The organism is Bradyrhizobium sp. 2TAF36 (assembly GCF_052114925.1).
Taxonomy (GTDB): domain Bacteria; phylum Pseudomonadota; class Alphaproteobacteria; order Rhizobiales; family Xanthobacteraceae; genus Bradyrhizobium; species Bradyrhizobium barranii.
On the sequence record NZ_JBFRFR010000059.1, the window covers coordinates 1 to 57,671 of the forward strand.

Below are 57,671 nucleotides of genomic sequence, written 5' to 3' on the forward strand. Positions count from 1 at the left end.
GGAAAGTGCCTCCAAAAGCGCAATATCGCGTCGCGATACCCACTTTGGCCAGTCATTGGACGCTCCGACGCGAGACATCGGCCGCCTGCAACGATTGGCGACCACGGCCGCGTGCCGACCTATCCGTTTGCACACACCCAAGACCCATAGGGGACCTTGCCATTTCGAGCGGCGGTCAGTTAGCTGCGCTATCAGATCAGAGCGTTCCCGCAGAAAGGATGAATTAAATTGCACCCGGCGCGCGCGCCCGAGCACGGATGATCTTGTTGAGAGCCATCAGGACCGAGGGGCGCAGGATTTGGATTGCGTCACGGATCGTTGCGCCGAGTGGCTGCCGGCCGATCCGTCCGCGTAGTCGAGCAACCCGCAACGCACGCACGACCGTTTCAGGATCGGGAAGTTCTCCTTTATCTTCCAAAAGGCTCCAAGTGAGGCGTTTGAGATCGACTGTCTCTTGGTCAATGTGAGTGAACGACCCGTCTGCCGTGATGCAGGGGTGGTTGGTCATGTCGTAAAAGATAAGACCATCGTCTATCGCTACCATGTCACCATGGCAGGCCAGATCAATGAAGAACAGTTGGTCGACCCCCCAACTTATCGACTTGTAGTTTCGCATCAGGCAGCCGGCTTTGACGACGTTGCTATTGACCAACAGCGTCGATGGGACAATTCCGAGCGACCGCGTTTTGCCCACCAAATAGAGATCAGTCAGGCACTGTTGGCCCGAATACACGTAAATCTCACCCCCTTGCCGGTACTTTATGCCTTTGTCTTGCACCAGATGGCTTGTGGAGGTGATGACTGCCGCGGCGGGGTAGGCCAACGCAAGTCTCGCGAAAGACGTAAGCGCCCCTGGCGCGAGCCAGTCGTCGTCATGCAACAATTTGATCCAGGGACCGCGACACGCAAGCATCGCATTGTTCGTGTTCTCGACCTGACCACGGCCTCTGCGGTTCTCGACGACTCGGATGCGCGGTTCTGTGCTGACATATTCGGACAAGAGGCGACAACTCTCGCCCACTAACCCTTCGTCGTCGCTGATCACCATTTCCCAATCGGAGAAGTCCTGCTGCAGCACGCTTTCGATCGCGCGTTGCAGCCCAAAAGGACGTCGAAAGGTTGGGATCGCGACCGAAATGAACGACCGGAGTTCCGCCTCGCTGTTCGACAGTTCTGCTGGAGACACAATCATCATCCCCTAGACGCAAGACCGCTCAACAATAACAGTTCTCGGGGAGCGGCAACATCCTAGATGTCCGGATGTGGCCCTTAGCGGACAAATCCGCGTCCTGAACAGTTGGACCGCTCTTGCCGCTTAGCGGACCTGGCCATCAGCTCCAATGTCCGCGTTGGCCCATAAGCGGCCTTCCTCTCCTTACGGCTGTAACCATCTCCCTCCGGGGAGACATCGTTCGGTAGCGCGCGCCGCTCCATTCTTGGCGTGGCCCGCGCGAACACAAGCGCAGCCACGCGTCCGTCCGGAAGCCTGCATTGGGTTGCGCAGGATGGATTGCGACAGCGCATTCGCAACCGTGACGAAAGGGTTCTACGATGTCTTATAATTTTCTGCTGGCGTCGTGGGGGACCCTCGGGAATTTGAGCCCGCTGCTGACTGCGGCGCGGAGATTGCACCGGAATGGACATCATATCCGGGTGATGGCGGATCCGGCGATGCGCTCGGAAGTCGAGGCCTCCGGCTTTGCATTTGTCGCATGGCGCCGCGCCCCGACCGGAAAGGCTGCGGATCCGGTGGACGTCTCGGATGTGAAAGACTTTCTACGCCAGGCCGTCTTTGATCCTGCTGCGCTCTATGCGGCCGATGTACGGGATGAGATCGGCCGTATGCCGACGGATGCCGTTCTCGTGCTTGACGTGCTGTTTGGAGCTGCGCTCGGGGCGGAGGCGTCAGGCGTGCCTTTCGCTCTGCTGTCCCCTCATGTCAGCATTCGGCCCCTGCCGGGAATGCCGCCGGCCACCAGCGGGTTGAGGCAACCGAAAACGTCGGAAGAGCGCGCCGAAGTCGACGCCGCCAATGCCAGGCTTACCGAAACACTCAATGTGTTTCTGCCAAGTCTCAACCGCGCGCGTGCCGATCTGGGTCTTCCGCTTCTGGCAGATGTCTACGATCTGTTCGATCGGGCCAACCGGCTTTTGCTCGCGACCAGTCGAGCGTTCGACTTTCAAGCGGACGCGCTGCCCGACAATTTCCGCTATGTCGGACCGCTGCTCGATGTACCGAACTGGTCAAAATCTCGGCAGACGGAGGCGTGGCGAGCGCCATGGTCGGCTCAGTCGGATCGTCCTCGCGGGCTGATCGCATGCAGCACGGGCGCGCAGGGTCAGCGCGAGCTGTTTCAGCGCATTATCAACGCGATGGAGGCGGTCGAGATCGATGCCCTTGCAACAGCCGGTCCCAATGTCGACGTCGCCGATCTCCGGGCTCCGAAGAACGTGCATTTGGTCCGGGGCGCTCCCCATGACCTCGTCATGAAGGATGTTTCCGTGGTGATCTCGCAAGGCGGCCACGGAACGACCACGCGTTCACTCATCAACGGACTGCCGCAGCTCATCCTGCCAATGGGGCGAGACCAGGCTGCCAACGCCGCGCGCGTCGAAGCGAAGGGGGCAGGGCTTCAATTGCCTCCAACCGCCTCCGAAGCGGAAATTGCCGCGGCGGTGAACCGATTGATTGCAGAGCCGCAATTCAGGAAGGCGGCCTGTCTGCTCGGCGAGGCCATGAAAGTCGATATCGATCGGTCCGGCCTCGTCGACGAGATGGAGGCGATCGCCACCATTGGCCGCGCGGCGAGACCGCAACCGAAGAAACAATCGCTTCGAAAATCTGCCTGACGGATCGCAAGGCGAATGAGCGGCGCACCGTTCGTGAACGATGCGCCGCTCGTTGGTTCATGCCGCTTTGGCGTCGACGCTGCCGATCCAGTTGCGGGCCAGCGTGACGTCGGCCTGCGACAATTGATGGCCTGCCGGCAGGACCTTGTGGTCGACACGCGCGCCGGCTTCCGACAACAGCGCCGCAAGCGTTGCCGAATTGCTCGCCGGCACGATCGGATCGGCCTGCCCGGACAGCAGCAGAATCGGCTTGCCGCCAAGCTCTGCCTTCGGCGGATCCGACAGCGGCACCATGGCACGCAGCAGGATTGCGCCTGCCAGGACGTCCGGCTTCAGCAGCAACAGCGCGGCTGCGATGTTGGCGCCGTTGGAGAAGCCGACCGCAACCGGCGCGGCGATGCCGTATTGCTTCCGCGCATCCGCGACGAAGTCGCCGAGCTCCAGCGCGCGCCGGCGCACGTCGTCCTCGTCGAACACGCCCTCGGCGAGACGGCGGAAGAAGCGCGGCATGCCGTGCTCGAGCACGCGGCCACGCGGCGAGAGCAGCGCGGAGCCGGGCGAGATCATCTTGCCGAGCCCAAGCAGGTCGTTCTCGTCACCGCCGGTGCCGTGCAGCAGCAGCATCGGAGGGGAGCCCGCGCTGGTCGCGGGCTCGAAACGATGGATGAATGTGCTCTCGGTCATGACGCGCTTTCTTCCAGGCTCGGCAGAACATTTTCGATCTGCTTGCGCTGCGCTTCGAGGAAACTCGGCAGCTTCAGATCACGTCCCAGCGTTGCGACCGGTTCGTCGACGGCGAAGCCGGGGATATCGGTCGCGATTTCGAACAGCACGCCGCCGGGTTCGCGGAAGTAGATCGAGCGGAAGTAGTTGCGGTCCCTCTGCTCGGTCGGATGCAGGCCGTGATTGCTCACGAGCTTTTGCGCCATCCGGCCCTGCTCGGCGTCGTCGGCCGCGCGGAAGGCGATGTGATGGACGGAGCCGCCGCCCTGATGTCCGCGCAAAAAGCCCTTGGCCTCGTAGATGTCGACGACGCTGCCTTCGGCATCGCCCGGCGCCTTGAAGCGGATCACCGAGCCCTCGCGTCCGGTCTCCTTGAAGCCGAACACGTCGGTGAGCACGGAAGCCGTCTTCGCCGCGCTGTCGAGCAGCAAGGTCACGCCATGGAAGCCGCGGATCGCGTGCTCGGCCGGGACGTCGCCATTGCTCCAGCCGGGCTCGTTCTCGGCACCGGGGACACCCACAAGCGCGAGCGCCATGCCGTCAGGGTCGGTGAACGGCAGCACGGACTCGCCAAAACGCTTCTCCAGCGCCTCGTAGGCGATGTCCTTCTCGGTGAAGCGCTGCGTCCAGTAGCCGAGCGAGCGCTGCGGCACACGGAAGGCGGTCTGATGGGTCTCGCCGACGCCGCGGCGACCGGCGGGCACGCCGGCCCAGGGGAAGAAGGTCAGGATGGTGCCGGGGCGGCCGGTCTCGTCGCCGTAATAGAAGTGGTAAGTGCCGGGATCGTCGAAATTGACCGTCTTCTTGACGAAGCGCAGGCCGAGATCCCGGGTGTAGAAGCCGAAATTGCGGATGGGATCGCCGGCGATCGCGGTGACGTGGTGCAGTCCAGACATTGTCGTCCTCCAGAATTCGGGGAGCGGTCTTGCTCTGGGTGGAAATATCGTTCCGCTTTGGATTGGAGACAATCCATGCAAATATGACATCTATGTCTACGATTTGGAAACAATCGCCGGGGGCCGGCCCTTGGATAAGGTCGCCAGCCTCCGGGCCTTCGTGAAGGTGGTCGAAAGCGGCAGTTTTGCCGAGGCGGGCCGGCAGCTGCGGCTGTCGCGCTCGGCGATCAGCAAATACATCGCCGACCTCGAGGAGAGCCTCGGCGTCCAGCTTCTGAACCGGACGACGCGCCACGCAAGCCCGACCGAGAACGGCCAGCGCTACTTCGAGCGCGCGGTCGTGATCCTCTCGGAGATCGAGGCCGCCGATCAGGCGGTGGCGCAGGCCCAGTCGGCGCCGCGCGGCCTGCTACGGGTCAACGCGCCGATGTCGTTCGGCACGATGCGGCTCGGTCCTGTGCTGGCCGATTTCATGGCGCGCTATGGCGAGCTTCAGCTCCAGATCGTGCTCAGCGACGATCTGCTCGATCCCGTCCAGGACGGCTTTGACGTGACGCTGCGGATTGCGGAATTGGAATCCTCGAGTTTGATCGCGCGAAAAATCATGCCGGTGGCGCGCATGATCTGCGCTTCGCCCGATTATCTCGCGCGTCACGGCACGCCAAAGCATCCGCAGGACCTGCGCGAGCATGTCTCGTTGACCTACGGCTTCCTGCTGACAGGCAATCAGTGGAAGCTCACGGGCAGCGACGGCGATCACTGGATCCAGCCGGCCTGGTCGCTCTGCGTCAACAATGCCGAAGTGCTGCGCGACGTCGCGATCAAGGGCAGGGGGCTCGCGCTGCTGCCGGAGTTCATTGCCGCCGATGCGTTGAAGAAGGGCGAGCTGCGGACGGTGCTGGACAAATATTCCGCGCCGCCACTGGCGCTCTATGCGGTCTATCCGCCGACCCGGCATTTGTCGGTGAAGGTGCGGCTGTTCATCGATTTTCTGGTTGAGCGGTTTGGGCGCGAGGAGGAGGCGGGTGTGCGGACGCGCTGAGGTAGGCGCGGGCTCATCAAGCGGCCGGCCGATGTCTGCTTGGCCCCGAACAGCGGCCGAGAAGCGGGGTATTTTGCCTTTGGGCCAGAAGGCGGCACAAACGGATGGGCAATCCTTGCAACCCATTGTAGAATAGGGGCGGCTTGGAATTGCGTACCATGGCGCAGGAGCGGCCAGTCCGGGTTGAGCGCAGGTTAGCGGCTATCTTGGCCGCCGACGTGGTTGGCTATTCGCGACTCATGCATCGCGACGAAGAGGACACACACGCTAGACTGACTTCCCTTTTAACGGAGGCTGTCCACCCGGCGATCGCCGAACACCGCGGCCGCATCGTCAAGAATACCGGCGACGGATTCCTGGCAGAGTTTCCAAGCGCGGTCGAAGCGGTCCGCGGGGCCGTGCAGTTCCAGACCCGTATCAAGGAGATAACGATCGACGAATTAGGAGACACGCGCATTGCTTTGCGCGTGGGTATCAATATCGGCGACGTAATCGTCGAACCCCACGACATCTTTGGGGATGGCGTTAACATCGCGGCTCGGCTTGAGGGCATCGCGGAGCCGGGCGGCATATGCATCGCGTCTTCTGCCTACGATCAAATCCGAGGCAAGGTCGGGGTACAGTTCGCTGATTTGGGCGAGCAAAACCTCAAGAACATTGCTTGTCCCATCAGATCCTACGCCGTGGTCTGGGAGACGCCTAGCCAAGCGACACGGGCCTCAACTGCGACCACGTCGCCCACGATACTTGGCCACGGTAGCGAGCCAGTCTCGCATGTTCGCCAAAGGAAGTACCCGTTTGGTCCGTTCAGGATTGTGAGAAGCCACGAGGAAACGGGCCTGATCGGCCACAGCGCGGTAAAAGAAACCGCTGCTCGCCGAGCAATGCATCTACTGGCCAACATCAAATCTGGTCCCAATACCGTACTCGGCATGATGTTCTTACTGGCAGCGGTAGGCGCTTTGGCCGTTGGATTGATTGGCTATTGGACGACCTGGAAACCGGCTCGCACCGAGCTTGTGCACGCGAGTACTGCACCGCGCACGCCGACGGGCTCAGTGATCAAGCCGACCCACTCTCAGGGGCCGATAGTTCTGATCCTCCCTCTCATCAATAATACTGGAGACCCAAGATATGATGCAGTTGCCTCGATCTTGACCGAGCATATTGGCGCCTCGATTGGCAAGTTCTCTTCCTTGCGTGTCATCGAGCGCTCCCTCGCTGAACCAATGACGACGACCGAATACGGGCAACTAGCACGAAAAACGAGCGCCCAGTATGTCATTGGTGGCAGCCTGAGAGGTTCGGCCAAAGGCATGGCTATCAGTATTCAACTGAGTGATGCGCTCGCGGCGAGTTCGGTATGGTCAAGGAACTTTGAGGTTGGCTCCGAAATTATCTCGTCGACATCGCTTCAAGACGAACTCGCTGGTCAAGCTGCAACGTTAATCGCTGCCTATCCGGGTGCTATTGCGACCGCCGAGTACAAGCGGGTGCAGGCGAAGCCGACCGGCGAGCTCAGCTCTTATGAGTGCATTATCCAAGGCGTACTTGCAGGAACGGTCGGCACACCCGCAGCGGTGATCAGAGCGCGCGAATGTCTCGATCGCGTCACCCGCGAGGAGTCCGCCAACGCCACTGCCTGGGCAGTATTGGCTGGCGTTATGCTCAATCAGCGGTCGTTTGGGTTCGGATTGCCTCAAGACGAAGCGAGAAGCATCGACAAGCGGCTCTATCTCAACGAAGCGATCTTGAAGGCATCACTGCGTGCGGCCGAGCTAGCGCCGGATGATAGCTTCGTTCGCTTTCGCCTGGCCATTGGATACTTCGCCAATTGTCAGACCGACTTGCTGCAGTACGAAGCTGAAAGGGCGATTGCACTCAATCCATATGATGCCTACGCGATAGGTTCGTTGGGGCTTAGCCTGGCGTTTTCGGGACATTGGGATGCTGGCGCGGCCATGGCCGAAAAAGCGCTTGGCTTAATGGGAGCGAGTGCACCGAGCTTGTGGTGGTATGCGCCCGCAAAGCGACATTGGTCTAGAGGTGAACATCAGGAAGCTTACGAAACATTTCGCCGTGGTTACGTCGAGGGTCTTTGGCTTAGTCATCTCAACATGGCTTACGCGCTCGCATCCCTCGACAGGCTCGACGAAGCAAAAGCCCATGTTACCAAGCTATTGAAACTTGAGCCTGAGTTCTCCATACGCGAGGCAAACAGCTTCTTTCGGACGTACTGCCTCGAACCTTCGTTCCGCGAAAAAATGGCGAGCGCGTTGCGTAAAGCCGGGCTACCTGAGGAATGACAACGGTCCACCGCGGAGTTCGGCTTCGGGTCGCAAGCGGAAGGCGCTAGCGATCAGATGGTCCGCCAGGCCAAATCCGGGCTCGGCAAACTGGTCTGAGCATCCCTAACTGACTGAACGCTGCTCGGCCGGCCGGAGCAGATCGTCCAGCGCACTCATCGAGGCATCACGAAGTGCGGTGAGATCGCGCGCGGCGCTCTGGCATTCGGATGGGGACATCGAGGGCGCCGCCAGTTCGATCTCACGGCTGCGCTCGAACAAGCGGACGAGGCCGAGCGCGCCGGCGGCGCTGCCGAGCTGGTGCGTGAGCCGCGCAAGCTGCTTGTGATCGCCAATCGCTGCCGCCTTGGCGATGTCTGCGATCAGCTTGCCGCTGGTCTCCCCCAGCAAATGATGGAGCTTTTCGATTTGCGCGGGGCCGAGCAGCTCGCGCTGGTCGTCGAGGAAATGCAGGTCGATCAATGCGCCCGCGGCGAGTTGTGGTGCGGCCGGCTCATCCGGGGCGTCCTCGATCGCCTCGCGCAGCGCGTTGATCAGGATCGGCTTGCTGACGACCTTGGCGATGCCGGCGCTTGCGAGTCGCTCGCGGGCACTGGTGGACACGTCGGCGGTCACGGCGATGATGCGCGGCATTTTCGGCAGACCGAGCTTGCCGATTCGCGATGCCGCCTCGACGCCGTCCATGTCGGGCATGTGCAGATCCATCAGGATGATGTCGAATGCCTGATCGCGGGCGAGCGCGATGGCCGACGCGCCGTCTCTCGCGATCGTCGCGCGATGGCCGAGCCGGTTCAGGATCGCCTCGCCGACCTCGCAATTGACGGGATCGTCGTCGACCAGCAGCACCCGGAGCTGCCGCGACGGCGGCGGGACCGCGCCTTGCGCGACGCCGCTTGCGGCGAGGCCGAGCGGCACCTGAAGCGTGAACGTGCTGCCCGCGCCCGGCGTGCTCTCCACCGTCAGCTCGCCGCGCATCAGGCGCGTGAGCCGGCGCGCGATCGCGAGTCCGAGGCCGGTGCCGCCGAACCGCCGCGCGATGCTGTCGTCGGCCTGGACGAAATCGTCGAAGATGCGCTCGTGCATGTCGGGCGCGATGCCGATGCCGGTATCGCGAACGGTGATGCGCAGCAGGACATGATCGTCGCGTTGCTCGGCGGCCGCCGCGAGCGCAATTCCGCCGTGCGGGGTGAACTTGATGGCATTGCCGATCAGATTGAGCAGGATGCGGTTGAGCCTGACCGGATCGCCGTGCACCGATGTGTCGACCGTCGCATCGCAGGCGAGGTCGAAGGTCAGGCCCTTGCCGAAGGCTTGCGGACACATCAGCTCCGCTGCGGTCTCGATCAGCTGGTGGAGGCGGAAGTCGCGCGTCTCCAGCGTTTCGGTGCTGGCCTCCAGGCGGGCATATTCCAGGATGGCATCGACCAGCGCGATCAGCGTTTCGCCCGATGCCTCCGCAGTCGCGAGGTGGCGGCGCTGGGCCTCGCCGAGGCTGCCGTCGTCGAGCAGCTGCAGCACGCCCATGACGCCGTTCAGCGGCGTGCGCAGCTCGTGGCTGACGACGGCGAGGAAGCGCGACTTGGTCTCGTTGGCCAGCACGGCGGCCCTGCGCGCGCGCTCGGCCGCGTCATGCTCGGCCAGGGCCTGATCGCGGGTCTTTTCGAGTTCGGCGGTCCGCTCGACGACCTTGCGCTCGAGCGTCGCATAGGAGTCGCGCAAGTGAGCGGCCATCCGGTTGAACTGGTCGCCGAGCGCTTCCAGCTCGTCGCCGGTCTTGATCGCGAGCCGCAAGCCGAGATCGCCGCTGCCGATCCGCCGCGCGCCCTGCGTCAGGATCTGGATCGGCACGGTCATGCGCCGGCTGAGCCAGAGGGACACCAGGACCGCGCAGGCGAGCAGGACGACCAGGAGAAACGTCGCGCGTCCGATCGATGCATAGATCGGGGCGTAGGCTTCGCTGAGCGGAAGCTCGACGAACACCAGCCAGCCGAGCGAGGGGACCGTCGCATAGGTCGAGAGCACGCGCAGGCCTGTTAGATCCCCCTTGACCAGGCCGCCCGAAGGCGGCCCCACGCCATCGAGTGCGGCGCGCACGTCGGCATGCCCGGAGAGATCGGTCCGTTGCAGCGCCGGCCACAGATCGGGATGCGCGATCAGGACTCCCATGCGGTCGACCACATAGGCCTTGCCGGTGTTGCCGACCCTGATCCCGGCGACGAGGTCCCAGATGAAGCGCAGATTGACGTCGGCTACGATCACATTGGGATTCCGTCCGGTCCCGCGCGTGGCGAGCGTCATGAACGGCTCGGTGTCGCCGAGGAAGTAGACCGGCCCGTAATAGGCCCGGCTTTCATTGGCACCGCGGAAGGCCGGCGAGGCCGAGAGATCGGCCTTGCTGCCGACTCTGTCCGCGACACGGCGCGACACGCGCACCTGCTCGCGGCCCTGCGAATCGAGCTCGGCAATTTCCGCGATCGCGGGCGAGAGGCGCAGGAGCCGGATGGCGTTCAGGCGGTCGTCTTCGTTGCTCGACAGCTCCGGAGGCAGCCGCGAGAGCCATCTGATCTGGCTTTCGATCTGGCCGATGAACTGGCCGATCTGGATGGCCGCGCTTGCTGCCTGCTCGCGCTGGGTCGCCGCGAGAAGCTGCTTCTGCTCGCGATAGGAGAACCAGACGTCGAAGCCGGTGTTGATGGCGAGTGCGGCAAAGGCGAGGGCGACGATCGAGTAGAGATATTTTCGGAACAACCGGCCCGGGGGCGTCCGCAAATGTCCCTGGTCGATCGCCTCGTTCACTCGCGGATCTCGTCGGCGCGCGCCAGCAGCGTGAATGGAATGTTCAATCCGAGCGAGCGGGCGACAGTGCGGTTGATCAGGAGCTCGTATTTCCGCGGCGATTGCACCGGCAGATCTCCGGCCTTGGTGCCGCGCAGGATGAGATCGACGTAATCGGCCGAGCGCACCTCCAGCGTCGGCCCGTAGCTCATCAGTCCGCCCGCATCCATGAAGTAATGGAACGGATAGATCGTGGGGACGCGATGCTTGGCCGCCGCCGCCACGACCGCCTGACGGTGGACCACGAGGAAGCTGTCGACCAGCGCAACCAGCGCCGCCTTGGGCGGTTCGGAAAAGCGCCTGATGGTTTCGTCGATGTCCGTTGGCGCGTTAACGGGCGCGGGGGCCACGGACACCCCTGATGTCGCAGCTTCCTGCTCGATCGATTCGAGGAAGAAGCGCCCGGCGCGGGGCGTGGTCGCCGGGTTGAAAAGGACGCCGACGCGCGCGAGACCCGGCACCGCCTCCCTGATGAGCTGAAGCCATTTGCCGCCCATTTCGGCGGTGCTGTTGGTGAAGCCGGTGACGTTGCCGCCCGGATGCGCGAGGCTTTCGACGAAGCCGTTGCCGACGGGATCGTTGGCGGTCGCGAAAACGATCGGGATGGTTTTGGTGGCGGCAAAGACTGCGGCGGTTTCGATGGTCGAGCCGGTCAGGATCACGTCCGGCTTGAGCTCGAGCAACTCCTGGACCGCGGTCTTGAGCTTGTCCGGTCCGCCGAAGGTCGAACGAAGTTCGAGGCGGAAGTTGACGCCTTCGACCCAGCCTCGCTGCCTCAAGCCGACGATGAGACCACCCAGGCGGGAGGTCGGGCTGTCGGTCATGCTCCGTCTGGTCAGTTCGTCGTCGAGCGGCAATCCCGTCAGCGAGGCAACGATCCGCATGCGATCTGACGTTGCGCCGATCGCAATCCATCCTGCAGCGGTTGTGCCCGCGAGGCGAATGAAGCCGCGGCGATCGAGCGCGAACGCGGAAGGCCGTTCGGTCATGGAATTCTTTGCACGATGGTCTGTCCCAAGCCGGATGCTTAACGCGAAAGGGCGGTGTCCACAATTGATGAAAAAATGCGCTTATGAATGTTCATTCGCAGCATTCGGCAGTCCGATACCGTATTCCTACCCGGCCAAAGAGTCGCTGTTTCGAGCTTTGTCTGCTCCGTGACGATCTGCAACGCATTGTGGCGTTGCAACATTTCCCGTCTCGTTGAGACGACGGTTCGGAGAAGTCGATTTCTGAGCGGCTGATTTTTTGAAGCGTTGTTTCAGGTTTGTTTCGAAGGTTGTCGATGCGCAAAATCTATCTTCTTCCGGCCCTCGTGGGCCTGCTGACCTCTGTTGCAGCCGGGCCGCTCGCGGCTCAGGGAGTGGTGCCGAAGCAGAAGGCTGCGCCGGCACCCAGAGCCGCCGCTGCCGGTGCGGCGCCAGCTGCCGCCGCCGGTGCGCCGGTCGCTGCTGCGACCGAGACGCCGGCCGCCGGTGCGGACGACAAGACGACCAAGGCGATCGACGGCTTCCGCTCCGCCAAATTCGGCATGAACGAATCCGACGTGCGCGCGGCGATGACCAAGGACTTCAGCGCCAAGCCCGACGCGATCAGGGCGCAGGACAACGCGTCCGAGCTGACGCACAGTCTGCTGCTCTCCGTTCCCGAGCTGCTGCCGAACGGCGGCACCGCCGAGCTCTCCTATGTGTTCGGCTACAAGTCCAAGTCGCTGATCCAGGTCGGCTCGGTCTGGTCGAAGGGGACCGACACGGCGATGACGCCGGAGAAGCTGTTCTCCAACGCCAACATCCTGCGCGCCCATTTCATGGGCGAAGGCTTCAAGCCCGATTCGATCGCGATGAACATGCCCGTCGCCGGCGGCATCGTGATGTTCCGTGGCAGCGACGCCAAGGATCGCTCGGTGATCCTGCTTCTGCAGGGCACGTTCGAGAACAAGGAGAACAACCAGCGTGTGCTGACCCCGACCAGCCTGCTGCTGTTCTACGTCGCGGACGCCAAGAGCCCCGACATCTTCAAGCTGCCGCCCGGCCAGTTCTGATGCCGGACGACCTCACGACATTCTCCCACCCGGTTGTGGATCGGCGCGAATGCCGATGAAGAGGATATGAAATGCGCGGACCATCTGCGACGCGACACAATGACGAGCTGACGACGCTGCGGAGGCTGGCACGCTTCCGCTCGATGTCGCTGCTCTGCGCGATGCAGATGGTCTTCCTGCCGGTGTTCAGCGTCCGCCTGCAGGCGCAGACGGCGAACGTGATCACCCCGGACGGCCGCACCGGGACGAGCCTTCAGACATCAGGCAGCGTGACCAACGTCACGACGTCGACGATTTCGGGCAACAACGCCTTCAACTCGTTCTCGCAGTTCAGCGTCGGGCAGGGCAACACCGTCAATCTGCAGCTGCCGACCGGCACGCAGAACCTCGTCAACATCGTTCGCGACGCCCCGGTCTACGTCAACGGCACGCTGAACTCCTACATGAACGGCGCGATCGGCGGTAACGTCTATTTCGCCGACCCCAAGGGGTTCGTGGTCGGCCGCAGCGGCACGGTGAATGTCGGCAGCCTCAACGTCTCGACGCCGACACGCGAGTTCACCGACAGCCTGATCGGCGCAGGCGGGCAGATCAACCAGTCGGCGGTCGGCAATCTGATGGCGGGCTCGTTCCCTGTCTCGCCCGACGGCAACATCCGTATCTATGGCCGCATCAACGCGATCGACGGTGTGCGCCTGACCGGGCAGAACGTCTTTGTCGGCGGCGCCAGCCAGCGCGACATCGCCAATCTCGACCACGCCGCGAAGTTCGCAGCCTCCGTCAACTCCAAGGGCCTGCGCAGCGCCAGCGCGATCACCGTGAGCAACGGCTCGATCCATATCGGCGCCGTCAACAACGCCAGGATCAACGGACGCCTCACTGCGCAGAGCAAGAGCGCGACGCCGAGCAACATCACGGTTCAGGCCGGCAACAACATCGATGTCGGCAAGAAGGCCAATCTCAACATCGCAAGCGCAAACGGCAATGCCGGAGAGATCCGCCTGAAGGCGGCGCAGAACCTGACCGTCGCGGGCGGCGCCAGGTTCGATGCCAGTGCGAAGACGGGCAATGCCGGTCTCGTCGACTTCAGCGCGAACGGGATCATCGACATTGGGAAAGGCATCAAGGTCGATCTCAGTGCGGACAACGGCAAGGCCGGCACGCTGCTGATCGACCCGACCGACGTGGTCGTGGGTGATGCCGCTCAGGGCGACACCGGCGTGACGCTGTCGAACAGCTCCATCGTGAATGCGCTCGCCGGGCTCAGCGCCGGTGCCGACTACCTCATCCAGGCCGATCATTCCATCACGCTCGCCGCGCATGCGATGATCGATGCCCGCCGTCTCGATGGCTCCGGCCATTCGACCGGCAACGCCAACAACGTCATCATAGACGCGCCGAACATCGAGATCATGAATGGCGCGCAGATCCTGGCCCAGTCGGTCAACTTCGGCGGGACCACCTACGCCGACGGCAACGTGACGCTGAGGGCAACGGCGAGCGACATCAAGCTGTCCGGCCAGGCCACCGCCGCGACGGCGATCACGGTCGACGGCAAGATTACCGGCGGCATCGTCTCGATCACCGCAACCTCGACGGCCGTGTCGAGCTTCCTGAACGGTTCGGTGGCCGGTGATTTCGCGCTTGTCGGCTCGACGCTTGCCGCCTCGCTGCTCGGGCTCAATGGCGGCTATGTCGCGGCAAGCGCGACTGCGACCATCAACATCAACAGCCATGCCGACATCAACGGCCGTGGCGACGTCACCATTTCCGCGCATGCCACGGAGACCGCGTCGGATCCGGCGGTCGCCTCCACCTTGCTCGGCAGCCTCACGCCGGTCGCGGCCGGCGTGGTCGTCGGCAAGATCGACGGCACTGCCACGACCAACGTGGCCTCGGGCGCGACGGTCAACGCCGGCGGCAACCTCGAGATCAAGGCGCTCAACGATGCGACCATCGCCATCTCGGCCCTCGCGGCGTCGACGAGCGCGCAGATTGTCCCGACGGTGGCCTATTCCACGGGATCGGTGACGACGACCGCCAACGTCGCGACCGGCGCGCATATTGCTGCCGGCACGGTGAACACGAGCGGCAGCACCCTGAAGGTGCGCGCGATCAACAACAACTCGTTCTCGACCAGCGCAACGTCGGTTGCGGCGCCCGGAACGGGGGCGAGCGGTGCTGTCGGCGGCGCGTTCGCCATCAGCGACATCACGACGTCCGCGACCGCGACGCTCGGCGCATCGCTCGGAACCGATACCGCCAACCGGATGAACGGGTCCGTTCTGGTCGAAGCGACGTCCGATACCACGCTCAATTCCACGATGGCTTCGTCCATCGCCGGCCTCCCGGCACTGATCGCGGCAATCGAAAGAGGACTGCGTGCCGTCACCGCGCCGACGTCGATCATCAGGGACCATATGGGCTCGCTGATGCCGTTGAGCTTCGATTTCAAAGTCGCAGGCGCGCTCTCGCTGGCCAACAGCACGCAGAGCGCAACCGCTGCGATCGCGCAGAATCCGAGCGGCGGCGCGCCGAGCATCTATGCCAGCGGCAACGTCGCCGTCGCCAGCAACGTCATCGATCGCGGCGTTCGCAGCAATGCGACGTCCAGCGCGATCACGAAGGACCCGGTGTCCGGCGAGAGCACCGCGATCAGCGCGGCCGTCGCCTGGGGCAATTTCACCCACAATTCGAACGCCTATATCGGCGGCGGAACCCTGGTCAACGCGGCGAATATCGCCGTCGATGCCACCACCGAATTGCCGATCACCAACACCTGGCTGAAGTGGGATGGTTTGGGCGCGGTGCTGAGCCACCTCAACGGCAATCTCGGCGTCGGCGGCAACATCCTGACCAGCTACGCCAATGCCACCGCGGACGCTGGCGACACGATCGGCATCGCCGGTTCGCTGAACCATTTCGTCGTGAACAACAACACGACGGCGTGGGTGGCCGGCAGCGCGAGCCTGACGGCAACCTGCGCGACCGCGGCCTGCGGCAGTGGCACCGGCTGGTCGGTCGGGATGGACAATGGCGACGTCCATACCTACAACGCCAGCCTCCAGATCGCGGCCACCACGACCACGGCGTCGATCGACGCCGCCGGCAATGTCGGCACGCTCGGCTTCCTGTTCGGCAACACCTCGGGCGGCTCCTCCGTCGGCGGCGCGCTCAATCTCGTCCAGTTCAACACCAATACCATCGCCGGCGTTTCGGACCGTGCGACGCTGCGTGCTGCGGACGACATCGCCGTCAACGCGATCACTTCCGACCGGTTCGTCGCTGTCGCACCGTCGTCCGGCAAGGCTGCCGGCACGCTGGCGCTGAACGGCATCACTTCGCTCGGTTTCCTGAACAACACGACGCACGCGTCGATCTCGAGCCAGGCCACCGTCTATGCCCCGACCGTCGGCATTCTGGCGCAGCAGGATCTGTCGGTCGTGACGCTGTCCGGCGCGATGAGCTATAACGGGAGCGGCGGTTCGGCGGTCGGCTTGTCGGTCGCCTATCTCGGCGCAAATACCGACACCTCCGCCTATATCGGCGACAACCATTCCGACATCCGGCCCGGCGTGTTCAGCGCCAACGATCCGTTCGCCGGCACCAGCGGCGGAAGCGGGGCGGTCAATGTCGACAATCTGACACTCAGCGCGACCACTTCGGGACGCATCACGGCGGCCGCCGTCGCGGCAGCCGTCTCCGACCCGGCGTCGTCGAGTTTCTCCGACAAGGCAGGCGCTGCCGGCGCCGCCTCGACCGGAGGCACCGCCGGCGTGACGACGGCGGCGGGCAAGATTGGTTCGACCTCGGGATCGAGCACAAGCGGCTTCAGCCTCGATCTCGCCGGCAGCTCGTCGGTGAGCGACGTCTCGCTCGGCACCAGCGCCTATATCAGGAACACGACGGTCAACAAGTACACCACGACCGGCGCCGTGCTGACCAACACGATCGTTCAGGCGCTGAACGACACTATGCTCAACAATGGTTCCGGCTCCGCGGCGCTCAATCTGGCCGGAGGGTCTGCCACGGGGGCTGCGATCGGCGGCGCGATCGCGGCGGCGATGTCGAACAATGCGACGCTCGCCTATATCTACGGCACCACCATGAACAACCAGAGTTCGGTGACGGTGCAGGCGCTCAATGGCGGCTCGGAGACCGTCGTTGCCATCGGCGTGGCGGGATCGAAATCCAATTCAGCGTCGCTGTCGGCCTCCGTCGGCATCATCACTGACAGCGCCAACGCCTATATCGAGAGCTCGACGATCACGGGGCAGGCGTCCGGCGTCAACCGGGCGCTCGAGGTCGATGCCTACCAGACCACGAACATCGCGATCGGCGGCGGCTCTCTCTATATATCGGGCGGCCAGGCCGGAGTCGGCATCGGGCTGACCTATGCCTCGATCGCCGATCCCACGGGCGGAAACGCGACCGACGCGCATATCCGCAGCACGGCGATCTCGAATTACGACACCCTGTTGGTGATGGCCGACAGCGCCAGCGTGATTGCGGCCGGTGCGGCCTCAGGCGGGGGCGGGGCCAGCGCCAACGGACTTGCCGGCGCGATCGTCGTCAGCGAGATCACGCCGACCACGACAGCCTATATCAACAGCGGCTCGACGGTGAGCATCAATGTCGGCCGCGTGACGGTGCTGGCGGACAGCGGCGCGGTGTCGGCGCTCGACACTGCGCTCGGCAACCTCGTCAAGAAGTCGAACAACAATCTTCTCGCGTCGGATACCTGCACGGTCGCCGGTGGCACGGGCGGGCAGAACTGCATCGACTTCAGCGCGGCTGCGCTCAACGGCGGCACGGGCAACGGTCCGGGAGCCAGCATCGTCTCCGTTGCGGGTCTCATCCAGGCGGGCAAGAACAATGTCGGCGCCTCGATCGTCTACAACACCATCGCAACCACGCATTCGGCCTATATCGCCAACGTCCTGATGACCGCCGGCAGCAACGGCAATGTCAGTGTGAGCGCGGTCGACTCCTCCAAGATCCAGGCGGTCACGATCGGCTTTGGTCTGGCGACCGGACAGTTTGCGGGCGTCGGCGGTACCACGATCAGCAGCATCTCCAATACCGTTACGGCGGCCATCGGCAACGGCCAGTCCAGCGCGACGCAATCGTCCGTCACGGCCAAGAACATTTCCGTCAACGCGACCGACAATTCCAGCATCACCGGAACCGCCGCCGTCGCGGGAGCCTCGACGCAAGGCAGCGCCGCGGGCCTGGCACTCGTCTACAGCAGCATCGCCAACAATGTCAGCGCTGGCGTGACCGGGTCCAAGCTGACCGCCTCGGGCAGCGTCGCGGTCGGTGCGAACTCGAACGCCAGCATCTCGACCGTCGCCGTCGGTATCGCGATGTCCTCGCAGGTCGGGCTGGCCGGTTCGGTCGCCACCAATCTGATGGGGACCAACGTCACCGCCAGCATCACCGCCGCCGGCACCAACGGGATCAACGGCGCCGACGTCACCGCGACCAACAACGTCGCCGTGATCGCCGGCAACAACGACAAGGCGGCCGTGTTTGCGGGTGCCGTGTCGATCAGCAAGGGCGCTGCCGGCGGTGCCGGCTCGCTGGTCACCAACCAGATCACGGGAACCACCGCGGCCTATATCAGCGGCGCCAACACCAAGGTCGATGCGCTCGGGACCAGCACCACCGACACGCTGTCGGTCAACAGCGGCTCGCTCGTCCATGCCTTCGATCTCGGCACCGCGCATGCCCCGACCGACACCACGCCCGACCTCACCGAGACCCAGGACACCGTGCGCGGCCTTACCGTGGTCGCGAGCTCGCACCAGGCGGTCGTGACCAACGTCGCGTCGGTTGCCGCGAGCAGCGGCATCGCCATCATGATCAACCCGATCACCAATGTGATGAGCGGGCAGACCCGGGCCTATATCGACAGCGCTTCCATCGACACGCGCCTGACCTCGTCGACGCTGGCGCCGCAGATCGAGGTCGCCGCGTCGAGCTTCTCCTATTCCGGCGCGTTCGGTGCCGGCATCGTGGCTCCGACCGGCAACGGCGGCGGCGGCGCTACCATCATCAGCACCACGATGCAGCGCGGTACGTTTGCCTACATCACCAATTCGACTGTCGGCGGCGCGCAGTCGTCGAGCCCGACGGTCGGCGCCGTCACCGTGAAGGCCAATGCCGAGCAGGATGCATCCTCGATCGCGATCGGCTTCAACACCGGCTCGGTCGGGTTGAACGTCTTCCAGGCGACGACTGAAGCCTATGTCGACGGTGGCGCGCTGACGGCCGCATCGCTGACGGTGAACGCCACCAACAACACCGGCATCTTCTCCGCGAACGGCTCCGGCGCCTATGGCAGCCAGGCCGCGATCGGCGCGGCGTTCCTGGTCCAGGTCTCCTCGAACCGGACCGAGGCCTATGTCGGCGACGAATTCCACTATCAGGGCAATGGCGCTGCACACACGACCGCGCTCAATCTGAGCGGCGCGCTCGACGTCGAGGCCACCACCAAGAACCGCTTCGAGGCCTATGCGATCGGCGGTGCGCTCTCGACCGGCACGGCGGCGATCGCCGGCATGGCGAACATCGAGATCGCCAACAACACCACCATCGCCGGTGTCTACGACACCACGTTGCAATCGGTGACGGGTGGTGCGGCTGGCGCGGTCACCATCAACGCGACCGAGGACGTGGCGATCAAGGAGATCGCGGGGGCGCTCGCGGTTGGCGCCAGCGGGGCAGGGGTCGGCATCGGCGCCGCCGCCAACGTCATCAGCTTCAAGAGCCAGACCATTGCGGAAAGCCGCAACAGCAATCTGAACTCGGCTGGCGCGATCAACGTCAATGCGCTCAGCACCAAGGAGGTGCTGTCCTACGCGGTCACCGCGGGCATCGGCGGCAGCGTCGGTATCGGCGCGACGGTCGGCGTCATCATCATCGGCACCAACACCGCCGATGCCGACACCCAGGGCCAGCAGACCGGCCAGCTCAATCAGGGCAACAACGGCACCATCGCGTCCGTGAACAACGGCACCAACCATACGCAAGGCAGCAACGCGGTCGCCAGCGGCACGGCCGGCAATCCGAACAGCGCCAACGTCAGCTCGACCTACGACGTCAGCAGCGTGCTGAGCGGCGGCAACGACGCCGTCGTCGCGCAGATCGCTGGCGGCAACGTCACGGGCACGCAGGTCAATGTCACTGCCACCAGCGCCAATGCGGCCAAGATGTATCTGCTCGGCGCAGGCTTTGCGAAAAATGTCGGCATCGGGGCCGGCATTGGCTACACCAGCGTCAACAGCACCGTGCTCGCCAATCTGAGTGACTACGGACGCAACGGCTCCGGCGTGCTGGTGGCCGCAGATACGCCTTTGGCCGTCTCGGCACCGATTGTCACCGTTGCGGCGGTGGTCAAGGACGCGACCACCGGACCTTATGCCGGCAAGACCATCGACACCGAGGCGATCGCCGGCGGTGCGGCGCTTTACTTCGGCGCCGATGCGGCTGTCGCGGTCGGCAATGTCAGCAACTCCGTGGTGGCGATGCTTGGCGGCCAGATCACCGGCACGGGCGGCACCGGCACTGGCGCCGCGGTCATGGCGCAGGATTCGACGACCCAGGTGGTCTTCACCGGCGGCGTCACCGGCGGCGCCGTGGCTGTCGGCGCTTCGGTCGCAACGGCAAGCCGAACGAGCTCGGTCGCTGCGAGGGTTCTGAACGGCTCCACCGTCAACGTCACGACTCTGGCAGTTGGAGCAAGCGGCGCCGGCACCTTGACCACGACGTCCACAGCACTTGGTGGCGGCATCGTCGCGGGCGTCGGTGCGGATGCGGAGGCCCACGAGAACTCGTCCGTGTTGGCGGAGATCGGCAGCAGTGCCTCGATCACGACGTCGGCGGCCGGCGTCGGCACGCTGGTGTCGGCGTCGATCGCGCCCAACCTGTCGAGCGAGGCAATCGGCGTCTCGGTCGGTGGCGGTGCCGTCGGCGTCGCCATCGCCAAGTCCACGGTCGGCGCCACGGTGACGGCCGATGTCGGCGACAACGTCAGCTTCTCGGGCGGTGCGCTCGCGGTAACCGCCATGGCGCTGGTTCCGACCGTCGGCACCACGACGTGGGCCAAGGCGCTCGCTGGCGGCGGCGGCTCGCTGATCGGCGCACAGGGCAGCCTTGCCGTGGCGTCCGAGAACGCGACGGTGAGCGCCTATGGCGGGATGGGGATCCGGCTTCCCAACGCCGACGTCACCATCGCGGCCGAGAACGACAGCGCCCAATACGCCGAGGGGACGGGCCTTTCGAGCGGCTTCCTGGCGCTCGGTGCGACGGTCGCGCAAACGTCGTCGAACGCGCACACCTATGCCTATCTGGGTGCGCCCGCCGATATGGATAATCTCAATCACGGCAATTGCACGGGCATTCTCCGGATCACGGCCACCGGCACGGATACCAACGTGTCCAACGCGACGGTCGGCGCAGGCGGCACCTATGCCGGCGCGGCAGCGGTCGCCACCACCAGCTCGACCGCCGTGACCAACGCACGGTTCGACGGTGGCGCGACGGACGACACGCTCTATTTCGGCGGCCTCCGCATCAATGCCAAGCACACCACGAATTACGCCGCCAGCGGCGACGCCTATCAGGCCTCGACGGCCGGTGTCTCCGCCGGCAAGGCGCAGAACGACGTCGACTCCACCACCACTGCCGAGATCGGAACGCACCTGATCATCAATTCGGCGGGCGGCAACATGGTCGTCATCGCCAACGACATCGTCAACCAGGGGGGCGGCGGCGCGCGGTCGGGCTCCGGCGGCTCGTTCTCGGGTGCAGCCGCACTCAGCACGTCGACCGTCACCCAGCACGTCAACACAAATATCGGGGCCGGCACGGTCCTGAGCCTCAACGGCGATCCGCGGACGTCGGCGGCGTTCATCAATATCGAGGCCTACAACACGCTGAACACCAACGATACGGCGAGCCTCGCCACGGCCAGCTTCTTCGCCGGCGGCGGCGCCGAATCCAACATGACGGCGAATGCCACGCTCGCGGTCAACATCAATGCCCGCGAGCTGTTCAGCGTGGGCAAGATCTATATCGGCACGGCCGCGAAGATGGCGGCGGCGAACAACGCCAATGCCAGCCTCTACGGCGCGATCGCCGGCGTCGGTGCCAGCACCAACAGCTGGGTCCACGCCAACCAGTCCGTCAATGTCGGCGACAACGCGAAGATCGCGGCCTGGCGCGACATCACCATCTACGCGGGCCTCGCTGGCGACGGCACCGTCTTCAGCAGCGTGCAGGCGACGGCGACGACGGTCGTCTACAACAACACCGCCGTTCCGATCTCCACGCTTTATCGCGGCACGGCCAATGCCGACGACACCACGAGCCTGACGCTGGCCCCCACCTCGAGCATCCTCGGCGCGCGTGACATCTATCTCGGCGCAACGCAAGGGCAGGTCACGGCGGCCGGCAACGGCAGCAACTACAATCCGTATCTGGACATCTTCAGCGCCAAGAACAGCGACAACCACAGCCACACCAGCGGAACCGGCGATGTCGCGCTCAACGGCCAGGTGGTGGCGGGCGTCAATAACGATTTGACGATCACGATCGAACTCGGTGCGACCGCGCCGACACTGAGCACGACCAGTCCCTATTCCCTGCTGACAAACGGCTCTTCATCGGTCCTTGAGCTCGTCTCCGACGTCAATCACTTGAGCCCGGTGATGAGCTGGAACCACCAGACGGTCCAGTACGCCGTCGTCGGCAACTTCAATCCCTACCAGCTGGTGGTCAACCAGCTGGCGTCGCTGACCGGACTGACCGAGTCGCAGGTCCGCTCCCAGCTCGCGGCGGCGACGCCCACGTCGCCTGCCAGCATGTTGCCGTCCGGCACCGATCCGACCGGCGACAAGCAGCGCCAGATCGACACGTTGATCAAGCAGGCGCCGTTTACCTCCGACGCGCCCGGCAACGCCTTCGCGTTCGGCGACATCATGGTGTCCGCCGGCAACGTCTCAATCCTGGCCCAGAAGCTCACCGGCAACAGCGGATCGAATCCCGCGGCACCGGCGGTCATCGCGCGCAGCTCGCCGTTGATCAAGATCGAGAACAAGGGTCTCGACTTCATGAGCCTGGCCAACCTCACGGTCACCGATGTGACCGGAGGCAACATCACCTACCGCCAGATCGACCATGTCGACCCGGATTCGCACTCCAATGTGACCTTCACCGCGATGCCGAGCGCGACGCCGGTCATCGACGTCTCGGCCACCTACAACCGCCTGGATCCCGATAGCGGCCAGGGCATCGACCAGAACGGCAACGTGCTGACCCGCACGCCCGACATCTATTTCAACGGCGCCGTCAACAACGCGAACGGCCTGCTCAAGATCATCAACAATCTCGGCAGCGTCGTCGCATCGCAGTCGCTCAGTGCCGCGACCGTCCAGATCGTGGTGCCCAAAGGCACCTTCACCTTCCTCGGCGGTATCGGGAGCTTCTACGACAGCGGCAGCGCGGTCACCTCGCAATGGGCCACCACTGAAAACAGGCCGGAAGACACGCTGACCGCGGTGATGACGGCGGCGACCTATCTCGGCGCCTACGGCGACTACTATACCGCTCCGCATATCGCTTCGGGAACCGATCACCCCTATTTCTATTACTGCTGCACCGACGGCAGCCACGGCGTGTATCAACCCGTCGGCAACGCCGACGCCAGCACGATCTTCACCGCGCGCATGCTGATGACGTATTACGACGGCACCTCGCTCTATTCATCGATCTTCCTGCCGGTGGGCAGGGGTACGCCTGGGAACACCAGCACTCCCGATGCCGGCAGCGTGCCTGACATCGCGACCCTCAAGATCATCGAGGGGCAGTCGCAAGACTCGTCCAATGTCGTGCTCGCGCAGTGGAAGAAAACGACTTATGACGGCCGCAACGTCTACACCGATAGCGGTCCGTACAAGACGCCGTTCAACTGTGCGTCAGCCTGCGACAGCTCGGGCTTCTTCCAGGTGATCAACATCCAGCCGGATGCGATCACGCCGAAGACCGCGGACGCGCCGGCCACCGCGACTGCCACCCGGACCATCAGCGGCCAGGCGGTCATCATCTCGGCGTCGGTGATCAACATCAACGGCACCATCCAGGCCGGCTCGAGCAGCAATTACTCGGTCGACATCGGCGCCGCGGCGTACGATGCCATCTACGGCAGCAACGGCCTCAAGAACCGCAACGGCGGCGCGGATTTTGCCGCGGCCCAGGCCAATGCGCGGAACGGCGTCTATTACGACATCTCGGGCTCCGTGACGGCGTCGGCCAGCGGCGACGCCAAGATCGGGGTCAGGTACAACGCTCTCACCGACCAGCTCATCCTGAATGGCGTGGCGCAGGGCGCCGGCGGCTACGTCTACCTCAACGGCAAGATCATCTCGACCTCGACCGACAGCACCCAGACCCAGGGTAACATCGAGATCAAAGGCGGCGCCGGCACGGTCACCGTCAACAACACCAGCGGGCTCCAGCTGGTCACCAACACCATCAATACCAGCGTCACTGCCCAGAGCGTGGTCGAGATCGTCGACCAGCTCAAGGGGAAGACGACGTGGTGGGTTTACGATCCCAAGGCTGCAAGCAGTCAGCAGGTGTCGCGGTACGAGACCAACAGTGTCACTGCGGCCGCGATCGACCCGTCGATGCTTACGGCCAGGACCGGTACGGCGGGCGTCCAGTACCGGACGCAGGAGAACATGCTCTATCAATGGGTCGACACCGCGACGCTGGATCGTCTACCCACCAGCACGCAGTTCGACTACGGCTGGAGCTTCACGCCCAATCAGGTCACCGGCGAGAACTGGACCCGCTCGACCAACCTGGTTTCAGGCACGCAGAGCAGCAACTATCAGAAAGTCACCACCGCCACAGGCAGCTATCACTGGGCGGGAGGCGTGAACCCGGATGGGAGCCCCGTTGGACTCAACACCCATTCCAACGCGTGCTGCGGCGCGGACGCCCAGTACAACTGGTACCAGGCGATCTATGATCACCTGACGCTCACGCTGACCAACACGGTCAAGGCGTCGAACCCGATCAACATCAAGTTCATCGGCGGCAGTAGCAGCGACGTCGTGGTCAATTCGACCTCGGGCATCGTCATCAACGGGTCGATCAACAACCAGCAGGGCACGACGACGCTTGCCGCCACCGGCGCCAACTCGTCCATCACGGTCGCCGCCAATGCCAACAACCCGGTGATCTCGGGGACGAGCGTGACGCTTCGGGGTGACGGCGGTATCGGCACGCTCGGCACCACCAAGGCGCCCGTCCAGGTGCAACTCTATGGCGGCAGCCTGACCGCGAGCTCGATCGACCGCGACATCGCGATCTCGGCGATCGGCGCGCTGTCGATCAATCAAGTGAAGGTGAATTCGGCAGGCACCACGCCGCAAGGCAGCGTCTTCCTCTCGGCGACCGGCGACATCAACTCGGCGTCCGCCTACAACATCGCCAATCCCGTCGTGATCGGCAAGAACATCGAGATCAACTCCACCTCCGGCGCGATCGGCGCGAAGAGCGCCGTCGTCAACGGCGCGTCCACCCTGACCAACATCAATCCGCTGGTGATCCAGGCGACCGGCACGGTCCAGGCCAACAGCACTGTCGATGGCGGCGTTCTCGACAGCGCCTCGGCCACCGGCACCTACATCATCCAGTCCAAGGGCGATCTGCGCCTCGGCACGGTCCAGTCGACCGGCGGTCCGGTGTTCCTCGAGGCGGCAGGCTCCGACGGCAACCAAGCCAACATCCTGAACGGACGCGCGGCGGTTGGTCTGACCCAGGCGCAGAGCCAGCATCTGCAGGACGTCTGGGCGAGCCTCGACCTGCTGAGCGGCAACGCCGCCACCAATGCCGTCAACAGCTACCAGTCGATGGTGACGTCGGCCTACAACGACTACTTCCAGCTCAAGAACATCGCGTTCCAGGACGGCAGCACCTACAATCCGACCTCGGTGGGGCTGACGGTGCTGCGGGCGCAGGTGGCTGCCAAGCTCGGCATCATCGATCCCGCCAATGTCACGACCACGCAGATGCAGGTCGAGGCCACGACGCGGTTCCTGCGGGACCAGTTTCTGCTCGGCAAGATCACCACCGACCAGCTCAAGAGCTCGCTGACGACATTGCTCGGCACCGCGCCGGCGGATCCGCTGGGGACGGTGTTCGGCACTTCGCTTTCGACGACGCTGTTCACGAAACTGTTCGACGGCGTGGCAACCGCCAATCAGCGAATGCCCAGCAACACGGCGCTGCAAACGGCGCTCAATACCTACAATGCGAGCTACAGCTATACGCTGGCGTCGACCGAGCGGGTCTATAGCATCATCACCGCGGGCTCGCAGTGGACGCAGAGCCAGCTCGCCTACACGGTGTCGTCGTCGGCCGTCGGCGCGGCGCCGCCGCCGATCGACGAGAACGTCGTGGCCAATGTCAACGCCAACCAGATCATGCTGTACGCGCCGCGCGGCTCGGTCGGCAATTCGGCCGCGCCCCAGACGTTCACCTTCACCAGCGTCGATTCCTCGTCGCTGACGCCGGAGCAGAGGGGATTGCTCGCCACGGCCGGTCCCGGCCAGCTCACCGTCGGCGCGGTCACGGACCCGACGACCCATGTCACGACCTATACGGTCAGCCTGTCGCAGCAGAACCTCGTCGTCGTCGACAACCCGATCGCGATCTCGGCCAAGGCGCTGTCGAATATCTATCTCGGCAGCAAGAACAGCCTCGCGCTCGGCGGCGTCACTGCGAACTACGGCTCGATCGCGGCCGCGCAGGCCAACGGCATCGAGGTGACCGGCCGCGGCGACGTCAAGCTCGACGCCGTCAACAGCATCTCCGCCAACGCAAGCGGGGCCGTGATATCAGGTGATATCGGCAACCTGACCCTGATCGCCGAGCACGGCAATGTCGGTGCCCCCTCGGGAACCGCCGGAAGCAACCCCGCGAACAATACGAACGCGCTCCAGATCGCGTTCGCGGATCCGTCCAACGACCAGCTCGACCAGGTTTCGTCGGCGCAGGGCATCTACCTGAAGCAGACCACCGGCGATCTCATTCTCGGCAACATTGCCGCCGGCAATGCGATCCAGCTCGCTGCGACCGGCAGCATCTATGCCGAAGCCGGCTTCACCGACCGTTCGGCGATCCATATCCTCGGCGCCGACCTCGATCTGCGCGCCGGCGGCAACATCGGCTTCAACGGCTCGACCTTCCAGCCGCTGCAGGTGAATATCTCCGGCGCGGTGACCGGCTCGGCGGTCGGCGACCTCAGCATCCTCGCCGTCACCGGCGATCTCATAGTCGGCACGAGCGGCACCTATGGGACGCTGACGGCCGGCGGTGCGCTGACGCTGAACGCTGCGCGCGGCGGACTCACCGTCAATGCCGACATCACCAGCGGCGGCCTGATGCAGCTGCTTGCCAACCGCGGCATGAATTTCGCTGCCGGCACCAGCGCTGCGCCGGTGGTTGCGACCAGCAGTTCGGACGGCGTCACCCTGGTTGCCGCGACGCTGACGATGGGCGCCTATTCGGCCATCAACGCGGGCGGCCTGATCTCGGTGACCACCACGGGCGATGCGACGATCGGCCAGCTGAATTCATCGCTGTCCTATGCGGCGGCCTCGAACGCGCCCTCGATCATTGTCACCGCCGGTGGCGTCGCCTCGCTTGGCGCGATCCTCGACAATGGCGACGGCCAGACCAGGTTCGTCGCGTCCGGCGCGGGCGCCGAGCTGTCGCTGAGTGCATCGAACGGTATCGGAAGTGCCACGAGCCGGCTCGCCTTCAACGCCGTACAATTGTCGGCGAGCGCGAGCGCCGGGGGCATCTACCTGAAGGCGCTGACCGACACCGAGGCGAGCTTGCTCTCCGCGGTGAAGGGCAACGTGGACATCATCGGCACCGGCGCGCTGACGCTCGACCAGGTGCTGGCGGGCACGGCGACCGGCGCGAGCGGCAGCTTCAGTGCCGTCGCGAACAACGGCAGCATCGTCATCGGGACCGCCGACAGCAGCGGCTCGCAGACGGTCCACGCCAGCCAGAACGTGACGTTCAAGTCGCTGACGACGACCGGAAATGCCGGCGATGCCGGCAACATTGACGTCACCGCCGACAACGGCTTCATCCTGGCGCAGACGGTGACGTCGGGCGGCGTGACCACGCTGGGGTCGGTCTCGGCCCACGGCTCGGCGACGCTGCTCGCGGCGACGACCATCACCGGCAACACGCTCGCCACCACGACCGGCTCGGCCGTGCTGACCGCGACCGGCCCGATCGACTGGAACACGCTCAACGTCGGCACGACGCTGGGCGCGACGGCAAGCCAGGGCAGCATCACCTTCAAGACCGCGCAGAGCGGCGGCACGCAGACCCTCCGCGCCCATGACAATGTGACGTTCAATGCGCTGACGACGACCGGCATCACGGGCGATGCCGGCAGCATCAACGTCACCGCCGACAACGGCTTCATCCTCGCGCAGACGGTGACGGCTGGCGGCGTGACGAGCCAGGGTTCGGTCTCAGCCAACGGCTCGGCGACGCTGCTTGCGGCCACGACCATCACCGGCAACACGCTCGCCGCCACGACCGGCTCGGGCCTGCTGACCGCGAGCGGTCCGGTCAACTGGAATGTCCTCAATGTCGGCACGACGCTGGGCGTGACTTCAAGCCAGGGCAGCATCACGTTCCAGACGGCGCAGAGCGGCGGCACGCAGACCATTCACGCCCACGACAACGTCACCTTCAACGCGCTGACGGCGACGGGCATCAACGGCGACGCCGGCAGCGTCAACGTCAATGCGGATAACGGTTTCATCCTGGCGCAAACGGTGATGTCGGGCGGCGTGCCAACGCTGGGCTCGGTCTCCGCCAATGGCTCGGCGAGGCTGATCGCGGCGGGGACCAACACCGGTCATAACCTCACGGCCACGACCGGCAACGCAGTCCTGAGCGGCACCGTCGTTCGTTGGGATAATCTTAGCGCGGGCGGCACGCTCGACGTCACCGCGACGGCCGGAGGGATCACCGTTGGCACCGCCATCAGCGGCGGCACGCAGACCCTGCATGCCGTCAACGATATCGTCTTCAGCCAGCTCACCACGACCGGTATCCCGGGCGATGCCGGCGACCTCTACGTCAAGTCCGACACGGGCTCGCTCCGCGGCGGATCGATCACCGCCAACGGCGAGACGCGTTTCGATGTGGCCGGATCGGTCTCGTTCGACCGGATCAGTGGCGACATCGTCAAGATGACGTCGTCGGGTGACCTGACGATCAACTGGGTCAGCGTCGTCCGGGAGCTCGACCTGGCGGCAGACACGATCAACGTCAGGGGCGAGCAGATCCGTTCGAATCCGGCGATCCCGCTGATCATGAACATCACCGGCTATAACGGCGGCGTCGCGAAGTCCGCCAACATCTCGATCGACCCGGACAGCATCATCGTCAACCAGTTCAGGGTGGTGGACGCGAACTTCTGGACCGACGCGCATGCGGTCACGATCCTGAACGGCTATGTCCCGGGCCAGCTCATGCTCACCACCGCCACCCAGCAGGTGTTCCTGAACAACCGGACGCTGGTGCCGACCAACGGGCCGACGCTCCAGCTCTACCAGCCGGGCGGCGTGTTCACGATGAGCCAGATCGGCAACGCCAATGTCAGCAACGCCTACGTGGTGTTCTACACCGGCGACGTCTCGGCGAGCGTCACCAATTACGGGCCGACGCACACCTGCTGCTACGACTTCACCGGCGCCAGCATGGTGCGCAACATCCCGGTCGACGGCGAGGGCAAGGAGAGCATCGAGACCTGGCTCGCGAAGAAGGATGGCGGGACGTTCTATTTGCTCGGTCTCTCCGGCCAGGCGCGGCTCGATGCGCTGCTGACGCCGCGTCCGGTCGAGACCATCGGCTCCGGTCCCGCCGTCAACATCGAGGGACTGAGCGACCTGCGCAAGCTGCGCCGTCAGGGGCAGCGCGTGGGTCGCCCGGGCTGGAAGGATGCGGCGGTCGAGACGGCGAAGCCGTCCGTTGGCCGTCTCGCACAGGCATGGTAACGAGATTCGGGATGCGGATTTGGGGGGCAGCGTTGGGGGTGGGGCTTGCAGCTTGCTGCATCGCCCCTTCGCGCGCGCAAGTGCCCTCGATCAATCCCGGCGTGATCCAGAACGACGTCGACCGGCAGCGCCGCCAGCTCGAACGGCAGAGCGCGCCGCCCAAGCTCACCGGTCCCGCGGTGATCGGCGGTGAGCGGGAAAAGTCCCAGCTGCTGAAGCCGGGGGGGCCGAAATTCCGCCTGCGCAAGGTCGAGTTCGACGCATCCAAGTTCATCACGCCGGCAGAGCTGGACGAGATCGCGAAGAAATATGTCGGCAAGAACGTCGACATCGCCGCGCTATTGCAGCTCGTTGCCGACATCAACGCCATCTACACCGAGCGCGGCATCGTCACGGGCATCGCGACGCTGCCCGATCAAGACGCCAAAGGTGGTGTGGTCAAGATCAAGCTGACCGAGGGCCGGCTCCAGAAGACGACCATCGAGGGCAACAAGCAGACCCGCACCGATTACATCCTTCAGCGCGTGAAGGAGCCCGAAGGCGAGGTCCTCGACGTTCCAAAACTCAATCGCGACGTGATCTGGTTCAACCGGACCAACGACGTGCAGATCAAGGCGCTGCTCCAGCCTGGCACGAGTTTTGGCCTGACCGATCTCCAGTTCGCCGTGATCGAGCCGCCGGTCGACACCTTGCAACTCTTCACCGACAACCAGGGCGCGGAGAACACCGGGCGCTGGGAGGGCGGAGCCTTCTACAAGCGCCACGGCCTGTTCGGCGTCGACGACCGCCTGACCTTCTACGGCGTCCGCGCCGACGGCAATCTCAACGGCAACGCCGCCTACAGCATTCCGGTCAATCCCTGGGGTGGCCGCGTCGGCGTCAGCTATACCGAAGGCAAGATCAAGATCATCCAGGGACCGTTCGTCGCGCTCGACGTCACCGGACGCTCGAGCCAGGCCGCGGTCAATTTCAGCCAGCCGGTCTGGGTGACGCAGAACTGGCTGATATTGCTCAACGCCGCCGAGACCGAGGGCAAGACGGTCAGCCGCTTCGCCACGGTCTCCGTGACCGACGACCACTACGACAAGGCCACCGCCGGGCTCTCGGTGACCAATTCCGGCAACACCTATTCGATCACGGTCTCGCCGGCGGTGAACTACATCACCTGGCATGATTATGTGCTCGGCAACAACCGCGCGTTCAACACCTATACCGGCTCGCTGATCGCGACCAGCGCGGCGGGGCCGCAGAATTTCAGCGCCAACGTGCTGGCGAGTTGGCAGTACACGCAGGAGAAGCTGCTGCCGGGCGACCAGATCTTCTCGATCGGCGGTCCCACCACCGTGCGCGGCTATCCCTCCAACTCCGCATCCGGCGACAGCGGCTATTATTTCAACGCCGAGCTGCACTACAATTGGTCGTCGTGGCTCAAGGGGTTCGACACCTACATCTTCACCGACTGGGGTGCGGTCTATTCGACATTCCCGGGGATCACCGAGCTCGCTTCGGTCGGCGTCGGCTTCTCATGGACCTATGCGTCGTTCATGACGTTCGAGGCGAATTACGCGACGCCGTTGAAGATGGCCGTCTCGACCCAGAACCATTACGAGGCCTATGGCCGCGTCATCTTCCGGCCGTTGTTGATGTTCCAGAAGCCGGAGAGCCCCGCGCCGGTGGCGGCTGCCGCCGGCAAGAGCAGGTCGTAGCGACAAGCCGCCGCTCTCTCCGTCGTCATTGCGAGGAGCCCGCGACAAAATTGCAAAGCAATTTTGCGCTGGTGCGACGAAGCAATCCAGAATCCCTCCGCGGATGCAGCCTGGATTGCTTCGCCACGCTCGCAATGACGGAGGATGGAGCGGGGGCGCGGCGATTAACGCCGCAGCGTGAATTCCTCCGCGCCGCGCCGGTGTTCCCATTTCGCCTGCTCCAGCTCCGGCTGGTCGCATTCGACTTCCGGATAGCCGATGCAGAGATAGGCGATGAACTTCCAGGAGCTGGGCACGTCGAGAGTGGTGCGAACGCGCTCCGGATTGAGGATCGACACCCAGCCGATGCCGATGCCGTCGGCGCGCGCGGCGAGCCACATCGCGGTGATCGCGGCGACCACGGAATATTCCGTCGTCTCCGGCATGGTCGCGCGGCCGAGGCCGTGGCCGATGTCGCTCGCCTTGTCCGCGAACACGGCGAGGTGACCGGGCGCCTGTTCGAGACCGGACAGTTTTAGTGTGGCATAGCGCGCGGCGCGTTCGCCGGAGTAACAGTTCAGCGCATCGGCGTTGCATGCCCTGAAGTCGTCGATCACGTCGCGGCGTCGTGCGGCATCTTCAACGACAACGAAGCGCCAGGGCTGGCTCAGGCCGACCGAGGGTGAGAGACAGGCGGTCTCGATCAGGCGATCGATGGCGCCGGCCGGCAGCGGATCGGCGCGGAAGCGGCGCACGTCGCGGCGCCACACGAACAGCTCGCGCAAGTGCTGACGGAAGGTGTCGTCGAACTCGACCATGAGATCAGCCTCCCATCCGGAAGGATGCCGCCACCAGCAGAATGAGGATCTCGCCGGTCTGCTCGAATGCGCCGAGGATGTCGCCGGTCTGCCCGCCGATCTGGCGGATGGCAAGCCGCGCCAGCATCAAGCCGGCGAGCGACAGCAGGATCAGGCTGACCAGCGCCTTGCCAGGCCCGAGCGCGAGGGCGAGGGCGAGCGTTCCAGCAGCGAAAGCGATGGCGACGCTGCGGCCCGGCGGCGATCCCGCGCTTGCCGACAGTCCATCAGATCGTGCCGGCGGGACCAGCGACATGAAAGCCGGCACGCCCGCGCGGGCGGCAGTGTGCGCGGCGCACAGCGCGAGCGCGACGGCCCAGGGATTGGCGATCGCCGCGAGCGCGCTCCAGCGCAGACCGAACGACAGGATCAGCGCGCAGACGCCATAGGTGCCGATCCGGCTGTCGCGCATGATCTCGAGCTTGCGCTCGCGCGTCCGGCCGCCGCCGAGCCCGTCGGCGGTATCGGCAAGGCCGTCCTCATGCAGCGCGCCGGTGATGAGCGCGGTCGCGGCCAGCGTGAGCAGGGCGGCGAGGTTCGGTGTCAGTCCGAACCGGCTGGAAACCTTGTAGACCAAGGCACCCGCGAGGCCGACCAGCAGTCCCGCGACGGGGAGTGCCCAGGTCGCGCGCGCGATGGCGCCTTCGCCTGCGGGCTTCGACGATGCCACCGGCAGAATCGTGACGAACGATGCCGCCATCCTGAGATCGGCGATAATCTCTTTGAAAAGCTCGGCGCGCGGCATCATTTCAGTTTCATCGGCAGGCCGGCCACGACGAACTCGACTTCGTCGGAAACCGCCGCGATGACCTGGTTCATGATTCCGGCGGCGTCGCGATAGCTGCGCGCCAGCGCGTTGTCGGGCACGATACCGAGGCCGACCTCGTTGGTGACGAAAATGACGGGGCTCTTCTGGCCGCCCATGAAAGCGGCGAGCTTCATGAGTTCGTGTTCCCAGTCACGCCCCGCATGCATGATATTGGAGAGCCACAAGGTCAGGCAATCCACCAGCCTTGGGCCGGCGCCATCGGTCTCGATCAGAGCTTGCAGGAGATCGAGTGGTACCTCTCGCTCGATCCAGTCGACGGCCGCGCGCTTGGCTCGATGCTTGGCGATGCGCACCTCCATTTCGGCATCGAGCGCCTCGGCCGTCGCGATGTAGATGGGCTGGCCCGGAAAGCTGCGCGCGCGCTTTTCCGCGTGGGCGCTCTTGCCCGATCGTGCTCCGCCCGTGATCAAGATGACGGCCATAAAGTTCTCCTGTGGGCCTGACTAATCACCAATCGCGGCCAAAGACAAAGCCGAAATCAGGCGGCCGGGGGCTTGCGCTCCGCCTTCGCTTTGCGCAACAGGGGCGGGACAGGAGGCGTGCGTGGGTTTTGCGGGGGCGATGGCGGTGGCGATGGCGGTGGATGCCCTGCTGGGCTGGCCGTCGTGGCTGTTCGCGCGGATCGGTCATCCCGTGACCTGGCTGGGCCGGCTGATCTCTGCCATCGACGCCGCCTGGAATCGCGCGTCCGATCCGCCGGCATTTCGCCGTGCTGCGGGCGTGGCTGGAGCGCTTCTGGTGATTGCGATCTCGGTCGCAATCGGCTGGGTACTTCAGTCCTTGCTCCCCTGGGGATGGATAGAGATCATACTCGTGGGTGTGCTGGCCTGGCCGCTGGTCGCCTTGCGCTCGCTTCATGATCATGTCGCTGCCGTCGCGAAGCCCTTACAGGCGGGCGACATCGCCGCTGCGCGCGCAGCGGTGTCGCGCATCGTCGGACGCGATCCCGCGACGCTCGACGAAGCCGGCATCGCGCGCGCGGCGATCGAGAGCCTCGCCGAGAACGCCTCCGACGGCATCGTGGCGCCGGTGTTCTGGGGCGCGCTGTTCGGACTGCCCGGCATTTTGGGCTACAAGGCGATCAACACGCTGGACTCCATGATCGGTCATCGCAGCGAACGCCACGAAGCTTTTGGCTGGGCCGCGGCACGCATCGACGACGTCGCAAACTTCATTCCGGCGCGGCTGACCGGCTTTCTGTTCGTCCTGTTGGCGTCGCGGCGCTCGGAGGCGCTGTCGTGCATGACGCGCGATGCCCGCCGTCACCGCTCGCCCAATGCCGGCTGGCCGGAAGCGGCGATGGCGGGCGCGCTCGGCGTGCGGCTCAGCGGCCCCCGCATCTATCGCGGCAGCGCGACCGATGAGCCCTGGCTCAACGAAGGCGCGCGCGATCCGCTTGCCGCGGACATCAGCCAGGGGTTAACGATCTACCGCCGCGCCATGCTGCTGCTCGCCGGCCTCCTTGCGATCCTGGCCTTCGCGTGAAAGAACGGGGCATGCGCGAGCACGGTGGAAATCTCGATCTGGCCCAGCAGCGTTTTGGCGGGCGCGCGGAGGACTGGATCGATCTGTCGACCGGGATCAACCGCCTGCCTTATCCCGTGGGTGAGGTGAGCCCGCGCGCATGGAACGCGCTGCCGTCGCGCGCTGAGATCGAGAGCCTGCATCAGGCGGCACAGCATGCCTACGGCACAAGCGCGCCGATCGTCGCAATGGGCGGTGCGCAGGCCGCCATTCAATTGCTGCCGCAACTCGCGCCAGTCGGCCGCGCGCGCATCCTCGGGCCGACTTACAACGAATATTCCGGGGTCTTGTCGGCTGCAGGCTGGGATGTCCAGGAGGTCGGCGAGCTCGACGCGCTGGCGGGCACAGATCTCGCCGTCGTCGTCAATCCCAACAATCCCGATGGCCGGCGTTTTGCGCCAGAGGATTTGCTGGCGCTGCTGCCGCGCGTCGGCCGTCTCGTCATCGACGGGAGTTTTGCCGATGCCGCCCCGCAGCTGTCGCTCGCATCCGAGGCGGATCGGCCTGGACTGCTGGTCCTGCGCTCCTTCGGCAAGTTCTATGGTCTTGCCGGCCTGCGGCTTGGGTTTGCGCTCGGCCATGCGGCCGACATCGCCAAGCTCGCGGCGATGTCGGGGCCATGGCCGGTGTCGGGAGCTGCGATCGCGATCGGCTGCCGCGCCTTGCGCGACGACGCCTGGGCCGAGGCCACGTCCGCGCGGCTCGCACGCGACTGTGCCCGCCTCGACGACATCGTGCAGTCGCAAGGCTGGCGGCTCGTCGGTGGTGCGCCGCTGTTTCGTCTCTACGAGACGCCTGATGCGCTTGCTGCGCAGGAGAAACTGGCGCGTAGCCAAATCTGGTCGCGCGTATTCGCGAAAGAGCCGGCATGGCTGCGCCTCGGGCTTCCCGGCAGCGAAGCCGAATGGACGCGCCTTGCCGAGGCGCTAGCGCGCTAGCGCGAGCAGGCCGCCGACGTCGAGATGCTGTTCGATGTGATCGGCGAGGGCGTCGAGCGCGCTCTCGACCCTGCTGTGATAAGGCTCGTCGCCTGCCGGAATGTCGAGCTTTGCGAGATACGCCTTGCGGAAATCATCCGACGTGAACAGGCCGTGCAGATAGCTGCCTTGCACGCGGCCATCGCGTGAGATCGCGCCTTCGGGCTCGCCGTTCAGTTTCGCAAACGGGCGGGCGCGATCCGGTCCGTCGGTGCGGCCGATGTGGATTTCGTAGGCGTCGATCGGCTGGTCCGTGGCGGCATGCACGGCCGCGACGCGCGTCAGTGTCTTCTGCGGGCTCATCATGGTCGCGACGTCCAGAAGTCCGAGACCCGACGTGTCGCCGGCAGGGCCTTCGATGCCATCGGGGTCGGCGACGTTGCGCCCGAGCATCTGATAGCCGCCGCAGAGGCCAAGCACATGGCCGCCGCGGCGGTGATGCGCCAGGAGATCGATGTCCCAGCCCTGCGCGCGCAGGAAGGCGAGATCGCCGCGGGTGGACTTCGAGCCGGGGATGATGACGAGGCGGACGTCGCCGGGGATGGCTTCGCCCGGCCGCACCATCACGAGATCGACGCCAGGCTCGAGCTTCAACGGATCGAGATCATCGAAATTGGCGATCCGCGACAGCGCGAGGCAGGCGATCTTGCACTGGCCCGGCTTGCGCGCGTCGCTCAGCCCCAGCGCATCCTCGGCTGGCAGCTCGCCGGCGCGCGCGAACCAGGGCAGCACGCCAAGGCCGCGCCACGCGGTCTTCTGCTCGATCAGCTTGTAGCCGTCGTCGAACAGCGAGGGGTCGCCGCGGAACTTGTTGATGACGAAACCCTCGATCATCGCGGCATCGTCGGGGTTGATCACCGTCTTGATGCCGACGAGCTGGGCGATGACGCCGCCGCGGTCGATGTCGCCGACCAGCACGACCGGCACGTCGGCCTTGCGTGCAAAGCCCATATTGGCGATGTCGGCCTTGCGCAGGTTGACCTCGGCCGGGCTGCCGGCGCCTTCGACCAGCACCAGATCGGCGCGCGCTTTCAGCCGCTCGAAGCTTTCCAGCACCGCGCCCATCAGCGACGGTTTCATCGCCGCATATTCACGCGCCCGCGCGGTCGCGATGCGCTTTCCCTGGACGATGATTTGTGCGCCGACATCGGTCTCCGGCTTCAGCAGCACCGGGTTCATGTCGGTGTGCGGCTCGACGCCGGCGGCCAGCGCCTGCAGCGCCTGGGCGCGACCGATCTCGCCGCCGTCGACGGTGACGGCCGCGTTGTTCGACATGTTCTGCGGCTTGAAGGGCAGCACGCGCAGGCCGCGCCGCGTGAAGGCGCGCGCGAGGCCGGCGACGATGAGCGACTTGCCCACGTCCGAGCCGGCCCCCTGGATCATCAATGCGCGCGCCATGGTGTTTTCAGAATCTGGCGTCGTCAGAACTCGACGCCGGCTTGCGCCTTGATGCCGGAGCGGAAGGGGTGCTTGACCAGCGTCATCTCGGTGACGAGATCGGCGATCTCGATCAGCTCGTCCTTGGCGTTGCGCCCGGTGAGCACGACATGCGTCATCGGCGGTTTGTGCGTTTTCAGAAAGTCGACGACCTCGGCGATGTCGAGATAGTCGTAGCGCAGCGCGATGTTGATCTCGTCGAGCACGACCATGCGCAGATTGGAATCTGAGATCAGCTCCTTGGCCTTCGCCCAGCCGGCCTGTGCTGCGGCGATGTCGCGGGCGCGGTCCTGCGTCTCCCAGGTGAAACCTTCGCCCATCGCATGGAACTGGCAGAGCTCGCCGAAATGGCCGGTGAGCAGGCGCCGTTCGCCGGTGTCCCAGGCGCCCTTGATGAACTGCACGACCGCGCAGGGGAAGCCATGGGCGACACAGCGGACGATCATGCCGAAGGCGGAGGTGGACTTGCCCTTGCCGGCGCCGGTGTGGACGATGATGAGGCCCTTTTCGCCGCTCTTGGTCGCCATGATCTTGTCGCGGGCGACCTTGATTTTCGCCATTTTCGCGGCGTGGCGGGCGTCGGTTTCCTCGGCCGTTTGGGTATCCGGTTCAGGCGTCATCTGACAGGGTCCTTCGGCTTGACAAGAGGCGGCCGGGGGCAAATGGTGGCCCGGCGTTGGTTCCTGTCCTATGACAGGCGAAGAGGGAATGCGATAGGGTCCGAATCGACAAGATTCGGCTCCAAACTGCAGCCGCCCCCGCGACCGTGACCGGAGAGATGCCCGAAGCCACTGATCCCCCAGGGGATCGGGAAGGCGGGGATCGAAGGGCCAAAAGCCCTGCTCCGCAAGCCGGGAGACCTGCCAGCGCGGACGAGTTTTGGACCGGCGGACGGGGTGTTCCGCGACGGGGAAACGGACCTTCGGGGGAATGGTCCGTGTGCCTCTTCGCCTCCCGCTGTTTATCCTGGAAGAGGCGATGACCGTCACACTTCACGTCTGTATTACCTGCCGTGCCGGCCAGACGCTCGACGAGGGTGAGACGACGCCCGGCAAGCGCCTGCATGGTGCGATCCTCGACGCCGGCGTGCCCGAGGGCGTCAATGTGGTTCCCGTCGAATGCCTGTCGGCATGCAGCCAGGGTTGCTCGGTTGCGCTCAGCGCGCCCGGCCGCTGGTCCTATGTCTATGGCCGTCTGTCAGAGGCCCATGCGAGCGACGTGGTCGCGGGTGCTGCGGCCTATGCCGCCGCGCCCGACGGCCTCGTGCCCTGGCGCAGCCGTCCCGAAATCTTCCGCAAGCAGTCGCTTGCCCGCATTCCCCCCATTGCCGTGTTGCCGGAGGCCGCCGAATGAACTCGCTCGCAAAAGTCCCTGTGACGGTGGTCACGGGTTTTCTCGGCTCCGGCAAGACCACGCTGATCCAGCATCTGCTCGCAAACCCTGACGGCAAGAAGCTCGCCGTGCTGGTCAACGAGTTCGGCAGCGAGGGTGTCGACGGCGAGATCCTGAAATCCTGCGCCGATGCGAATTGCCCGGAGGAGAACATCGTCGAGCTCGCCAATGGCTGCATCTGCTGCACCGTTGCGGACGATTTCATTCCGACCATGGAAAAGCTCTTGGCGCGGCCGGTGCGGCCCGATCACATCCTGATCGAGACCTCGGGCCTGGCGCTGCCGAAGCCGCTGCTGAAGGCGTTCGACTGGCCGGAGATCCGCTCGCGGATCACGGTCGACGGCGTGATCGCGCTGGCCGATGCCGAGGCTGTTGCCGCCGGCCGTTTTGCGCCGGACCCGGCTGCCGTGGAAGCGCAGCGCGCAGCGGATGGAAATCTCGATCACGAGACGCCGCTGTCGGAAGTGTTCGAGGACCAGATCGCCTGCGCCGACATCGTGCTGCTGACCAAGGCCGATCTTGCGGGGGCCGCAGGGATCGAAGCCGCCAAGGCCGCCATTACCGCCGAGATGCCGCGCCGCGTGCCGATGCTATCCGTCACCGATGGCGCGATCGATGCGCGTGTCATCCTCGGCCTTGGCGCCGCCGCAGAGAACGATCTCGCCGCGCGCCCCTCGCATCACGACGGCGAGGAGGATCACGAGCACGACGATTTCGCCTCCGTTGTGATCGATCTTCCTGAAATCAGCGACATCGACGCACTGGTCGCGTCGGTGCAGCGTCTTTCGCGCGAGCAGAACGTGCTGCGCGTCAAGGGCTATATCGCGGTCGCGGGCAAGCCGATGCGCCTGTTGCTGCAAGCGGTCGGCGAGCGCGTGCGCCACCAGTTCGACAAGCCCTGGGGCGCAGCTCTCAGGCAGTCGAAGCTTGTCGTGATCGGCGAGCACGGCGATATCGACGAGGCCGCGATCAAGGTCGGACTTGGGCTTTCAGGATCTGGTATCTGATGCACGTCGTCTTCCGCGAGAGCCGCGGTCTCGAGGAGACCGCGACGCCAAGGGACATCGGCCAGGACCCGGCCGATCTCGTGGTGCTCTCGTACTCGGATTCCGACCTTGCCGCGTTCGCGGCCGGCTGGCGGCGCGGCCGTAACAGCCTGCCGTCGCTGCGGCTCGCCAATCTCGCGGAGCTGCGTCATCCGTTGTCGGTCGACACCTATATCGAGCGCACGCTGTCGCAGGCGCGCGGCATCCTGGTGCGCCTGATCGGCGGTGAGTCCTATTGGCCGTACGGGCTCGCGGCCCTGCAGCAGCTTGCGAAGAACCGCAACATCGTGCTGGCCGTGCTGCCGGCCGACGGCCGCGACGACACGCGGCTCGATGCCTACTCGACCCTGCCGGTTTCGACGCTGCGCCGGCTCAAGGTGCTCTGCGACACCGGCGGTCCTGTTGCAGCCCAGGCCGCGATCGCGCAGCTCGCGTTGGCCTCGGGCCTTTACGCAGGCCCGGTCGTCGGCGAGATGAACCTGCCTGAGATGGGCTTTTACGATCCCGCGCGTGGCGTCATTGCTGCGCCGATGGCAGGCGAGGGAAAGCCGCTCGCGTTCGTGACCTTCTATCGTTCCTATCTCACCGCCGCGGATACCGGGCCGGTCGACGCCCTGATCGCGGCGCTGCGCGAGCGCGGCTTTGACGCGTACGGCGCGTTCGTCACCTCGCTGAAGGCTCCGGGCGTTGCGGACTGGCTGCGGACCTATTTCGCGACGAATCCTCCGGCCGCGATCGTCAACGCGACGGCGTTCTCGGCGATGGGCGACGACGGCACGACACCGTTCGATGCTGCATCATGTCCCGTCTTCCAGGTCGCGCTCTCATCGGCACGGCGCGAAGACTGGGCGGAGTCGCTGCGCGGCCTGTCGCCCGGCGATCTCGCGATGCATGTGGTGCTGCCGGAGGTCGACGGCCGCCTGTTCGCGGGCGTGGTGAGTTTCAAATCGGCGGCGGAGCGCGATCCCGATCTGCAATTTTCGCATCTGGCGCACCGCCCTGACGAGGAGCGCGTGAACGCCGTCGCCGCGCGCGTTGCGGCCTGGCGGCGCCTCGCGGAGACGCCAGCCGCCGAGAAACGGGTGGCGCTCGTGCTCTCGAACTACCCGGGCCGTCCGCATCAGATCGCGCATGCGGTTGGTCTCGATGCGCTGGCGTCGGTCGAGGCATTGCTGTCTGACCTGACCGAGTCCGGCATCGATGTTGCGCCGGTTCAGGCGCTCGGCGAGACGCTGCTCAAGCAGAACTTGACCTGGAGCGTCGCCGACTACCGCGCGGCGCTCTCGCGCTTGCCGCAAGCCTTGCAGGATGATCTCGCGCAGGCCTGGGGCGCGCCGGAGGATGACCCGAGCTGTCGCGACGGTGCATTTCAGTTCGCGGCCATCGCAAGTGGCCAATCGATCATCGCGGTTCAGCCCGAGCGCGGCGATGCGACCACGCGCGATGCCGACTATCACGATCTCGCCCGCACGCCACGCCACGCCTATGTCGCGTTCTATCTCTGGCTCCGGCAGCAGGGTTTTGACGCCGTCGTGCACATGGGCGCGCATGGCACGCTGGAATGGCTGCCCGGAAGATCCGTGGCGCTGTCCTCACATTGCTGGCCGGAAGCCCTGATCGGCGATCTGCCGGTCATCTATCCCTTCATCGTCAACGATCCCGGCGAGGCCGCGCAGGCCAAGCGGCGCTTGGGTGCCGTCACCATCGGCCATCTGCCGCCGCCGCTGGAACAATCCGCGGTGCCGGACGGCCTGCGCCGGCTCGAACGTTTGCTGGACGAATATTCGACCGCCGATGGTCTCGACCCCGCCCGACGTCAGCGTCTGATCGCCGCGATTCGCGACGAAGCGCGTGCGGCAGGGCTCGAAGACGATCTCGGTCTCGATGCATCGGCTGCACCGGCGGAAGCGATCCCGCGGATCGATCGCTTCGTCTGCGATCTCAAGGAGAGCCAGTTCGGCGACGGGTTGCACGTGTTCGGCCGCGGCACCTGCGCCGACGCGGAGCGCGATGCGTTGCGTGCCGCGCTAGCGGGACAGCGCGTTGCGCCGGGGCCATCGGGCTCGCCGTATCGCGGACGCCAGGACGTGGTGCCGACCGGACGCAATCTCTTTGCCGTTGATCCGCGCGCGGTGCCGACGCCGTCGGCGCATGCGCAAGGCATCAGGCTCGCGGAAGAGCTGCTGCGTCGCCATTTGCAGGATCACGGCGACTGGCCGAAAGGCCTCGTGGTCGATCTCTGGGGCTCCGCGACGATGCGGACCGCCGGCGAGGAGTTTGCCATGGCGCTGCATCTCGCCGGCCTTGCGCCGCGCTGGGATCACGCCTCCGGCCGCGTCACCGGCTATGACATCATCGCACCGACGGAGCTCGGGCGCCCCCGTATCGACGTCACGCTGCGCGTGTCGGGCCTGTTCCGCGATGTCTTCTCCGGCCTTGCGCAATTGTTCGAGGCCGCCGCCGAGGCGCTCGCAACGCGCGAGGAGGAGGGCGACGAGAATCCCTATCGTCACCGCGCCTCGCGTGTGTTCGCGCCGCGCCCCGGCCAATACGGCGTGGGTCTGTCCGCGATCCCCGATGCCTTTACGGCCGAGACGCGTGATGCCGCCGGCGAAGCCTGGCTGTCGGCATCGTCCTGGGCGTTCTCCGCGGACGGTGCGATGCAGCCGGATCGGGCCGGCATCGAGACGCGGCTCGCATCCGCCGATGCTTTCGTGCACGTCCAGGACTTGCCGGAGACCGATCTTCTGCTCGCCGCGGATTACGCCGCGCATGAAGCAGGCATCGCGGCGGCCGCAGCGCATCTCGGTGCGGCAGGACCATCGCTCTATCACCTCGATACGACGCGGCCCGAGCAGCCGCACGCGCGGACGCTGACCGAGGAAATCTCCCGCGTCGTCCGCGCACGCGCGGCCAATCCGGCCTGGATCGCCGGCATGATGCGGCACGGTTTTCGCGGTGCCGCCGAGATCACCGCGACGCTGGAGCACATGGCCGCCTTCGCGCATCTGGCCGGCGCCGTGCCGCCGCATCTGTTCGATCTCTACTACGATGCGACGCTCGGCGACGCCGATGTCCGCACCTTCATGGCCCGCGAGAATCCGGCGGCGCTCGCCGCGATGGAGACCTGCTTCACACGCCTGCACGAAGCCTCGCTCTGGCGAACGCGCCGCAATTCGATCGCGGCTGCGCTGAAGGAGGCTTCATGAGTGCGGCCGCGATCAAGGGCTGGTGTCCCGGCGCGTTGCGCCCGATGCAATCGGGCGACGGGCTGGTGGTTCGCGTGCGCCCGTTCGGCGGGCGCCTCGAAGCTGCACAGGTCGCCGGGCTTGCTGAGCTCGCCGAACGCTACGGCAATGGTCTCATCGATGTGACGAGCCGCGCCAACCTCCAGATCAGAGGCGTCAGCGAGCAAGGCCATCGCCGGCTGCTCGATGGACTCGCGTTGCTGCGGCTGCTCGACCCCGATACCGACATCGAAGCCCGGCGCAACATTTTGGTGACGCCGTTCTGGAACAGCGGTGATGAGACACAGGCGCTCGCCGCGGAGCTTGAGGAAGCGCTCGCCGACAGCACGCTCGATCTCCCCACAAAGTTCGGCTTCGCCATCGACGATGGAAAGTCGCGCGTACTCGCCGGCGATTCCGCCGACGTGCGCATCGAGCGCGATCACGGCGGCCGGCTCCTGGTGCGGGCCGATGGCGCAAGGCTGGGCCGCTCGGTCGCGCGCGGTGAGACCGTAAGCACGGCCCTCGCGCTCGCGAACTGGTTCATCTCGTCCGGCGGCGCGAAGGGCGGGCGAGGGCGCATGGCAGCTCATATCGCGGTAGGCTCGGTATTGCCTGAGTCTTTGAGCGGCGAAACCGAGCCTGCTCCGGTCATGGCCGCGTCACGACCCGGGCATTATCCGCATGGCGCCCTGGTCGGCGTGGCGTTCGGGCAGATGCTGCACACGACGCTCCATCAATTTTCCGGCTGCGGACATGCGCTGCGCATGACGCCATGGCGGATGGTGTTGAGCGAGGGCAAGCGCGAGATGCCGAGCGGGGCAGGCCTCATCACCGAGCCTTACGATCCGGCGTTGCGCGTGATTGCTTGTAGCGGCGCCCCGCGTTGCCGCGAGGCGCATGCCGACACCCGCGCACTCGCTTCCGCCCTTGCGCCGCGCATCGCCCTCGATACGCGCCTTCACGTCTCCGGCTGCGCCAAGGGCTGCGCGCGTTCCGGCGCGTCCGCGGTGACGCTGGTTGCGACCAGCGCCGGATTCGATCTCGTCCGCGACGGCTCGACCCGCGACGAGCCGGTTCTGCGCGGCCTCAACGGTGCCGACATCGTCAGCGATCCCTCCATCCTGGTCGGAGGCCACTGATGCCGCACACCTACGAGACCGACGGCGCGGCGATCTACCGGCAATCCTTCGCGACCATCCGGGCCGAGGCGGATCTTGCGCGCTTCTCGCCGGACGAGGAGCAGGTGGTGGTGCGGATGATCCACGCCGCCGGCATGGTTGGCCTCGAGGCGCATATCCGCTTCACATCAGGCATGGCGACTGCTGCGCGCGCGGCCTTGCAGAGAGGCGCCCCGATCCTGTGCGACGCGCGCATGGTCTCGGAAGGAATTACGCGCGCGAGACTGCCGGCGGCCAACGCCGTGATCTGCACGCTCGGCGACGAGGCCGTTCCCGCGCTCGCGCAGTCCATGCGCAATACGCGCTCGGCTGCGGCGCTGGAGTTGTGGCGACCGCATCTCGACGGCGCAATCGTTGCGATCGGTAACGCGCCGACCGCGCTGTTTCATCTCCTCAACATGCTCGAGGACCCGGGCTGCCCGCGGCCCGCAGCGATCATCGGCTGCCCGGTCGGCTTCGTCGGCGCGGCCGAATCCAAGGCCGCGCTGATGGCCGATCCGCCGGTGCCGGCGCTGACAGTCGAGGGCCGCCTCGGCGGCTCCGCGATCACGGTCGCCGCCGTGAATGCACTGGCGAGCCGGAGCGAATAGCCATGGGACGCATCATCTGCTGCGGTCTCGGCCCCGGCGATCCTGATATGATGAGCGTGCGCGCTGACCGGACGGTGCGGGCTGCGAAGCATGTCGCCTATTTTCGCAAGAAGGGCCGGCCCGGCCAGGCGCGCCGCATCGTCGAAGGCATGTTGGCCTCCGACGTCACCGAATACGCAATGGAATATCCTGTTACGACGGAGCTCGCCTTCGATAGCCCGGAATATGTGCAGCTGCTGGCCGGCTTCTACGACGAATGGGCGGAACGGCTGGCGCGGCTTTCGCGTGCGGTGGACGTCGTCGTGCTCTGCGAGGGCGATCCTTACTTTTACGGCTCCTTCATGCATCTGCACACGCGCCTGCAAGGCCGTGTCGAGATCGAGGTGATCGCCGGCATTCCCGGCATGGTCGGCTGCTGGAACGGCGTCGGACAGCCGATCGCGCTTGGCGACGACGTGACGACGGTGCTGATGGGGACGCTCGCCGAAGACGAACTCGAGCGGCGCATGCGCGATTCCGATGCGCTGGTCATCATGAAGACCGGCCGCAATCTCGCAAAGGTGCGTCGCGCGCTGGCGTCCGCCGGCCGGCTGGACGATGCCTGGCTGGTCGAGCGCGGCACCATGCCGGGCGAGCGCGTGGTGCGGCTCGCCGATATCGATGCCGCCGACTGTCCCTATTTTGCGATTGTGCTCGTGCACGGCAAGGGCCGGCATCTGGACGCCGCCGAATGACGGGCACGCTGATCATCGCGGGCCTCGGGCCGGGCAGCGATGCGCTGGTGACGCCCGAGGTCTCCGCCGCCCTTGCCGCCGCAACCGACATTCTGGGCTATGCGCCCTATGTTGCGCGCGTGCCGCCGCGGGCAGGGCTCACCTTGCACCCCTCCGACAATCGCGAAGAGCTGCAGCGCGCGAGCGAGGCCCTGCGGCTTGCGGCCGAAGGCGGGCAGGTCGTCGTCGTCTCCTCCGGCGATCCCGGTGTCTTCGCGATGGCGTCGGCCGTGTTCGAGGCGCTCGAACAGGCGCCGCAATGGCGCGAGCTTCCCATTCGCGTTTTGCCCGGTATCACAGCGATGCTGGCGGCGGCCGCGCGCGCCGGCGCGCCGCTCGGCCATGATTTCTGCGCGATCAATCTCTCCGACAATCTCAAGCCGTGGGCGGTGATCGAGAAGCGCCTGCGGCTGGCCGCGGAAGCCGATTTTGCCATTGCGATGTACAATCCGCGCTCGGCAAGCCGGCCGGAGGGTTTTGGCCGCGCGCTTGCGGTGTTGAAGGACACCGGCTGCGGCGAGCGCCTCGTGATCTTCGCGCGCGCGATCAGCGCCGCTGATGAAAGGATCGAGACCGTCACGCTGAACGAAGCGACGCCTGAGATGGCCGACATGCGCACGCTTGTGATCGTCGGCAACTCGCAGACGCGCCGCGTCGGCCGCTGGGTCTATGCCCCGAGGCAGGCGCGATGACCGAGCCACTGCATGATCTCGGCCACGCTCTCAACCCGCAACCGTTCGGGCAGTTTTGGCCGCGCGATCATGATCACGGGCAGGCCGAGCATGCGGGCCGCGTCGATCTTGGCGCGTGCGCCGTCGCCGCCGGAATTGCGGGCGACAATCCATGCGATGCCGCGCGTGCGCATCATTTCGAGCTCGCCGTCGAACGTGAATGGCCCGCGCGACACGATCACGTCCGCAGCGAAGGGCAGCGGTGCTTCGGGCGGATCGACGAACCGCAGCGTGTAGGTGTGCTGTGGCTTGCTCGCGAAGGGCGCGATGTGCTGCCGGCCGATGGCGAGGAACATTTTTGCCGGCGTCTCGGGCAGCGCAGCGAGCGCGGCGGTGACGTCGGCGACTTCGATCCAGGTGTCGCCGGGCGCCTTCGTCCAAGGCGCGCGCTCGAGCGCGATCAGCGGCGTTCCCGTTTGCGCGCACGCCTGGACCGCGTGGCGGCTCATCTCGGCAGCGAAGGGATGCGTGGCGTCGATCGCATGCGTGATGCGCTCACGGCGAATATAGTCGGCAAGCCCGCTCACGCCGCCGAAGCCGCCGATGCGGGTCGGCAGCGGCTGATCGGCGGGCGCGCGGGTTCGGCCGCCATAGGAATACACGGCGTCGATGCGCGCGCGTGCGACTTCCGCGGCGAGCAAGCTCGCATCGGCGGTTCCGCCCAGAATGAGGGCGCGCGTCATGGCTGATCCCTGGCTGACCATCATCGGTATCGGCGAAGATGGCCTTGCCGGGCTGTCCGAGGCAAGCCGAAAGGCGCTTGCCAAGGCAGAAACTGTTTTTGGTGGCGAGCGTCATCTCGCGTTTGCTGACGTGGAGGGGCGCGGTCGTCCGTGGCCGGTGCCGTTCGACGCAGACATCGTGCTGAGCTGCCGCGGCCGGCCGACGGTGGTACTCGCCTCCGGCGATCCGTTCTGGCACGGCGCGGGTGCAAGTGTCGCCGAGAAGCTCGATGCCAACGAGTGGATCGCGCATTCGGCGCCATCGACCTTCTCGCTCGCCGCCGCGCGGCTCGGCTGGCGCCTCGAAGCCATCGCCTGTCTCGGGCTTCATGCCGCGCCGTTCGAGCGTCTCGTACCGCATCTCGTGCAAGGTGCGCGCATCATTTGCCTCGTGCGTGACGGCAAGGCCGCCGGTGATCTCGCGAAATGGCTGAGCGAGCGCGGTTGTGGCGCCTCGGCGTTCTGGACTCTCGCCGCGCTCGGCGGGCCGCGCGAAAGCATCGCTGAGCATCGCGCCGACAGCTTTGCGGGCGATCTCGCCGAAAACCTGGTCGCAGTGGCCGTCGAGGCGAGGGGCGGGCAAGGCATTCCCCGCAGCTCCGGCCTGACCGACGATCTCTTCATGCATGATGGCCAGATCACCAAGCGGCCGGTGCGTGCGCTGGCGCTCTCGGCGCTGGCGCCGCGACCCGGCGAGCGGCTGTGGGATATCGGCGCGGGTTCTGGCTCGATCTCTGTGGAATGGGCGCTGTGCGGCGGGACGGCGACCGCCATCGAGGCGCGCGAGGATCGTGCCGCGAATATCCGCAGCAATGCAACAGCGTTCGGATTGGCGCATCGGATCACTGTCATCACGGGGAGCGCGCCGAAAGCTTTTGCTGCGTTGGAAGCGCCGGATGCCGTCTTCATCGGTGGCGGTCTCGATATCGCGATGTTCGATGCCATCTGGCCGCGGCTTGCGCCGGGTGCGCGGCTCGTCGCGCATGCGGTGACGCTGGAGACGGAGGCGCTGCTCGGCGAACTGCACCAGCGCCACGGCGGCGAATTGATGCGGGTCGAGATTGCCCATGCCGCGCCGCTCGGCCGCTACCGGTCCTGGGAAGCGTCGCGGCCCGTGGTGCAATGGAGTGCGGTTCGATGAAAGTCGCCGGACTCGGATTCAAAAAGGATGTCACGCTGGCTTCGCTGCGCGAGGCGCTGCTGGCGGCGGGTGGTCCCGAGGGCCTTGCGGCGGTCGCGACTGTCAGCGACAAGGCCGACGCGGAGCCGCTCAAACAGCTCGCGCGTGAATGCGGCGTGCCGATCAAGCCGGTTCCGGCGGACATGCTGGCCGGCATCGAGACGCCGACGCAATCGGAGCTCGTCGCGGAGAAGTTCGGCACGGGCTCGGTCGCCGAAGCCGCGGCGCTCGTTGCCGCTGGTCCTCGCGCGCGATTGATTGCGACGCGGGCGGTCTCGCGGGATCGCACCGCGACCGCCGCGATCGCGGAAGGAGACGGCGCATGACGGTGCACTTCATCGGTGCAGGGCCGGGCGCTCCGGATTTGCTGACGTTGCGCGGACGCGACCTGATCGCGGCCTGTCCGGTCTGCCTCTATGCGGGCTCGCTGGTGCCCGAGGGCGTGCTGGCGCATTGCCCGCCCGGTGCACGGATCGTCAACACCGCGCCGCTGTCGCTTGACGAGATCATCGCGGAGATCGCCGCCGCGCATGCCGCCGGCAAGGATGTTGCCCGCCTGCATTCCGGCGATCTCTCGATCTGGTCGGCGATGGGCGAGCAGCTTCGTCGCCTGCGCGCGCTCGGTATTCCCTACACGGTCACGCCAGGTGTTCCGTCGTTTTCGGCTGCAGCAGCTGCACTAGAGATTGAGCTGACGCTGCCCGGTCTTGCCCAGTCAGTCGTGCTGACGCGCACGCCGGGCCGCGCCAGCGCGATGCCTGAGGGCGAAAAGCTCGCGGCGTTCGCCGCCACCGGTGCGGTGCTCGCGATCCATCTGTCGATCCATCTGCTCGACAAGGTCGTCGCCGAGCTCACGCCGCATTACGGCGCGGATTGCCCCGTCGCGATCGTCTGGCGCGCGAGCTGGCCGGACCAGCGCATCGTTCGCGCCACGCTGGCGACGCTCGATGCCGCCGTCGGCACCGAGATGGAGCGCACCGCGCTGATCCTGGTTGGCAAGACGCTTGGAGCGGCGGATTTTGACGAGAGCCGCCTCTATGCCGCCGATTACGATCGGCGCTATCGGCCGGTCGGCGCCGATCCGCGCTTTCCGGAGGCATCGTGATGCCGGCAGGGCTTGTCATCTCGGCGCCGGCCTCCGGCGTCGGCAAAACCACGCTGACGCTGGCGCTGGCGCGCGCCTGGCGCAATCGCGGATTGAACGTGCAGTGCTTCAAGAGCGGGCCCGACTATATCGATCCCGCCTTCCATGCCGCTGCGACGGGGCGCGCTTCCGTCAACGTCGATAGCTGGGCGATGGATCGCGGGACGATTGCTCATCTCGTGGGTCGCGGCACTGATGCCGATGTCGTGCTCGCGGAGGGTTCGATGGGCCTGTTCGACGGCGTCGCCGCGCGCGGCGTCTCCGGCACCGGCGCCACCGCCGACATTGCGGAGATGCTGGGCTGGCCGGTGCTGCTGGTGATCGATCCTTCCGGACAGGCGCAGACGGCGGCGGCGATCGCCGCAGGCCTTCGCGACTATCGTGCCGGCGTGCGCCTTGCCGGCGTGGTGCTCAATCGCGTCGCCAGCCCGCGACATGAAGATCTCGTGCGGCGTGCACTGAACGACGCCGGCATCGCCGTGTTCGGCGCGCTGCCGCGTCATGCAGAAATCAGCCTGCCGAAACGGCATCTCGGCCTGGTGCAGGCCGAAGAGCAGGCCGAGATCGGCAAGCTGATCGACGAAGCCGCGCGCTTCGTCGCCGAGCATGTCGATCTCGATGCGGTGCTGCGGGCGGCAGCAAGCTGTTCGCCGCAACCGGCGGCAAACGGCATGAACGTGACGCCGCCCGGGCAGCGCATTGCGTTGGCCCGCGATGCCGCGTTCTCCTTCATCTATCCGCACATGCTGGAGGCCTGGCGCGCGGCCGGCGCCGAGATCTCGACATTCTCGCCGCTTGCCGATGAAGCGCCTGACGCGAGCGCCGATGTCTGCTGGCTGCCCGGCGGCTATCCCGAACTGCATGCCGGCACGATCGCGGCCAATGCGCGCTTTCGCAGCGGCTTGCGCGCCTTCGCTGACACACGGCCGGTGCACGGCGAATGCGGAGGCTATATGGTGCTGGGAACCGCTCTGACCGACGCCGACGGCGTCCGTCATGAGATGACGGGCCTGCTCGGACTGGAGACGAGCTTTGCCAAGCGCCGCATGCATCTCGGCTATCGTCTCGCTGCGCTCGCCGCGCCGATGCCGGGCCATCAGGTCGGCGCGCGCCTGCGCGGTCACGAGTTCCACTATTCGACGATTGTCGCGCAGCCGGATACGCCGCTGGCGGTCGTGCACGATGCAACAGGCGCGATCATCGCCGAGACCGGCTCGCGGCGGGGACAAGCCACCGGCACGTTCTTCCATCTGATCGCGGAGGATCGGTGAGCGGTTTTGTCACTTTCATCTCGGCCGGCCCCGGCGACCCCGAGCTCCTCACGCTCAAAGGCGCCGCGCGGCTGCGCGATGCCGACGTCGTGCTCTATGACGACCTCGCCTCGGGCGCGATCCTCGATCTGGCCCGGCCCGGCGCCAATCTCGTCGCGGTCGGGAAGCGGGCAGGGCGGCCCTCGACCAAGCAGCACCACGTCAACCGCCTGCTGATCGATTACGCCGCGGCCGGCGTCCGTGTGGTGCGGCTGAAATCGGGCGATGCCGGTATCTTTGGCCGGCTCGAGGAGGAGCTGGAGGCTCTGCGCGAAGCCGGCATCGGCTACGAGATCATTCCCGGAATCACCTCGGCCTGTGTCGCCGCCGCGCAAGCCGGCATTCCCCTGACCCGGCGCCACACCTCGCGCCGGGTGCAGTTCGTGACCGGGGCCGATGTCACCGGCGAGCTGCCGCAGAATTTGAACTGGGCGGCGCTGGCGGATCCCGAAGCGACCACCGTCGTCTATATGGGCCGGCGCACCTTTCCGGCGCTTGTCGCAAAATTGATCGAGCACGGCCTCGCCCCTGATACCCCGGCGCTGTTCGCCGAATCCCTCGGTCGTCCCGACGAGCGGCTGGTCCGCACCACCATTGCCGAGCTGGCGGAACAGCTTGCGCGGGGCGGCGCGGCCTCGACGGCGGCGGTGATCCTGTTTGGCGCGCTGGCGGGCGATTATCCGTCAGGACCGTCCCGGCCGCCCTTCGCCCCTTGACGCCCGGCTGGCGAAAGGGGCACACAGGAGACGCATGGTGCTCGAGGCGGCGCAAACCGCCGGAGCATAATCGGGAATGGGGGTGGGCGGACAGTTGCGCCGCCCAAAACCCCAGCCGCCCCCGCGACTGTAAGCGGTGAGGGACTCCGATCAGCCACTGGGCCGCAAGGCCCGGGAAGGCCGGAGAACCCCAGTGAACCGCGAGCCAGGAGACCGGCCGTGCATGTCTTGTGGCCAAGGCCGTCGGGTGTGACGGCAGGAAGGAACTGAACCATGCATATCGAACCCGGAGTCGTATCGGGCGCCAAGCTCGTGTTGAGTTACGCAACCGGCATCGCAGTCGGCGGCGTTGCGCTGAAGCTCGCGGTCGAGACCGTGCGCGAGCAGGGCATCACGTCGTTCGCGGCGCGGACGCTCGCCACCACGGGCCTCGTTTTCGTCTTCTTCGAGATCCTGCCGCACTTCCCGGTGGGCGTCTCCGAGGTGCACTTCATCCTCGGCTCGACCCTGTTCCTGCTGTTTGGGGCAGCGCCCGCGGCCTTCGGCCTTGCGTTCGGACTGTTGTTCCAGGGCATCTTCTTCGAGCCGCCCGATCTGCCGCAATTCGGCATGAACGTCACCACGCTGCTGGTGCCGCTGTTCGGGATCCAGGCGATCGCCGCGCGGATCATTGCCCGCAACACCGCCTATGTCGATCTCAGGTATCGCCAGGCGCTGGCGCTGTCGACCACGTATCAGGCCGGCGTCATCGCCTGGGTTGCGTTCTGGGCGCTCTATGGCTCGGGCTTCGGTGCGACCAACCTCGTCAACATCGCGACCTTCGCGGCCTCCTACGCGCTCGTCATCGTGATCGAGCCGCTGGCCGACCTCGGTGTGCTGGCGCTGGCGAAGTCGCTGCGCGGCGTCACCGCGCCCGGCCTCGTTACCCCGCGTTTGCATAACGCGGCTTGAGAGACAAGCGAACGGGCGGCCGTGATGGCCGCCCTTCGCACTCACGATGCTGACACTCTCCCTGATAGGCATCGGTTGCGGCGATCCCGAGCAGCTCACGCGCGCCGCCGTTCAAGCCATCAACGCGGCCGATCTCATCCTGATCCCGCGCAAGGGGACGGCGAAGTCCGATCTCGCAGATCTCAGGCGGACGATCTGCGCGGATGTACTCACCAATCCAACGACGCGCATTGCCGAGTTCGATCTTCCTGTGCGCGATGCCGGTGAAGCGGACTATCACAAGGGCGTGGACGACTGGCACGATGCCGTGGCCGCGGCGTGGTCGCGGACGATCGCCAGCCATCTCGAAGGTAAAGGCAAGGTCGCGCTGCTGATCTGGGGCGATCCCTCGCTGTACGATTCCTCGCTGCGCATTGCGCGGCGGCTCGATCCCTTGCCTGATATCGAGGTCGTGCCGGGCATCACCTCGATCCAGGCGCTGTGCGCGGCGCATGCGCTGCCGCTCAACGACATCGGCGAGCCCTTCCTGGTCACGACGGGGCGCCGCTTGCGCGAAGGCGGCTGGCCGCAGGGCGTCGATACCGTGGTGGTGATGCTCGACGGCGGCACGGCTTTCCAGTCGCTCGATCCAGCCGGGCTGCACATCTGGTGGGGCGCCTATCTCGGTATGCACGATCAGATCGTCATGTCGGGCGTTCTGGCCGAGATCGGCCCGCGCATCGTCGCCGCGCGACAGGATGCGCGCGAGCGGCACGGATGGATCATGGACAGCTACATTCTCAAGCGCAGGCCGTAAGCGAGGCAGCATGCTCCCCGAATGGGTCACCCGGAAATGCCCCGAGGTCTCCGCTGTCCATCGCGAGGCGGCGCTCGCGCGTCAGGCGCAACTCACAAAACCGGCCGGCGCGCTCGGCCGGCTGGAGCAGCTTGCGGTCGAGCTTGCGGGCCTGCAGGCGACCGAGCAACCGCGCGCTGCGCGAGTGCCGATCATCGTCTTCGCCGGCGATCACGGCATCGTCGCGCAGGGCGTGTCGGCCTATCCGCAAGGAGTGACCATCGCGATGATGGCGAATTTTGCCTCGGGCGGTGCCGCGATCTCGGTGCTGGCGCGTGAGCTTGGCTCAGGCCTGGAGGTCGTCGACGCCGGCACGCTGGCACAGGAGGAGATGGCAGGAATCGTCACCGACAAGCCGCGCAGCGGCACGCGCGACTTCAGCGTGGAAGCAGCGCTCACCCCCACGGAGCTGGCATTCGCCTTCGAAGCCGGTCAGCGCGCAGTCGCGCGCGCGGCAGCCGGCAGGCCCGATCTCCTGATCTTCGGCGAGATGGGCATCGGCAATACCACGACGTCGGCGGCGATTGCGGCGAGCCTGCTCGGCATCAGTGCCGAGGAGATCGCGGGCAGCGGTACCGGCGTCGACGCGGCCGGCCGCGCGCACAAGGCGGGTGTGATCGATGCGGCGATTGCGCATCACGGCATTGCGGGCGCTTCGCCGGAAAAAATCCTGTGCGCCGTCGGCGGCCTCGAAATCGCGGCGATTTGCGGCGCCATCATTGCGGCTGCGCAAGCCCGCGTTCCCGTGTTGATCGATGGCTTCATCGTATCGGTGGCGGCGCTGGCGGCGGTACGGCTGAACCCGTCGTGCCAGCCATTCCTGCTGCCGTCGCATCAATCGGCGGAGCAGGGGCATCGGCTGGTGTTGCGTGCGCTGAACGTGCAGCCGTTGATCAGCCTCGATCTCAGGCTCGGCGAAGGATCGGGTGCGGCCATCGCGCTGCCGCTGGTGCGGCTCGCGTGCAGCCTTCACAACGGCATGGCGACCTTCGCGCAGGCCAATGTGCCGGATCGCCCGGCCTGACCCGGCTCAAGCCGCGCGCTGATTGACCGCGACGACGCGCCAGCCGGTGGCGAGCCGGTCGATCCGGGTCAGTGACAACGGATCGATCACGAAGCGCAGGGCCGCTTGTGGTGTCAGATCCAGCGCAATGCAGAGCGCGGCGCGGATGGTGCCGGAGTGAACGACGAGCGTTGCCGAGCCGGCGCCGATTTGCGAGAGACCCAGCCGGACGCGCACGACCTGATCCTCAAAACTTTCGCCGCCCGGCGGCCGCCCGTGCGCCGGATCGCTCCAGAACTGCGCATAGGTCTCGCCGCCGGTCGCCGCGAGCTCGTCATGCCGCCGGCCGGTCCAGTCGCCAAAATCCTGCTCACTTAATTCGGGCACCAACGCGGGTTCGAGTCCCAGCGCGCGCGCCGTCTCAACCGTACGTCGCGCCGGGCTCGCCAAGCTCGCAGCATCTGGCGGAAGCCTCTGCCGCAACGCCTCCAGTTGCACGCGATCGCCGAGATCGGCGGGCGCGTCGGCCGCATGGATCGTCCCTTTGACGCCGTCGACGGGCGCATGCCGTATCAGCCAGAGGAAGGTCTCGCCTTCCATACCTATCTCCAAGGAAGTTGGTCGCGGTGGTAATAACGTCGCACCGGCACATTGACTCTGTCTTGTCGGTAATCCTAGATGGCTTTGACGGTTTCCCCGAGTGGGGATGAAAAGGGAATGCGGTGCGGGGATTTTGTCCCCAATGCCGCGGCTGCCCCCGCAACTGTAAGCGGCGAATCTTGCGTCACGAGCCACTGGGTATCTCGGTCCCGGGAAGGCGATGCAAGGTACTGACCCGCGAGCCAGGAGACCTGCCGTCAGCCGTGGTCACACGCGAAGATGTCGGTCGGGGAGTACAGACATTCGGCTTCATCGGAAGGCTCAAAGGCCGGAGGTGGGACCTGGTTCGCTGTGACGTGCCACTGACGTCATACCGAGGTCCCGAACTGTGTCTTCCATTCGTCTTGTACGACCGCGTTGCTTCCTGCTCGCTTCCGCCGCGCTTACTTCATTTGCAGTCGCCGATCTGCCCGCAGCGCTGGCGCAGCAGGCCCGCGAGCCGCTGCCGCCGGTCGAGGTGTCGCCCGCCCAATCCCGCAAACCGGCAAAGCCGGCGGCCCGGGACGCGCAGAGCCCACGCCGCGCAGCATCGCGCAGGCCAGCGGCCGCATCGGCCGCGGCCAAGCCCGTCGTGCCGACCGCGGCGGCGCAGACGCCGCTCAACACCAATGTGGTTGCCGAGAGCGCCTCGCGCCTCGGCCTGACCGTGCAGGAGACACCCGCGACCGTCGAGGTCATCTCGGCCGAGACCATGCGGGAGCAGGGCTATCGCACCGTGTCGGAGGTTGCGCAGGGCGCGGTCGGTGTCACCTCCGGCGACAATCCGGCCGAGCCCGCGGCTTTCTCCATGCGTGGCTTCACCAACAGCCAGATCAACATGCTCTACAACGGCATCAAGATCGGTCCGCAGAACATGACCTCGCGGATCACGGATACGGCCAATCTCGCAGCCGTGGAATTTTTGAAAGGTCCGGCCTCGCTAATGTCGGGCGAAGGTGCCGCCGGTGGCGCAATCAACTTGATCACGAAGCAGCCACACACCGGGCCGATCCGGAATGACGCTGACTTCTCCTGGGATTCGCTCAACTCGTTCGGCGTCCATTACGGCTCGGGCGGCAGCACCAATTTGCAGGGGCTCGACTACCGCTTCGACATCAGCCGCGCCTCGCTCAATGGCTTTGCCGACGACACCAATACCAAGACGCTGGATGTGTCTGGCCAGCTCAATTACCGCATCTCCGACAGCCTCAAGATCTGGGGCGCGATCGAGTACCGGGAAGATCGCTCGAAGGCCTATTGGGGCGCACCGCTGGTACCGGTCGCCTTCAGCAGTTCGCATGCGACGAGCGGGATTGTTTCGGGCAATTACGTCTCGAACTTCAACAAAACGAATCTCGGTGCGATCACGATCGACGATCGTACCTTCAACACCAATTACAACGTTCTCGACAACCGCAACGTGGCACAAGAGGTGTGGCTGCGCGGCGGCTTCGAACTGAAGCTGGCGCCTGACCTGACGCTGAAGAGCCAAGCCTATGCCTATGGCGCGGAGCGTACCTGGTTCAACAACGAGATCGAGGCTTTCAATGCCAGTACGGGCCTGCCCAACTCGAACATGGTCGATCGCGAGCGCTTCTATGTTGCACATAGCCAACGCCTTGTCGGCAACATTACCGACCTGATTTGGGACGCTAATATCGCAGGCTTCGACAACCGCCTGGTCACGACACTTTCGTCCAGCTATCTCGATTTCGTCAGGCCAGGCGCGGCCAACTTCCCGGACGATTACGTCTCGCTCGTCAATCCCGACCGTGGCCTTTACGGCCTGCTCACGACGCAGCAGCAGACCGCGCGCATCGACAACGAGGCGCTGTCGTTCGAGGACCGGGTGAAGCTCACGCGAACCTTCGCGCTGGTCGGCGGCCTCCGCGTCGAGCATATCGGGCTTGACCGCAACTCGACCGACGCCGCCGGGCTGGAAAAGGCGAACTTCCCGTTCTCGAAGTCCTGGGTCCCGACGACGGGTCGCATTGGCTATACCTGGGACGCCGTTCCCGGCCTGACCTTCTTCAGTCAGTACGCGACCGGTGCTGACGTCTCAGCCAACAACATCTTCCTGCTTGGGCCAGCCCAGCCGCTCGACCTGACGACCTCGCGCACCTATGAGACGGGCGTCAAGCATCTGTTGTGGAACAACAGGGCGGAATGGTCGTTCTCGGCCTACGATATCGAGCGCAAGAACGTCTATGCGGCGGCTGGCGGCATGCAGCTCAACATCGCGGGACGGCAGGAGTCGAAGGGCGTCGAGCTCGCCGCGGCCGTACGCCCGATCGATCCCCTGCGGCTCTGGGGCAACATCGCCTATGTCGATGCACGCTATGCCGACTACAATTTTGCCGGTGGTTCGTTCTCCGGCAACACGCCGCCGAACGTGCCGCGTGTCGTGGCCAATGCCGGTGCGTCGTACCGGTTCTTCACGCCCTGGCCGGTGGAGCTCGGCATCACGGGCCGCTATGTCGGCGACCGCTACAACACCGATGCCAACGTCGTGACGATGAAGGCCTACACCGTCGCCGACGTCTACGCCTTCGTCGACATCCCGAAGACGGTGTTCAACGCGGTCGACCAGGCCCGTCTGGGCTTCCGCGTGCGCAACATCACCAACAAGCGCTACGCGATCTGGGGCGATCCGTTCTATCCCGACCAGATCCTGCTCGGTGCGCCCAGGACCTATGAGCTCTCGGCCGCGTTCAAATGGTAGGGCGCTGACCACATGATGAACGCGATCGTGCTGCTGCATCGCTGGCTCGGGATCGCGTTCTGCCTGCTGTTCGCGATGTGGTTCGCGAGCGGAATCGTGATGCACTTCGTCCCGTTTCCGTCATTGGCGGAAGCGGAACGTTTTGCCGGGCTCGCGCCGGTGGCTGGCGGAGCGGTGAGGATTGCGGTCGCGGAGGCCGTCGCCGCGAGCGGGATCGCGGACGCCACGCGCGTTCGCCTGGTCCAGCGGAGCGACGGGCCGGTCTATGTCGTGTCGAACCCGTCGCGTGTGCGTGCGGTCCATGCCTCCGACGGACGGGATGCATCGGTGACGTCCGCCGACGTCGCGGTCGGTATCGCGCGGGATCATGCCCGGCAACGCGGGCTCGATGCCGCGCGGGCG

At 65.7% G+C, this 57,671-nt stretch carries 37 protein-coding genes and 3 riboswitches (1 of these 40 running past the window's edge); of the genes, 25 read left to right on the forward strand and 12 right to left on the reverse strand.

Translation table 11 applies throughout. The features are described 5' to 3' along the window. Nucleotides 1–223: 223 nt before the first annotated feature. Entirely contained in the window at nucleotides 224–1,192 is a 969-nt protein-coding gene (locus tag AB4Z51_RS30005) for a glycosyltransferase family 2 protein (protein ID WP_085403208.1), read from the reverse strand. A 479-nt stretch (nucleotides 1,193–1,671) separates the two neighbouring features. Between AB4Z51_RS30005 and AB4Z51_RS30010 the strand changes: the two genes are divergently transcribed. Beyond that, nucleotides 1,672–2,850, forward strand: coding sequence for a glycosyltransferase (locus tag AB4Z51_RS30010; protein ID WP_441498599.1), 1,179 nt, complete (start codon nucleotides 1,672–1,674; stop codon nucleotides 2,848–2,850). A 57-nt stretch (nucleotides 2,851–2,907) separates the two neighbouring features. Here the strand turns inward: AB4Z51_RS30010 and AB4Z51_RS30015 are convergent, their stop codons facing one another. After that, the gene (locus AB4Z51_RS30015) at nucleotides 2,908–3,534 is read right to left on the reverse strand and encodes an alpha/beta hydrolase (protein ID WP_085403112.1); all 627 of its coding nucleotides are present in this window, start codon (nucleotides 3,532–3,534) and stop codon (nucleotides 2,908–2,910) included. Further along, entirely contained in the window at nucleotides 3,531–4,469 is a 939-nt protein-coding gene (locus tag AB4Z51_RS30020) for a ring-cleaving dioxygenase (protein ID WP_085403113.1), read from the reverse strand. Before AB4Z51_RS30020 ends, AB4Z51_RS30015 begins: the two co-directional genes overlap by 4 nt. Before the next feature lie 130 nt (nucleotides 4,470–4,599). On the opposite strand from AB4Z51_RS30020, the gene AB4Z51_RS30025 reads away from it, so the two are divergent. Continuing rightward, entirely contained in the window at nucleotides 4,600–5,511 is a 912-nt protein-coding gene (locus AB4Z51_RS30025) for a LysR family transcriptional regulator (protein ID WP_085403115.1), read from the forward strand. A 158-nt stretch (nucleotides 5,512–5,669) separates the two neighbouring features. Continuing rightward, nucleotides 5,670–7,817: an adenylate/guanylate cyclase domain-containing protein gene (locus AB4Z51_RS30030; protein WP_441498600.1), complete on the forward strand. Its 2,148-nt coding sequence runs from the start codon at nucleotides 5,670–5,672 to the stop codon at nucleotides 7,815–7,817. A gap of 105 nt (nucleotides 7,818–7,922) precedes the next feature. On the opposite strand, the gene AB4Z51_RS30035 is transcribed toward AB4Z51_RS30030, so the two are convergent. After that, on the reverse strand, nucleotides 7,923–10,613 hold the full coding sequence (locus tag AB4Z51_RS30035) for a hybrid sensor histidine kinase/response regulator (protein WP_085403117.1): 2,691 nt from the start codon (nucleotides 10,611–10,613) through the stop codon (nucleotides 7,923–7,925). Beyond that, the gene (locus tag AB4Z51_RS30040) at nucleotides 10,610–11,641 is read right to left on the reverse strand and encodes an ABC transporter substrate-binding protein (RefSeq protein ID WP_085403118.1); all 1,032 of its coding nucleotides are present in this window, start codon (nucleotides 11,639–11,641) and stop codon (nucleotides 10,610–10,612) included. Before AB4Z51_RS30040 ends, AB4Z51_RS30035 begins: the two co-directional genes overlap by 4 nt. Before the next feature lie 296 nt (nucleotides 11,642–11,937). Between AB4Z51_RS30040 and AB4Z51_RS30045 the strand changes: the two genes are divergently transcribed. From AB4Z51_RS30045 to AB4Z51_RS30055, 3 genes are all read left to right on the forward strand, one after another. After that, nucleotides 11,938–12,693 carry a hypothetical protein gene (locus AB4Z51_RS30045; RefSeq protein ID WP_085403209.1) on the forward strand — a complete coding sequence of 252 codons (756 nt, stop codon included), beginning with the start codon at nucleotides 11,938–11,940 and terminating at the stop codon, nucleotides 12,691–12,693. Between the two features lie 71 nt (nucleotides 12,694–12,764). Continuing rightward, nucleotides 12,765–29,798, forward strand: coding sequence for a leukotoxin LktA family filamentous adhesin (locus AB4Z51_RS30050; protein ID WP_441498601.1), 17,034 nt, complete (start codon nucleotides 12,765–12,767; stop codon nucleotides 29,796–29,798). Between the two features lie 11 nt (nucleotides 29,799–29,809). Then, nucleotides 29,810–31,504, forward strand: a complete 1,695-nt coding sequence (locus AB4Z51_RS30055; RefSeq protein WP_085403119.1) for a ShlB/FhaC/HecB family hemolysin secretion/activation protein — start codon at nucleotides 29,810–29,812, stop codon at nucleotides 31,502–31,504. 164 nt (nucleotides 31,505–31,668) lie between these two features. On the opposite strand, the gene bluB is transcribed toward AB4Z51_RS30055, so the two are convergent. Genes bluB through cobU form a run of 3 tightly spaced genes read right to left on the reverse strand, consistent with a single transcriptional unit; the run spans nucleotide 31,669 to nucleotide 33,591 of the window. After that, a complete protein-coding gene (bluB, locus tag AB4Z51_RS30060) occupies nucleotides 31,669–32,301 on the reverse strand; it encodes a 5,6-dimethylbenzimidazole synthase (RefSeq protein WP_085403120.1) in 633 nt (210 codons plus the stop codon). Between the two features lie 4 nt (nucleotides 32,302–32,305). Next, a complete protein-coding gene (gene cobS, locus AB4Z51_RS30065; protein WP_085403121.1) occupies nucleotides 32,306–33,088 on the reverse strand; it encodes an adenosylcobinamide-GDP ribazoletransferase in 783 nt (260 codons plus the stop codon). Continuing rightward, a complete protein-coding gene (gene cobU / locus AB4Z51_RS30070; protein ID WP_063984439.1) occupies nucleotides 33,085–33,591 on the reverse strand; it encodes a bifunctional adenosylcobinamide kinase/adenosylcobinamide-phosphate guanylyltransferase in 507 nt (168 codons plus the stop codon). The genes cobS and cobU overlap by 4 nt, the downstream gene beginning before the upstream one ends. Nucleotides 33,592–33,712: 121 nt before the next feature. On the opposite strand from cobU, the gene cbiB reads away from it, so the two are divergent. Together cbiB and cobD are read left to right on the forward strand one after the other, a co-directional pair. Further along, nucleotides 33,713–34,654, forward strand: coding sequence for an adenosylcobinamide-phosphate synthase CbiB (cbiB, locus tag AB4Z51_RS30075; protein ID WP_085403122.1), 942 nt, complete (start codon nucleotides 33,713–33,715; stop codon nucleotides 34,652–34,654). Between the two features lie 11 nt (nucleotides 34,655–34,665). Next, a complete protein-coding gene (gene cobD, locus AB4Z51_RS30080) occupies nucleotides 34,666–35,631 on the forward strand; it encodes a threonine-phosphate decarboxylase CobD (RefSeq protein WP_085403123.1) in 966 nt (321 codons plus the stop codon). Here cobD and AB4Z51_RS30085 read toward each other — a convergent pair. Beyond that, nucleotides 35,620–37,068, reverse strand: coding sequence for a cobyric acid synthase (locus AB4Z51_RS30085; RefSeq protein ID WP_085403124.1), 1,449 nt, complete (start codon nucleotides 37,066–37,068; stop codon nucleotides 35,620–35,622). The genes cobD and AB4Z51_RS30085 overlap by 12 nt on opposite strands. Before the next feature lie 23 nt (nucleotides 37,069–37,091). Continuing rightward, complete coding sequence (gene cobO, locus AB4Z51_RS30090; protein WP_354075063.1) at nucleotides 37,092–37,727, reverse strand: cob(I)yrinic acid a,c-diamide adenosyltransferase; 636 nt, start codon at nucleotides 37,725–37,727, stop codon at nucleotides 37,092–37,094. Between the two features lie 40 nt (nucleotides 37,728–37,767). Beyond that, nucleotides 37,768–37,989, forward strand: a riboswitch (cobalamin riboswitch). A 96-nt stretch (nucleotides 37,990–38,085) separates the two neighbouring features. Between cobO and AB4Z51_RS30095 the strand changes: the two genes are divergently transcribed. The 7 genes from AB4Z51_RS30095 to cobJ are packed head-to-tail and all read left to right on the forward strand — an operon-like array spanning nucleotide 38,086 to nucleotide 46,008. Then, nucleotides 38,086–38,460: a DUF1636 family protein gene (locus AB4Z51_RS30095; RefSeq protein ID WP_028148471.1), complete on the forward strand. Its 375-nt coding sequence runs from the start codon at nucleotides 38,086–38,088 to the stop codon at nucleotides 38,458–38,460. Next, nucleotides 38,457–39,506, forward strand: a complete 1,050-nt coding sequence (gene cobW / locus AB4Z51_RS30100) for a cobalamin biosynthesis protein CobW (protein WP_085403126.1) — start codon at nucleotides 38,457–38,459, stop codon at nucleotides 39,504–39,506. Before AB4Z51_RS30095 ends, cobW begins: the two co-directional genes overlap by 4 nt. Further along, nucleotides 39,506–42,754: a cobaltochelatase subunit CobN gene (cobN, locus tag AB4Z51_RS30105; RefSeq protein ID WP_085403127.1), complete on the forward strand. Its 3,249-nt coding sequence runs from the start codon at nucleotides 39,506–39,508 to the stop codon at nucleotides 42,752–42,754. The genes cobW and cobN overlap by 1 nt, the downstream gene beginning before the upstream one ends. Beyond that, nucleotides 42,751–43,914, forward strand: coding sequence for a precorrin-3B synthase (gene cobG / locus AB4Z51_RS30110; protein WP_085403128.1), 1,164 nt, complete (start codon nucleotides 42,751–42,753; stop codon nucleotides 43,912–43,914). The genes cobN and cobG overlap by 4 nt, the downstream gene beginning before the upstream one ends. Then, complete coding sequence (locus AB4Z51_RS30115; RefSeq protein ID WP_085403129.1) at nucleotides 43,914–44,543, forward strand: precorrin-8X methylmutase; 630 nt, start codon at nucleotides 43,914–43,916, stop codon at nucleotides 44,541–44,543. The genes cobG and AB4Z51_RS30115 overlap by 1 nt, the downstream gene beginning before the upstream one ends. Nucleotides 44,544–44,545: 2 nt before the next feature. Next, nucleotides 44,546–45,277: a precorrin-2 C(20)-methyltransferase gene (locus AB4Z51_RS30120; protein WP_085403130.1), complete on the forward strand. Its 732-nt coding sequence runs from the start codon at nucleotides 44,546–44,548 to the stop codon at nucleotides 45,275–45,277. Then, nucleotides 45,274–46,008: a precorrin-3B C(17)-methyltransferase gene (cobJ, locus tag AB4Z51_RS30125; protein ID WP_085403131.1), complete on the forward strand. Its 735-nt coding sequence runs from the start codon at nucleotides 45,274–45,276 to the stop codon at nucleotides 46,006–46,008. The genes AB4Z51_RS30120 and cobJ overlap by 4 nt, the downstream gene beginning before the upstream one ends. Here the strand turns inward: cobJ and AB4Z51_RS30130 are convergent. Next, nucleotides 45,984–46,730: a cobalt-precorrin-6A reductase gene (locus AB4Z51_RS30130; RefSeq protein WP_085403132.1), complete on the reverse strand. Its 747-nt coding sequence runs from the start codon at nucleotides 46,728–46,730 to the stop codon at nucleotides 45,984–45,986. The genes cobJ and AB4Z51_RS30130 overlap by 25 nt on opposite strands. Between AB4Z51_RS30130 and cbiT the strand changes: the two genes are divergently transcribed. The 8 genes from cbiT (at nucleotide 46,729) to cobT (ending at nucleotide 53,929) form a co-directional block, all read left to right on the forward strand. Beyond that, nucleotides 46,729–47,910, forward strand: a complete 1,182-nt coding sequence (cbiT, locus tag AB4Z51_RS30135) for a precorrin-6Y C5,15-methyltransferase (decarboxylating) subunit CbiT (RefSeq protein ID WP_085403133.1) — start codon at nucleotides 46,729–46,731, stop codon at nucleotides 47,908–47,910. The genes AB4Z51_RS30130 and cbiT overlap by 2 nt on opposite strands. Then, nucleotides 47,907–48,275 carry a cobalamin biosynthesis protein gene (locus AB4Z51_RS30140; protein WP_085403134.1) on the forward strand — a complete coding sequence of 123 codons (369 nt, stop codon included), beginning with the start codon at nucleotides 47,907–47,909 and terminating at the stop codon, nucleotides 48,273–48,275. The genes cbiT and AB4Z51_RS30140 overlap by 4 nt, the downstream gene beginning before the upstream one ends. Beyond that, nucleotides 48,272–49,054, forward strand: a complete 783-nt coding sequence (gene cobM, locus AB4Z51_RS30145) for a precorrin-4 C(11)-methyltransferase (protein WP_085403135.1) — start codon at nucleotides 48,272–48,274, stop codon at nucleotides 49,052–49,054. Before AB4Z51_RS30140 ends, cobM begins: the two co-directional genes overlap by 4 nt. Continuing rightward, nucleotides 49,054–50,364, forward strand: a complete 1,311-nt coding sequence (locus AB4Z51_RS30150; protein WP_085403136.1) for a cobyrinate a,c-diamide synthase — start codon at nucleotides 49,054–49,056, stop codon at nucleotides 50,362–50,364. Before cobM ends, AB4Z51_RS30150 begins: the two co-directional genes overlap by 1 nt. Continuing rightward, nucleotides 50,361–51,119, forward strand: coding sequence for a uroporphyrinogen-III C-methyltransferase (gene cobA / locus AB4Z51_RS30155; RefSeq protein WP_085403137.1), 759 nt, complete (start codon nucleotides 50,361–50,363; stop codon nucleotides 51,117–51,119). Before AB4Z51_RS30150 ends, cobA begins: the two co-directional genes overlap by 4 nt. Before the next feature lie 18 nt (nucleotides 51,120–51,137). Next, nucleotides 51,138–51,355, forward strand: a riboswitch (cobalamin riboswitch). 37 nt (nucleotides 51,356–51,392) lie between these two features. Further along, nucleotides 51,393–52,070, forward strand: coding sequence for an energy-coupling factor ABC transporter permease (locus AB4Z51_RS30160; protein WP_063984424.1), 678 nt, complete (start codon nucleotides 51,393–51,395; stop codon nucleotides 52,068–52,070). A 46-nt stretch (nucleotides 52,071–52,116) separates the two neighbouring features. After that, nucleotides 52,117–52,866: a precorrin-6A synthase (deacetylating) gene (gene cobF, locus AB4Z51_RS30165; protein WP_085403138.1), complete on the forward strand. Its 750-nt coding sequence runs from the start codon at nucleotides 52,117–52,119 to the stop codon at nucleotides 52,864–52,866. 10 nt (nucleotides 52,867–52,876) lie between these two features. Then, entirely contained in the window at nucleotides 52,877–53,929 is a 1,053-nt protein-coding gene (cobT, locus tag AB4Z51_RS30170) for a nicotinate-nucleotide--dimethylbenzimidazole phosphoribosyltransferase (RefSeq protein ID WP_085403139.1), read from the forward strand. Between the two features lie 6 nt (nucleotides 53,930–53,935). Here the strand turns inward: cobT and AB4Z51_RS30175 are convergent, their stop codons facing one another. Continuing rightward, entirely contained in the window at nucleotides 53,936–54,508 is a 573-nt protein-coding gene (locus AB4Z51_RS30175; RefSeq protein ID WP_085403140.1) for a histidine phosphatase family protein, read from the reverse strand. Nucleotides 54,509–54,579: 71 nt separating this feature from the next. After that, a riboswitch (cobalamin riboswitch) is annotated at nucleotides 54,580–54,781 on the forward strand. 115 nt (nucleotides 54,782–54,896) lie between these two features. Here AB4Z51_RS30175 and AB4Z51_RS30180 point away from each other — a divergent pair. Next, nucleotides 54,897–57,269 (forward strand): TonB-dependent receptor, encoded by a 2,373-nt coding sequence (locus tag AB4Z51_RS30180; protein WP_085403141.1) that lies wholly within the window; start codon nucleotides 54,897–54,899, stop codon nucleotides 57,267–57,269. Between the two features lie 12 nt (nucleotides 57,270–57,281). Then, nucleotides 57,282–57,671, forward strand: partial view of a PepSY domain-containing protein gene (locus tag AB4Z51_RS30185; RefSeq protein WP_085403142.1) — the start only. It continues 1,032 nt past the right edge of the window; only the first 390 of its 1,422 coding nucleotides appear in the window; it begins with the start codon at nucleotides 57,282–57,284; the stop codon falls past the right edge of the window.

What these genes read in the sequence shown, in the direction of transcription:
- cobO (WP_354075063.1), bottom strand. Translation starts at nt 37,727, where the DNA reads ATGACGCCTGAACCGGATACCCAAACGGCCGAGGAAACCGACGCCCGC.
- bluB (WP_085403120.1), bottom strand. Translation starts at nt 32,301, where the DNA reads ATGGTCGAGTTCGACGACACCTTCCGTCAGCACTTGCGCGAGCTGTTC.
- AB4Z51_RS30040 (WP_085403118.1), bottom strand. Translation starts at nt 11,641, where the DNA reads ATGACCGAACGGCCTTCCGCGTTCGCGCTCGATCGCCGCGGCTTCATT.
- AB4Z51_RS30085 (WP_085403124.1), bottom strand. Translation starts at nt 37,068, where the DNA reads ATGGCGCGCGCATTGATGATCCAGGGGGCCGGCTCGGACGTGGGCAAG.
- cobM (WP_085403135.1), top strand. Translation starts at nt 48,272, where the DNA reads ATGACGGTGCACTTCATCGGTGCAGGGCCGGGCGCTCCGGATTTGCTG.
- AB4Z51_RS30050 (WP_441498601.1), top strand. Translation starts at nt 12,765, where the DNA reads ATGCGCGGACCATCTGCGACGCGACACAATGACGAGCTGACGACGCTG.
- AB4Z51_RS30045 (WP_085403209.1), top strand. Translation starts at nt 11,938, where the DNA reads ATGCGCAAAATCTATCTTCTTCCGGCCCTCGTGGGCCTGCTGACCTCT.
- AB4Z51_RS30130 (WP_085403132.1), bottom strand. Translation starts at nt 46,730, where the DNA reads ATGACGCGCGCCCTCATTCTGGGCGGAACCGCCGATGCGAGCTTGCTC.
- cobU (WP_063984439.1), bottom strand. Translation starts at nt 33,591, where the DNA reads ATGGCCGTCATCTTGATCACGGGCGGAGCACGATCGGGCAAGAGCGCC.
- AB4Z51_RS30175 (WP_085403140.1), bottom strand. Translation starts at nt 54,508, where the DNA reads ATGGAAGGCGAGACCTTCCTCTGGCTGATACGGCATGCGCCCGTCGAC.
- cobG (WP_085403128.1), top strand. Translation starts at nt 42,751, where the DNA reads ATGAGTGCGGCCGCGATCAAGGGCTGGTGTCCCGGCGCGTTGCGCCCG.
- AB4Z51_RS30120 (WP_085403130.1), top strand. Translation starts at nt 44,546, where the DNA reads ATGGGACGCATCATCTGCTGCGGTCTCGGCCCCGGCGATCCTGATATG.
- cobF (WP_085403138.1), top strand. Translation starts at nt 52,117, where the DNA reads ATGCTGACACTCTCCCTGATAGGCATCGGTTGCGGCGATCCCGAGCAG.
- AB4Z51_RS30160 (WP_063984424.1), top strand. Translation starts at nt 51,393, where the DNA reads ATGCATATCGAACCCGGAGTCGTATCGGGCGCCAAGCTCGTGTTGAGT.
- AB4Z51_RS30140 (WP_085403134.1), top strand. Translation starts at nt 47,907, where the DNA reads ATGAAAGTCGCCGGACTCGGATTCAAAAAGGATGTCACGCTGGCTTCG.
- AB4Z51_RS30010 (WP_441498599.1), top strand. Translation starts at nt 1,672, where the DNA reads ATGCGCTCGGAAGTCGAGGCCTCCGGCTTTGCATTTGTCGCATGGCGC.
- AB4Z51_RS30030 (WP_441498600.1), top strand. Translation starts at nt 5,670, where the DNA reads ATGGCGCAGGAGCGGCCAGTCCGGGTTGAGCGCAGGTTAGCGGCTATC.
- AB4Z51_RS30115 (WP_085403129.1), top strand. Translation starts at nt 43,914, where the DNA reads ATGCCGCACACCTACGAGACCGACGGCGCGGCGATCTACCGGCAATCC.
- cobW (WP_085403126.1), top strand. Translation starts at nt 38,457, where the DNA reads ATGAACTCGCTCGCAAAAGTCCCTGTGACGGTGGTCACGGGTTTTCTC.
- AB4Z51_RS30055 (WP_085403119.1), top strand. Translation starts at nt 29,810, where the DNA reads ATGCGGATTTGGGGGGCAGCGTTGGGGGTGGGGCTTGCAGCTTGCTGC.
- cobS (WP_085403121.1), bottom strand. Translation starts at nt 33,088, where the DNA reads ATGATGCCGCGCGCCGAGCTTTTCAAAGAGATTATCGCCGATCTCAGG.
- AB4Z51_RS30095 (WP_028148471.1), top strand. Translation starts at nt 38,086, where the DNA reads ATGACCGTCACACTTCACGTCTGTATTACCTGCCGTGCCGGCCAGACG.
- cbiT (WP_085403133.1), top strand. Translation starts at nt 46,729, where the DNA reads ATGGCTGATCCCTGGCTGACCATCATCGGTATCGGCGAAGATGGCCTT.
- cobJ (WP_085403131.1), top strand. Translation starts at nt 45,274, where the DNA reads ATGACGGGCACGCTGATCATCGCGGGCCTCGGGCCGGGCAGCGATGCG.
- AB4Z51_RS30005 (WP_085403208.1), bottom strand. Translation starts at nt 1,192, where the DNA reads ATGATTGTGTCTCCAGCAGAACTGTCGAACAGCGAGGCGGAACTCCGG.
- AB4Z51_RS30020 (WP_085403113.1), bottom strand. Translation starts at nt 4,469, where the DNA reads ATGTCTGGACTGCACCACGTCACCGCGATCGCCGGCGATCCCATCCGC.
- cobD (WP_085403123.1), top strand. Translation starts at nt 34,666, where the DNA reads ATGCGCGAGCACGGTGGAAATCTCGATCTGGCCCAGCAGCGTTTTGGC.
- cobT (WP_085403139.1), top strand. Translation starts at nt 52,877, where the DNA reads ATGCTCCCCGAATGGGTCACCCGGAAATGCCCCGAGGTCTCCGCTGTC.
- AB4Z51_RS30150 (WP_085403136.1), top strand. Translation starts at nt 49,054, where the DNA reads ATGCCGGCAGGGCTTGTCATCTCGGCGCCGGCCTCCGGCGTCGGCAAA.
- AB4Z51_RS30015 (WP_085403112.1), bottom strand. Translation starts at nt 3,534, where the DNA reads ATGACCGAGAGCACATTCATCCATCGTTTCGAGCCCGCGACCAGCGCG.
- cobN (WP_085403127.1), top strand. Translation starts at nt 39,506, where the DNA reads ATGCACGTCGTCTTCCGCGAGAGCCGCGGTCTCGAGGAGACCGCGACG.